General features: G+C 59.5%; 46 protein-coding genes, 1 tRNA gene and 1 riboswitch (1 of these 48 running past the window's edge). Of the genes, 10 read left to right on the top strand and 37 right to left on the bottom strand.

Features of this window, described 5'->3' with window-relative positions; genetic code table 11:
* The 5 genes from VGN68_RS13750 to hisI all read right to left on the bottom strand — a co-directional run.
* Positions 1 to 714, bottom strand: partial view of a phospholipase D-like domain-containing protein gene (locus tag VGN68_RS13750; RefSeq protein ID WP_327477442.1) — the 5' portion only. It extends 798 nt beyond the left edge of the window; 714 of the gene's 1,512 nt are visible here — the first part of the coding sequence; it begins with the start codon at positions 712 to 714; the stop codon falls past the left edge of the window.
* A 45-nt stretch (positions 715 to 759) separates the two neighbouring features.
* Positions 760 to 2,562 (bottom strand): acyl-CoA dehydrogenase C-terminal domain-containing protein, encoded by a 1,803-nt coding sequence (locus VGN68_RS13745; protein WP_327477441.1) that lies wholly within the window; start codon positions 2,560 to 2,562, stop codon positions 760 to 762.
* 52 nt (positions 2,563 to 2,614) lie between these two features.
* Complete coding sequence (locus VGN68_RS13740; RefSeq protein ID WP_088439096.1) at positions 2,615 to 3,046, bottom strand: MerR family transcriptional regulator; 432 nt, start codon at positions 3,044 to 3,046, stop codon at positions 2,615 to 2,617.
* Positions 3,047 to 3,112: 66 nt separating this feature from the next.
* Positions 3,113 to 3,655, bottom strand: coding sequence for a hypothetical protein (locus VGN68_RS13735; protein WP_327477440.1), 543 nt, complete (start codon positions 3,653 to 3,655; stop codon positions 3,113 to 3,115).
* Entirely contained in the window at positions 3,639 to 4,019 is a 381-nt protein-coding gene (gene hisI, locus VGN68_RS13730) for a phosphoribosyl-AMP cyclohydrolase (RefSeq protein ID WP_327477439.1), read from the bottom strand. The genes VGN68_RS13735 and hisI overlap by 17 nt, the downstream gene beginning before the upstream one ends.
* 142 nt (positions 4,020 to 4,161) lie before the next feature.
* Here hisI and purF point away from each other — a divergent pair, with 142 nt between their 5' ends.
* The 3 genes from purF (at position 4,162) to VGN68_RS13715 (ending at position 6,806) form a co-directional block, all read left to right on the top strand.
* Entirely contained in the window at positions 4,162 to 5,619 is a 1,458-nt protein-coding gene (gene purF / locus VGN68_RS13725; protein ID WP_327477438.1) for an amidophosphoribosyltransferase, read from the top strand.
* Between the two features lie 4 nt (positions 5,620 to 5,623).
* Positions 5,624 to 6,358: an SDR family NAD(P)-dependent oxidoreductase gene (locus tag VGN68_RS13720; RefSeq protein ID WP_327477437.1), complete on the top strand. Its 735-nt coding sequence runs from the start codon at positions 5,624 to 5,626 to the stop codon at positions 6,356 to 6,358.
* 61 nt (positions 6,359 to 6,419) lie between these two features.
* A complete protein-coding gene (locus VGN68_RS13715; RefSeq protein ID WP_327477436.1) occupies positions 6,420 to 6,806 on the top strand; it encodes a hypothetical protein in 387 nt (128 codons plus the stop codon).
* 77 nt (positions 6,807 to 6,883) lie between these two features.
* Here VGN68_RS13715 and VGN68_RS13710 read toward each other — a convergent pair whose 3' ends face one another.
* The 6 genes from VGN68_RS13710 to VGN68_RS13685 form a co-directional block, all read right to left on the bottom strand.
* The gene (locus VGN68_RS13710) at positions 6,884 to 8,056 is read right to left on the bottom strand and encodes a serine hydrolase (protein WP_327477435.1); all 1,173 of its coding nucleotides are present in this window, start codon (positions 8,054 to 8,056) and stop codon (positions 6,884 to 6,886) included.
* A gap of 20 nt (positions 8,057 to 8,076) precedes the next feature.
* On the bottom strand, positions 8,077 to 9,357 hold the full coding sequence (locus VGN68_RS13705) for a cyclopropane-fatty-acyl-phospholipid synthase family protein (RefSeq protein WP_327477434.1): 1,281 nt from the start codon (positions 9,355 to 9,357) through the stop codon (positions 8,077 to 8,079).
* A gap of 35 nt (positions 9,358 to 9,392) precedes the next feature.
* Positions 9,393 to 10,781, bottom strand: coding sequence for a deoxyribodipyrimidine photo-lyase (locus tag VGN68_RS13700; protein WP_327477433.1), 1,389 nt, complete (start codon positions 10,779 to 10,781; stop codon positions 9,393 to 9,395).
* Positions 10,778 to 11,737: a metal-dependent hydrolase gene (locus VGN68_RS13695; RefSeq protein WP_327477432.1), complete on the bottom strand. Its 960-nt coding sequence runs from the start codon at positions 11,735 to 11,737 to the stop codon at positions 10,778 to 10,780. Before VGN68_RS13695 ends, VGN68_RS13700 begins: the two co-directional genes overlap by 4 nt.
* An 87-nt stretch (positions 11,738 to 11,824) precedes the next feature.
* Entirely contained in the window at positions 11,825 to 12,862 is a 1,038-nt protein-coding gene (locus tag VGN68_RS13690; RefSeq protein ID WP_327477431.1) for a 2-oxoacid:ferredoxin oxidoreductase subunit beta, read from the bottom strand.
* Positions 12,859 to 14,721 carry a 2-oxoacid:acceptor oxidoreductase subunit alpha gene (locus VGN68_RS13685; RefSeq protein ID WP_327477430.1) on the bottom strand — a complete coding sequence of 621 codons (1,863 nt, stop codon included), beginning with the start codon at positions 14,719 to 14,721 and terminating at the stop codon, positions 12,859 to 12,861. The genes VGN68_RS13690 and VGN68_RS13685 overlap by 4 nt, the downstream gene beginning before the upstream one ends.
* Before the next feature lie 197 nt (positions 14,722 to 14,918).
* Between VGN68_RS13685 and VGN68_RS13680 the strand changes: the two genes are divergently transcribed.
* Positions 14,919 to 15,866: an alpha/beta hydrolase gene (locus VGN68_RS13680; protein ID WP_327477429.1), complete on the top strand. Its 948-nt coding sequence runs from the start codon at positions 14,919 to 14,921 to the stop codon at positions 15,864 to 15,866.
* Positions 15,863 to 16,339: an RNA pyrophosphohydrolase gene (locus tag VGN68_RS13675; protein WP_327477428.1), complete on the top strand. Its 477-nt coding sequence runs from the start codon at positions 15,863 to 15,865 to the stop codon at positions 16,337 to 16,339. Before VGN68_RS13680 ends, VGN68_RS13675 begins: the two co-directional genes overlap by 4 nt.
* Here the strand turns inward: VGN68_RS13675 and VGN68_RS13670 are convergent.
* Positions 16,300 to 16,989, bottom strand: coding sequence for a uracil-DNA glycosylase (locus tag VGN68_RS13670; protein WP_327477427.1), 690 nt, complete (start codon positions 16,987 to 16,989; stop codon positions 16,300 to 16,302). The two genes, VGN68_RS13675 and VGN68_RS13670, sit on opposite strands and share 40 nt — an antisense overlap.
* A 23-nt stretch (positions 16,990 to 17,012) precedes the next feature.
* On the opposite strand from VGN68_RS13670, the gene folK reads away from it, so the two are divergent.
* Positions 17,013 to 17,534, top strand: coding sequence for a 2-amino-4-hydroxy-6-hydroxymethyldihydropteridine diphosphokinase (gene folK / locus VGN68_RS13665; protein ID WP_327477426.1), 522 nt, complete (start codon positions 17,013 to 17,015; stop codon positions 17,532 to 17,534).
* A 42-nt stretch (positions 17,535 to 17,576) separates the two neighbouring features.
* Positions 17,577 to 17,652, top strand: a tRNA-Lys gene (locus VGN68_RS13660).
* Between the two features lie 685 nt (positions 17,653 to 18,337).
* Here the strand turns inward: VGN68_RS13660 and VGN68_RS13655 are convergent.
* Together VGN68_RS13655 and VGN68_RS13650 are read right to left on the bottom strand one after the other, a co-directional pair.
* Positions 18,338 to 19,804 carry a hypothetical protein gene (locus VGN68_RS13655; RefSeq protein WP_327477425.1) on the bottom strand — a complete coding sequence of 489 codons (1,467 nt, stop codon included), beginning with the start codon at positions 19,802 to 19,804 and terminating at the stop codon, positions 18,338 to 18,340.
* A 562-nt stretch (positions 19,805 to 20,366) separates the two neighbouring features.
* Positions 20,367 to 22,328, bottom strand: coding sequence for a hypothetical protein (locus tag VGN68_RS13650; RefSeq protein WP_327477424.1), 1,962 nt, complete (start codon positions 22,326 to 22,328; stop codon positions 20,367 to 20,369).
* Positions 22,329 to 22,706: 378 nt separating this feature from the next.
* Here VGN68_RS13650 and galE point away from each other — a divergent pair, with 378 nt between their 5' ends.
* A complete protein-coding gene (galE, locus tag VGN68_RS13645) occupies positions 22,707 to 23,723 on the top strand; it encodes a UDP-glucose 4-epimerase GalE (RefSeq protein ID WP_327477423.1) in 1,017 nt (338 codons plus the stop codon).
* Here galE and VGN68_RS13640 read toward each other — a convergent pair.
* The 6 genes from VGN68_RS13640 to VGN68_RS13615 all read right to left on the bottom strand — a co-directional run bounded on the left by VGN68_RS13640 (position 23,720) and on the right by VGN68_RS13615 (position 34,140).
* Complete coding sequence (locus VGN68_RS13640) at positions 23,720 to 24,292, bottom strand: TMEM165/GDT1 family protein (protein WP_327477422.1); 573 nt, start codon at positions 24,290 to 24,292, stop codon at positions 23,720 to 23,722. The genes galE and VGN68_RS13640 overlap by 4 nt on opposite strands.
* A gap of 24 nt (positions 24,293 to 24,316) precedes the next feature.
* Positions 24,317 to 24,490, bottom strand: a riboswitch (yybP-ykoY riboswitch).
* Positions 24,469 to 24,690, bottom strand: a complete 222-nt coding sequence (locus tag VGN68_RS13635; RefSeq protein WP_327477421.1) for a hypothetical protein — start codon at positions 24,688 to 24,690, stop codon at positions 24,469 to 24,471. (Overlaps the previous riboswitch by 22 nt.)
* Entirely contained in the window at positions 24,690 to 28,901 is a 4,212-nt protein-coding gene (locus tag VGN68_RS13630) for a translocation/assembly module TamB domain-containing protein (RefSeq protein WP_327477420.1), read from the bottom strand. Before VGN68_RS13630 ends, VGN68_RS13635 begins: the two co-directional genes overlap by 1 nt.
* A gap of 17 nt (positions 28,902 to 28,918) precedes the next feature.
* Positions 28,919 to 31,201, bottom strand: a complete 2,283-nt coding sequence (locus VGN68_RS13625; protein ID WP_327477419.1) for an autotransporter assembly complex protein TamA — start codon at positions 31,199 to 31,201, stop codon at positions 28,919 to 28,921.
* 195 nt (positions 31,202 to 31,396) lie between these two features.
* Complete coding sequence (locus VGN68_RS13620; protein ID WP_327477418.1) at positions 31,397 to 32,581, bottom strand: nucleotide sugar dehydrogenase; 1,185 nt, start codon at positions 32,579 to 32,581, stop codon at positions 31,397 to 31,399.
* 95 nt (positions 32,582 to 32,676) lie between these two features.
* Positions 32,677 to 34,140 carry a protein adenylyltransferase SelO gene (locus VGN68_RS13615; RefSeq protein WP_327477417.1) on the bottom strand — a complete coding sequence of 488 codons (1,464 nt, stop codon included), beginning with the start codon at positions 34,138 to 34,140 and terminating at the stop codon, positions 32,677 to 32,679.
* Positions 34,141 to 34,578: 438 nt separating this feature from the next.
* Here VGN68_RS13615 and VGN68_RS13610 point away from each other — a divergent pair, with 438 nt between their 5' ends.
* Positions 34,579 to 35,814: a sugar transferase gene (locus VGN68_RS13610; protein ID WP_327477416.1), complete on the top strand. Its 1,236-nt coding sequence runs from the start codon at positions 34,579 to 34,581 to the stop codon at positions 35,812 to 35,814.
* A gap of 45 nt (positions 35,815 to 35,859) precedes the next feature.
* Here the strand turns inward: VGN68_RS13610 and VGN68_RS13605 are convergent, their stop codons facing one another.
* The 17 genes from VGN68_RS13605 to VGN68_RS13525 form a co-directional block, all read right to left on the bottom strand.
* Positions 35,860 to 36,939 (bottom strand): glycosyltransferase family 4 protein, encoded by a 1,080-nt coding sequence (locus tag VGN68_RS13605; protein ID WP_327477415.1) that lies wholly within the window; start codon positions 36,937 to 36,939, stop codon positions 35,860 to 35,862.
* 127 nt (positions 36,940 to 37,066) lie between these two features.
* Entirely contained in the window at positions 37,067 to 39,007 is a 1,941-nt protein-coding gene (asnB, locus tag VGN68_RS13600) for an asparagine synthase (glutamine-hydrolyzing) (RefSeq protein ID WP_327477414.1), read from the bottom strand.
* A 228-nt stretch (positions 39,008 to 39,235) separates the two neighbouring features.
* Positions 39,236 to 40,387 (bottom strand): glycosyltransferase family 4 protein, encoded by a 1,152-nt coding sequence (locus VGN68_RS13595; protein WP_327477413.1) that lies wholly within the window; start codon positions 40,385 to 40,387, stop codon positions 39,236 to 39,238.
* Positions 40,380 to 41,606 carry a polysaccharide biosynthesis C-terminal domain-containing protein gene (locus VGN68_RS13590; protein ID WP_327477412.1) on the bottom strand — a complete coding sequence of 409 codons (1,227 nt, stop codon included), beginning with the start codon at positions 41,604 to 41,606 and terminating at the stop codon, positions 40,380 to 40,382. The genes VGN68_RS13595 and VGN68_RS13590 overlap by 8 nt, the downstream gene beginning before the upstream one ends.
* A gap of 115 nt (positions 41,607 to 41,721) precedes the next feature.
* Entirely contained in the window at positions 41,722 to 42,339 is a 618-nt protein-coding gene (locus VGN68_RS13585) for an acyltransferase (RefSeq protein ID WP_327477411.1), read from the bottom strand.
* Entirely contained in the window at positions 42,336 to 43,439 is a 1,104-nt protein-coding gene (locus VGN68_RS13580; RefSeq protein WP_327477410.1) for a DegT/DnrJ/EryC1/StrS family aminotransferase, read from the bottom strand. Before VGN68_RS13580 ends, VGN68_RS13585 begins: the two co-directional genes overlap by 4 nt.
* Entirely contained in the window at positions 43,436 to 44,416 is a 981-nt protein-coding gene (locus tag VGN68_RS13575; RefSeq protein ID WP_327477409.1) for an NAD-dependent epimerase/dehydratase family protein, read from the bottom strand. The genes VGN68_RS13580 and VGN68_RS13575 overlap by 4 nt, the downstream gene beginning before the upstream one ends.
* A 2-nt stretch (positions 44,417 to 44,418) precedes the next feature.
* Positions 44,419 to 45,372, bottom strand: coding sequence for a Gfo/Idh/MocA family oxidoreductase (locus tag VGN68_RS13570; protein WP_327477408.1), 954 nt, complete (start codon positions 45,370 to 45,372; stop codon positions 44,419 to 44,421).
* Between the two features lie 2 nt (positions 45,373 to 45,374).
* A complete protein-coding gene (locus VGN68_RS13565) occupies positions 45,375 to 45,881 on the bottom strand; it encodes an acyltransferase (protein WP_327477407.1) in 507 nt (168 codons plus the stop codon).
* On the bottom strand, positions 45,871 to 46,944 hold the full coding sequence (locus VGN68_RS13560; RefSeq protein ID WP_327477406.1) for a DegT/DnrJ/EryC1/StrS family aminotransferase: 1,074 nt from the start codon (positions 46,942 to 46,944) through the stop codon (positions 45,871 to 45,873). The genes VGN68_RS13565 and VGN68_RS13560 overlap by 11 nt, the downstream gene beginning before the upstream one ends.
* 411 nt (positions 46,945 to 47,355) lie before the next feature.
* A complete protein-coding gene (locus VGN68_RS13555; RefSeq protein WP_327477405.1) occupies positions 47,356 to 48,435 on the bottom strand; it encodes an EpsG family protein in 1,080 nt (359 codons plus the stop codon).
* Positions 48,436 to 48,616: 181 nt separating this feature from the next.
* Entirely contained in the window at positions 48,617 to 49,633 is a 1,017-nt protein-coding gene (locus VGN68_RS13550) for a GDP-mannose 4,6-dehydratase (RefSeq protein ID WP_327477404.1), read from the bottom strand.
* A 41-nt stretch (positions 49,634 to 49,674) separates the two neighbouring features.
* On the bottom strand, positions 49,675 to 50,910 hold the full coding sequence (locus tag VGN68_RS13545; RefSeq protein ID WP_327477403.1) for a hypothetical protein: 1,236 nt from the start codon (positions 50,908 to 50,910) through the stop codon (positions 49,675 to 49,677).
* A 29-nt stretch (positions 50,911 to 50,939) separates the two neighbouring features.
* Positions 50,940 to 53,150, bottom strand: a complete 2,211-nt coding sequence (locus tag VGN68_RS13540) for a polysaccharide biosynthesis tyrosine autokinase (protein WP_327477402.1) — start codon at positions 53,148 to 53,150, stop codon at positions 50,940 to 50,942.
* A 37-nt stretch (positions 53,151 to 53,187) separates the two neighbouring features.
* Positions 53,188 to 53,931 (bottom strand): polysaccharide biosynthesis/export family protein, encoded by a 744-nt coding sequence (locus tag VGN68_RS13535; protein ID WP_327477401.1) that lies wholly within the window; start codon positions 53,929 to 53,931, stop codon positions 53,188 to 53,190.
* A 94-nt stretch (positions 53,932 to 54,025) separates the two neighbouring features.
* The gene (locus VGN68_RS13530) at positions 54,026 to 55,495 is read right to left on the bottom strand and encodes an O-antigen ligase family protein (RefSeq protein ID WP_327477400.1); all 1,470 of its coding nucleotides are present in this window, start codon (positions 55,493 to 55,495) and stop codon (positions 54,026 to 54,028) included.
* Positions 55,496 to 56,323, bottom strand: coding sequence for a metallophosphoesterase (locus tag VGN68_RS13525; RefSeq protein ID WP_327477399.1), 828 nt, complete (start codon positions 56,321 to 56,323; stop codon positions 55,496 to 55,498). It lies immediately after the preceding gene.
* Positions 56,324 to 56,582: 259 nt separating this feature from the next.
* Between VGN68_RS13525 and wecB the strand changes: the two genes are divergently transcribed.
* Positions 56,583 to 57,671, top strand: a 1,089-nt coding sequence (gene wecB, locus VGN68_RS13520; protein WP_327477398.1) for a non-hydrolyzing UDP-N-acetylglucosamine 2-epimerase, incomplete at its 3' end; no start/stop codon positions are given.

Genomic DNA, 57,671 nt, shown 5'->3' with positions numbered 1-57,671 from the left:
ATCGACATCCATAAAGTCGGGTTCAAGATCGTCGGGCCAATTCTCGCCTGTACCGCTCAGATCGCGAAGCGGCTTGCTCGTCGCGCGCTGCCAACGCTCATTGCCCAGTTCCGCCAGCGCCGTTCCGATCGGGCCCGACAGGATCATCGTCGAATCGTGCCAGGGCATATAGCGCTTGCCGTTGGGGCCGGTACGCCGCGGGTCGTCGTCGATATGGTCGCGCGTGTCCCACCGCGTCGAGCTGACGTCGATGCCGCCGCACACCGCCAGATGATCGTCGAACACCGCGACCTTCTGGTGGTGGCTGCACCCGACAGGATGCGCGCTGTCGAGCCGGAAGCTGATCGACTTTGTCATTTTCCAGCGTAGCACCATCGCGACGATCGACGGCACGAACAGATGTTTCAGACCGCCGAAATTCCAGCGCAAAATGTCGATGTCGCGCTGCGGCTGATCCTTGGCGAGGCGCAGCAGGTAATCGCCGAGCGATTCGCCTTTCCCCTGCTCGTCGGGGATCAGCGGGATGCGCGGATCGAAATCCCAACCGATCAGCAGGATCCGTTCCTTGGCACCCGCCATCAACCGTTCGAGCAGCGCGTAATAGTCCGCCGCGTCGACAATCATCCGCGCCTTGTTGGCGCGTTCGATGCGCCAGCAATTGCGCCCTTCGACGACGATGGGGGCCAAGCTCTGCGGGCGTTCAGGGTCGCTCATCGCCGACGCCACGCATGGCGGCGGCGATCGTTCCATCGGGCGCGATCAGGCGGCGTAAAATTGCTCCGGGGTCAGCGTCATCATCGCTTCGCTGCCCGCTTCGATCTTGCGGCGCAGCGACCCGGCGTCGGGCAGGAACCGTTCGCCAAAGTAGCGCGCGGTGACCAGCTTGGCTTCAAGGAACGCCTTGTTGCCGCGCCCTTCGGCGAGCGCCTTCTGCGCCGCTTCGGCCATCATCAGCCACATCGATCCCAGCGCGACGATCCCCATGATGTGCATATAATGATGCGCGCCGGCGCCGATATTGTTCGGGTTTGTCATGCCATTCTGCATGAACCACATCGTCGCGGCCTTCAACTCGCCGTTCGCTTTTTCCAGCCGCCCGGCGAAGTCGGCCAGTGCCTCACTGTCCTTGGCGCGCGCGCATTCGGCGTCGATGATCGCAAAGAAGGCCTGGATCGCGCGGCCGCCATTCTGCGCCAGTTTGCGGCCGACCAAGTCCATTGCCTGAACGCCGTTCGCACCCTCGTAGATCATGGTGATGCGGGCATCGCGGACATATTGGCTCATGCCCCATTCTTCGATGTAGCCATGGCCACCGAACACCTGCTGCGCATTGGTCGCTACGTCATAACCCTTGTCGGTGCCATAGCCCTTGATCACGGGGGTTAGCAGGCTGACGAGGTCGTCCGCTTGCTGGCGTTCTTCTTCGGTCTCGGCGACATGCGCCAGATCGACCTGCAACGCGCCCCACAGGCACAGTGCGCGGAGCCCCTCAACGGTGGCCTTGGCATCCATCAGCATCCGGCGCACGTCGGGATGGACGAACAGCGGGTCGGCCTTTTCCTGCGGGTCTTGCGGCCCGGTCAGCGCGCGACCCTGGCGACGGTCCTGCGCATAGGCGACGGCGTTTTGGAAAGCGATGTCGGCCTGTCCCAGTCCCTGAACGCCGACGCCCAAACGCGCGGCGTTCATCATCACGAACATCGCGGCGAGGCCTTTGTTTTCCTCGCCGACCATCCAGCCCTTGGCGCCGTCATAATTCATGACACAGGTCGAATTGGCGTGGATACCCATCTTGTGTTCGATCGACCCGCATTGCAGTGCGTTATGCTCACCCAGCGAGCCGTCGTCATTGACGAGAAACTTTGGCACGATGAACAGCGAGATGCCCTTGACGCTGTCAGGCGCGTCGGGCGTCTTGGCGAGCACCAGGTGGATGATGTTCTCGGTCAGGTCATGCTCGCCCGACGAGATGAAAATCTTGGTCCCGGTGATGGCATGGCTGCCATCGCCGTTCGGGACCGCGCGGGTGCGGATCAGACCAAGGTCGGTGCCGCAATGCGGTTCGGTCAGGTTCATCGTCCCGCCCCACTCGCCCGAAATCATCTTCGGGCAATAGCTCGCCTTCTGTTCGTCCGATCCCTTGACCAGAATCGCCGCGACCGCGGCTTGGGTCAGCCCCGGATACATCGCAAAGGCCTGGTTCGCCGCCATGCGATATTCCTCGACCGGAAAACCGACGACATGCGGCAAACCTTGCCCGCCGAACTCTTCGGGCTGGGTCAGCAACGTCCAACCAGCGTCGCAATAGGCTTTATAGGCTTCCTTGAAGCCCTTCGGTGTCGTCACCGATCCGTCGTCGTGGCGCGTACATCCCTCCAGATCGCCCGACTGGTTGATCGGGAACAGCACTTCCTCACAGAATTTGCCCGCTTCGGTCAGCACGGCCTCGATCATGTCGGGGGTCGCGTTGGCGAAACCGGGCAGGTTCGCATAGCGCTCGACCCCGAGCACGTCATTGAGGAGAAAGAGGCTGTCTTGCACGGGGGCGCGATAGACGGGCATGGGAAATCCTTCTGAAAATCAGCTTCGCAATGTCACTTGCCTGGGGAGAGGCTCAACCGACCTTTTGGCCGGCGTCGACTTTTTTCACCATATCGATGAACCGCGACAGTTCTTCGACAGCGCTGTCGATATCGTCCCGCTGCCGCTGCAACAAGCCGATGCGCTGTTCGCATTTCTCGATCGTCACCTGCCGTTGCAGCTTACGACCGTCGCCGACGTCGTAAAGGTCGATCATCTCGCGAATGTCCGCCAGGCTGAACCCGGTGCGCTTGGCGCGCAGAATCCACGCCAGACGTGCCCGATCACGTTTCGAATAGATGCGCGACAATCCCTTGCGCGACGGACTGATCAGCCCTTCATCCTCATAGAAACGCAGCGCACGCGCGGTAACGCCGAACTCGGTCGACAAGTCGGTGATGCTGAATTGTTCGCGGCCCAAGTGATCGGGCGTGTCGATATGGGCGTGGCCATATGGTTCGGTCATGCCGACGAAACTAGTTTCCGTTGACGTGAACGTCAAGACCGGCAAATCGGCCCGTTTTGGCGCCGGTCAAACCCCGCAAGGTTGCTGCATATTGCCTTGCTGATCGCGGATCTGCAAGCCCCGCGCATCATCGGTCGACCAGCTCGCGCGCGGCAGCCGCAAGCCCGACAGCGAAGCACGCGCTGGACAGAGTTTATTGCATTGCGGCGGCAGGCTGCCGGGAAGGCGCAGCTCGTCTTCCTCTTCGCGCACCAGCGTGTCGCAGCCCTCCGCTCCCCCAAAGCGCATGCGCCAGCCGTCGCCCTCGCGCACCATCGTTCCACTGGCGGCACAGGACAAAGTCGTCCCGAACGATGCGGTCACCGCAAAGCGCCACTGCCCCGCGCCATCGGGAACGACGCACATCGCGTCGCGGCCTAGGTCATGCGAGCGTTCAAACACGCCGACCGGCGTCTCGGCGTCGGGACTCACGACGCCGCGCTCGCGCGCCGCGATTTCCAGCGGATTGTCGGCGTCGATCCCCTGCCCGCTCCGATCCGGCGCATGCCGTTCGCACCCGCCGACGAGCAATAGGCCCAGCGCCAATGCGAGCTTAGCTGTGCGCATCATCGTCCAGAAATGTCAGCGCCCCGTCCGCCTCGACCCGGCGATAAAAGCACGTCCGGCGCCCGGTATGACAAGCCGGTCCGGCGGGCGTCACGCGCAGCAACAGCGCGTCCTGATCACAATCGACGCGCATCTCGACCAACGTCAGCCCGTTGCCCGATGTCTCGCCTTTGCGCCACAGCGCACCCCGCGATCGCGACCAGAAATGCGCCTGCCGTGTCACCTGCGTCCGTTCGATCGCCTCGGCATTCATATGCGCGACCATCAGCAGCACGCCGGTGTCGGCATCCGTGACAATCGCTGTCACGAGACCTGCCGCGTCGAAACGCGGGAGAAATCGGTCGGTCGTGTCACGCTGGTGGTCCATAACCTGCGCTTTAGAGCAGAAGCTGGACGCCTGTCATCCCGTCGTTCGCTCGGCCGATGACAATATCGTGAATATGGGGGGCGACATTTGCGATCTCCCTCCCTATATGCGCGCCAGTCACTGCCCTCGCTGCTGGACCATCATGCTCACCACACACCCTTTCGACGACGACAAACTCCGCGAGGAGTGCGGCGTCTTTGGTATTCATGGCGCCGACAGCGCCGCCGCGGTCGTTGCGCTGGGCCTGCACGCCCTGCAGCACCGCGGACAGGAAGCCGCCGGCATCACCGCCTTCGACGGCAAGGAATTCCACACCCACCGCGCCATGGGCCATGTCGCCGGCAATTTCGACCGCGACGAGATCATGCGCCAGTTGCAGGGCGGATCGTCGGTGGGCCATGTTCGTTATTCGACGACCGGCGAGACCGCGCTGCGCAACGTCCAACCATTGTTCGCCGATCTGTCTACCGGTGGCTTTGCGGTGGCGCATAATGGCAATATCTCGAATGCGACCGCACTCAAGAAGGTGCTCGTGCGCCGCGGTTCGATCTTTCAGTCGACGAGCGATACCGAGGTCATCATTCACCTCGTCGCGACGTCAAGCTATCGCTCGCTGATCGACCGCTTTATCGACGCGCTGAAACAAGTCGAGGGTGCCTATTCGCTGATATGCCTGACTGCCGAGGGCATGATCGGGTGCCGCGACCCGCTCGGGATCCGCCCGCTCGTCATCGGCAAGCTCGGCGACGCCCATATTCTGGCGTCGGAAACCGTGGCGCTTGACGTCGTCGGTGCTGAATTCGTCCGCTCGGTCGAACCCGGCGAACTTGTCATCATCCGCGATGGCCAGCTGACGTCGCACCGCCCCTTTTCCCAGCAATCGGCGCGCCCGTGCATCTTCGAGTATGTCTATTTCTCACGCCCCGATTCGATCGTCGACGGCACCAGCGTCTATTCGGTCCGCAAGGCGATCGGCGCCGAGCTGGCGCGCGAAAACCCGGTTGATGCCGACCTGATCATCCCGGTTCCCGACTCTGGGACGCCAGCCGCAATCGGTTATGCGCAAGAATCGGGCATCCCGTTCGAACTCGGGATCATCCGCTCGCACTATGTCGGCCGCACCTTCATCCAGCCGGGCGACAAGGTCCGCCATTTGGGCGTCAAGCTGAAGCACAACGCAAACCGCGCGCTGATCGCGGGCAAGCGCATCGTGCTGATCGACGATTCGATCGTGCGCGGTACCACCAGCCTGAAAATCGTCCAGATGATGCGCGATGCGGGCGCTGCCGAGGTCCATATGCGGATCGCCAGCCCGCCGACGCAGCACAGCTGCTTTTACGGCGTCGATACCCCTGAACGCGCCAAATTGCTCGCGGCGCAGATGACGGTCGGGCAGATGGCGAACTTCATCAACGCCGACAGCCTGTCGTTCGTCACCATCGACGGCCTCTATCGCGCGCTGGGCGAAGCGAAGCGCACCGATGATGCGCCGCAATATTGCGATGCCTGCTTTACCGGCGACTATCCCACCACGCTCACCGACTTCGACGAGCATGGGTTGGAAGATCAATTTTCGCTGCTGGCTGAACGGGTTGTCTGACACCATGACTATCAAGACTGAAGAATTGACGGGCCAGGTTGCGCTCGTCACCGGGGCGAGCCGTGGCATCGGCGAAGCGATTGCCGAAGCGCTGGCGGCACGCGGCGCGCATGTCGTCATCACCGCGCGCACCGCGGGCGGGCTAGAAGCGCTGGAGGACCGGATTCACGAGGCGGGCGGCGCTGCAACGATCGCGCCGCTCGACCTGACCGACGGCGACAGCATCGCGCGGCTGGCCAGCGCGATGGCCGAACGCTGGCAACAGCTCGACATGCTGGTGCTCAACGCCGCGATGCTTGGGACGCTGACCCCGGTTGCGGCGATTGACGGCAAGGAATTCAACAAGCTGCTGACACTGAACCTCATCGCGCAGCAGGCGCTGATCGCCAATTTCGACCCGTTGCTCCGCCGCGCCGCGAGCGGCCGACTGCTCGCCTTGTCGAGCGGCGTCGCCCGGACCCCGCGCGCCTATTGGGGCGCCTATGCCGCATCGAAAGCCGCGTTTGAAACGCTCGTGACCAGCTATGGCGCCGAAATGCGCAACATCTCGACCGTCCGCACCGCGATTCTCGATCCCGGCGGCACCCGCACCCAGATGCGCGCCCGCGCCTATCCCGGCGAAGATGCCAAGAGCATCAAGGACCCCGCAGCCGTCGGCGAGTTCGTCGCCAAGCTGATGATCGAAGGCTTCGATAGCACCGCCTTCCACGCCCTGCCCAAGGTGATGGAAAAGGCTTAACGTCCTCTTTGTTTTCCGGCACTAAGGCAGCGCCATAAGACGGGTTTGCAAGGGCGCAGTGATGACCAAGGATGTTTTGCGATCGGCAGTCGCGGCGGTGACCGGAATCGCCGTCGCCTTTGGACTGATCTGGCTGGCGCAATATGCGGGTAACGAAATCTCGCCTGCCGAATATAATCTCGACACTGACGAAATCCTGATCCCGATCGGATCGACGATCGCCCTGGTCGTCGGCTGGTTCATCGGCACCTTCGCCGGAGGCTGGCTCGCGATGCGGGTCTCGACGGGCACCGGCGCGGGCTGGATCGTCGCCGGGTCGGTAATCGGCGCGGCCCTCTATCGCGCTGTCACCCTGGCCGATACCTGGTGGATCATGGCGCTGGGCGTCGCGGTACCGCTCGCGGCCGTGTGGTTGGCGCAGCGGGCGACAAGGATCATCGCCTACTGAAATACCATCGCCTCCGCAAAGGCGGGGGCCGTTAGCAGCCTGCCCAGCGGCCCCCGCCTTCGCGGGGGCGACCGGCCTTATTTCGCTTCATTGTCCACCGCAGCCTGCACCGATTTGTAGAACGCCTCACGCGCCGCGCCGACGCCTTCGGGATCGGTCGCCGTCGGCCAGTTGCCGTTCGACGCAATCACCAGCTTGCGCTTGGGATCAATGAAAATGCCCTGACCGAAAATGCCCTGCGCCGCGAAGCTGCCATCGTCGTTGGTCCACCACTGATAACCATAGCCCCGGCCCGGGACGCCGATATCCGCCTGTTTGGTCGTCGCTACGTCGAACCAGCCATCGGGGACAATCTTGACCCCGCCCGCAACGCCTCCGTCCAACACAAACTGGCCAAGCCGCGCATAATCCTTGAGGCTCGCCGATATGCAGCACCCGCTGATTTCATGTCCGGTGGCGCCCAGCATCCAAATGGCATCCTGCTCCATACCGAAAGGCTTCCAGACCTTCTCGGACAGATAGGCGGAGAGCGTCTTGCCGGTGGCGCTCGATACCAGAACCCCGATCAGGTTCGTTTCGCCGGTGCTGTAAAGCCACTTGGAACCCGCCGGAACATCGCGCGGCAAGGTTTTCATGTAGCTGACAGTGATGTCTTCGCCGGCGACGGGCTTTTGCAGATTGAATAGCGCCACGTCGGATTTCGGATCGGTATAATCCTCGTTCCATTTTACCCCCGACGTCATCGTCAGCAACTGGCGCACCGACACATCGTCATAGGCCGATCCCCTCAGCCCGGGAATATAGACGGTCACCTTGTCGTCGAGGCTCTTGATATAGCCATCCTTCACCGCCGCACCAACGAGGGTCGAGGTAAAGCTTTTGGCGACCGAAAAGCTGGTCCAGCGTCCGTCCGGCCCATAGCCAAGCGCGTATTTCTCCAGCCGTATCTTCCCGTCTTGGACGATGATCAGGCCGGCGTTGCGCTGCTTCGCCATATGGGCATCGACATCACCGCCCACGTCGAGCGGCGCGCCTTGCGTCAACGGATAGACCTTGCTGCCCGCTTCAACCGTGTTGAATACGACCTTTGGCATGGTTTCGAGGGTACGAAAGGCGGCGTCGCGTTGATCCTGGGTCCAGAACAGCACATTCATATCCTTTGGCAGGGTGTCGGTCGTTTGGGTGGATGCGGGCGCACTGCACCCCGCCGCCGCGGCGCACAAAAGCGCCGCTACCAGATATCGTTGCATAGAAACCCTCTCCCCTGTTTTCAGGCCGTTTTCTCGAGCGTGACTTGCGCAACATTGATACCACCGCCGCGAAACCCGCCCTCGCAATACTGCAAATAATAACGCCAAAGCCGCACGAAACGGTCGTCGAAGCCGGCCGGTAACTGGTCGGCAGCGACCGCCGCATCGAACCGCTCACGCCACTGGCGCAGCGTTTCGGCATAATCTTCGCCAAAATGATGAACGTCGCGCCATGCCAGCCCGCGTTCTTCGGCGAGCGCGCGGAAGCGGCTTTCGGAGATCAGGCAACCCCCGGGAAAGATATAGGCCTGAATGAAATCGCTGCTCGCCGCATAGCGTTCGAACAGTGCATCGTTGATCAGGATATACTGGATCGCGGCTTTGCCACCCGGGCGGAGCAGCCGCGCGATGGCATCCAGATAGGCGGGCCAATAGGCCTGCCCGACCGCCTCGACCATCTCCACGCTGGCGATGGCATCATATGGCCCTTGCACATCACGATAATCGCAAAGTTCAATGCGCGAGCGTCCTGACAGATCGACTGCCGCGAGCCGTGCATCGGCGATCTCGGCCTGCGACGGCGACAATGTGATCCCGGTGTAGATCACATCGTGGCGCTCGACGGCACGTTCGGCCAGCGCCCCCCACCCGCAGCCGATTTCCAGCAAGCGGCCGCCCGATCGCAGATCAAGCCGGTCAAGAATTGCATCGACCTTACCCGTCTGCGCCGCCTCCAAGGATTGCCCCGGATCGGCGAACAATGCGCTGGAATAATTCATCGCGTCGTCGAGCCACAAGCGATAAAAATCATTGCCCAAATCATAGTGCGCATGGATGTTCCGCCTCGCGCCGCGACGGTCATTGCGATTCAGGAGATGCGCGAGCTTGTTCAGCCAGCGCAGGGGACCGCGGGCGCGCGCAACGTCGCCCAGCGACTCGGCATTGCGCATGAACAGGTCGAACAGCGGGACCGGGTCGGGCGACGTCCATTCACCCGCGTCCCAGGCGCGATACCAGCCCACCGATCCCGACATCGCCAGCCGCGCCAGTGCGGCCCAACTGTGGAGATGAACAATCGCAGTCGGCCCCTTCCCGCGCCCGCCCAGCAGTCGCACACCGTCGTCAGGCGTATGCGCCTCGATCGTACCGAGCGCGAGGCCCGTGTCGATCCGGTCGAGCAATCGGTGGAACAGTCCTGCAGGCGCCAATGCCAGCAGCCGCGCCATCGCGCCGCCGCTGCGATAAGCGCGATCGGCGCGGAGCAACTGTTTGCCACGGCGCGGGCTGACATGCGTGTTCATAGCGCCCTCCTGCCCCAAAGTCCGGCGCCTGACAATCAGTTGCCGCGCGCCTTCATGACGTCATAGGCGGCCAGCGCGCGTTCGCGTGCTTCGCGGTGGCCGATGATCTTGGCAGGATAGGCTCGCGGACGCTGTCCGAAGCTTTCGGGATCATGAATCGCAGGCTCGGTCAGTTCGGCAAGTTCCGGCACCCATTGGCGAATATAGCCCGCAGCATCGAATTTCTCCGACTGCGTCAGCGGCGCCATGATCCGCGGGAACATGTTGCTGTCGACTCCGCTCCCCGCCACCCACTGCCAGTTCACGGCGTTTGACGCATAGTCAGCATCGACCAAGGTGTCCCAGAACCATTGCTCGCCCTGCCGCCAGTCGATCAGCAAATGTTTGATCAGGAAGCTCGCCGCGATCATCCGCACCCGGTTGTGCATCCATCCCGTCGCCCACAGCTGGCGCATCCCGGCATCGACAATCGGATAGCCGGTGCGCCCCTGTTGCCAGGCCGCTAGATCGGCATCGGCCGAGCCACCGCTCCGCCATGGCAAAGCGTCATCGAATGCCGAACGCGCGCTGCGGCTGCCATAATCGGGAAATTGGAGGATGACATTCTGCGCATAGTCGCGCCACCCGATTTCGCCGAGGAAGACATCGACAGATCCCCCGGCATCGGCCGTGCGGTGCCATATTGTCACGGGTGACACCTCACCGAAATGAAGATGCGGTGACAGACGCGAGCTGCCCTCCTGCGACGGCAGGTTACGGCGGCGATCATAGTCCGCCGCCACATCAACGAAAGCCGCGATCCTTTTGCACGCGCCGGCCCCGCCCGGTGCCCATTCTGCGGCAAAGCCGGTGGCCCAATCGGGCTTGGTCGGTAGCAGCCCCCAGTCAGCGAGCGCATCCGAAGCGGGCCACATATGGGGCGCCGTGATGTCACGCGGACAATTCAACGGACTGGGCGGCGGCATATGGTCTTTCAAGGCCCGCCAGAACGGCGTGTAGATCTTGTACGGCGTGCCGCCCCCGGTCGTCAGCGACCCCGGCGGGAGCAGGTAATTGCCATCATGGCACTGCAAATCGAGCCGCTTCGACACCGCCTTTTCGGCGTTGCGCCACCATGGCTCGTAGTGGCGCAGGCAATGCACCGCCGCCGCACCCGTTTCTTCCGCAATCGAAGCCAGTTGTTCGTCACACTTCCCACGGCGCAGGATCAAACGCGACCCCTTCTCGCGTAGGCGTGCGTCAAGGCTGGCGAGGCTATGGTGGAGCCACCATCGCGATGCCGCGCCCATGCGGCGATGCTTGGGTGTTTCGTCGTCCAGAATATACACCGGTATCACCGGCCCTGCTGCCGCTGCGGCGACGAGCGCCGCCTGGTCCGACAGCCGCAAGTCGCGCCGGAACCAGAGAATGACGGGCGCTGTCATTCGTCGCGCGTCGCGGTATCGGGCGCGGTCAGCCGGACCTGGAATCGGTCCTGCGACAAAGGATGCATGAAGCGCTGGTCGCGCAGCATGATGGCGTCGCCGTCCTTCTGCGCCACCGGCATCCGCGCCCAGAACAGAAAAGCGCGCGCGTCAGGATCGCCCATCAGCCATTGTTCCAGCCGGGGATCATCCATGCCGGTTGGCTGGCCACCGATGTCGAGATTGCCGCCAACGCCAGGCGTAAAATCGCCGCTCCCATAACGCTCGGCCGTGCGCCAGAAGATGTCGCGTTGCCAAAAGGCCAGCGGCGGGGGGCTGGCAACCACCAGCGCGTCACGATGCCCACTCGCGGCGAGCGCACTCTCGGTCGTCCGTTCGGCGGCGCCGGTGATCAGGCCGTTGGCAAAGATATAGGCGCACACGGCTGTAAAGCCGACCCATGCGGGCCGTTGCCAATTCGCCGTCCCGCCCCGCTCACGGCGCAGCGACAGCCACACCGACAGGCCGAGCGCGATCCATATCCACAGGTCGATGATGAAGATCGTGTCGCCATAAAACCATTGCGACGAAAAGGGTTCAAGCAGGCGGATGCCGTAATTGTTCAGCCAGTCGAGCGCGGGATGGCTGAGGCAACCGATATACGCAAGCGCCAGCAGCCAGCGCTTGTCGATCGGCAGCCGTCCGGCGGGGCGCTTGCCGCGCTTCGTCTGCCAACGATCGAACCCCAGCATCGCCGCCCACAGCGGGATCGGCAGCACCTGCATCGCGATCGGCCCATGCGTGATCCCGCGCCGAAAGCCCAGATGCTGGACCCCGTCGAGCCACGCCAGACAGGCGGCGTCCACGTCGGGCAGATTGGCCGCCAGAATCAGCGTCGGGATCGCCAGGCCGGTTTTCTTCTTGAGGCCCATCTGGCCCAGGACTGCGCCGAAGAGGCTGTGCGTGAGATTATCCATCGCCGCTTGGTGGCGTGGATCGGTCTGCTTTGCAATGCGCTATGCGGACCGGTTCACGATCATTTTGTGAGCACCAACGGCCAACGCCTAAAGGTCCGGTCCACCCTCGGTCACGGTCCATGTCTGACCTTTTTTGAGCAGGCCTTGCAAATCGGCAGTCTTGCCCTCGCGGGCGGCCGCATTCTGGCGCCAGACATCGGCTTCAAAGGTCGGGCGCGGGTCGTCGTACAGCACGCCAAGCGCCATCGGAAATTCGCCGAACGGCATTTCGACCAGCATATGCGCGACGCTGCGGTTGGTGACGTCATGGACGATCACCCCGGCGGCCTGCCAGTCGCCATCGACGACATCGACGGTCTTGAGGTGCAGCGCCTCGGCATCGAGCGCGATGCCTTTGGTTCCCTTGGCATAGAGCATCGGTTCGCCATTCTCGAGCCACAGCTGGCGATCCTCGGCGCCTTTGGGCGCCGCGAAATCCTCGAACACATCTTTGTTATAGACGATACAGTTCTGGAAAATCTCGATAAAGGCGGCGCCCTTGTGAGCATGGGCGGCTTTCAGCACCTCGGGCAGCTTCTTCGATACGTCGAAGCCGCGCGCGACGAAGCGCGATCCGGCGCCCAGCGCGAACGCCGCGGGCTGTGCCGGACGATCGACCGAGCCATAGGGGGTCGACGGGCTGGTCGTACCGACCCGGCTGGTGGGCGAGTATTGCCCCTTCGTCAGCCCGTAAATCTCGTTGTTGAACAGCATGATCTGGCAATCGAGATTGCGGCGGATCAAGTGCATCGTGTGGTTGCCGCCGATCGACAGCCCGTCGCCGTCGCCGGTAACGATCCAGACGTCAAGGTTCGGATTGGCGAGCTTCAGCCCCGTCGCGAACGCCGGCGCGCGGCCGTGGATCGTGTGGAAGCCATAGGTTTCCATATAATAAGGGAAACGCGACGAGCAGCCGATGCCGCTGATGAACACCGTGTTTTCGGGCGCGGTGCCGATCTCGGGCATGGTGCGCTGCACCGCCTTCAAAATAGCATAGTCGCCGCAGCCCGGGCACCAGCGCACTTCCTGATCGGTTTCCCAATCCTTGAGCGTCGTCGTGCGCGCGATGGTTGTCATCTCGTTCATGCTAGTGCCTCCTCGATGGCGGCTTCGATTTCGGCAATCGTGAAGGGCTGGCCCGACACCTTGTTCACCGGCTTGGCGTCGACCAGATACTGGTCGCGCAGCACGGTCTTGAGCTGGCCGGTGTTCATTTCGGGTATGATGACCTTGTCATAGCTTTTGAGCAACTCACCCAGATTGGCGGGCAGCGGCCAGATATGACGAATATGGATGTGGCTGACATCCAGCCCCTCGGCGCGCTTGCGGCGTACCGCCTGATGGATCGGGCCAAAGGTCGAGCCCCAGCCGACGACCGCCAGCTTGCCGCTTTCCGCGCCAAGTTCGACGATCTGGTCAGGCACCTTGATGCCGTCGATTTTGGCCTTGCGGATGTCGGTCATCGCCTGATGGTTCGACGCCTCGTAATTGATGTGGCCAGTGTCGATTTCCTTCTCGATCCCGCCGATGCGGTGGAGCAGGCCGGGGGTACCGGGCTTGACCCACGGACGTTTGAGATTTTCATCGCGGCCATAGGGCTTGAACCCGCCCTCGGGCACCTCGGTGAGGAATTCGACCGGGAAGGCTTCGTAGGTCGTGAGATCAGGGACAGCCCACGGTTCGGCCGCATTGGCGATATAGCCGTCGGTCAGCAGGATCACCGGGGTCATATATTGCACCGCGATCCGCACCGCCTCGATCGCGCATTCAAACGCATCGCCGGGCGAGCGTGCCGAAATCACGGGCATCGGCGCATCGCCGTTGCGGCCATAGACGGCCTGATACAGATCCGACTGTTCCGTCTTGGTCGGGAGGCCAGTCGACGGCCCGCCGCGCTGCGAATTGACGATGACGAGCGGCAGCTCGGTCATAATCGCGAGGCCCATCGCCTCGCCTTTCAGCGCGATCCCCGGGCCAGACGAGCTGGTAACCCCGAGCGAACCACCATAGCTGGCGCCGATCGCCGAGCAGATGGCGGCGATTTCGTCCTCGGCCTGGAAGGTCGTGACGTCATATTCCTTGAGCCGCGACAGGTGATGGAGAATCGCCGACGCCGGCGTGATCGGATAACCGCCAAAGAACATCGGCAGCTTCGCCAGCTGCGCCCCGGCGACCAAACCAAGCGCGATGCCCTCGGCACCGGTCAGCGTGCGATACAGCCCCGGCGCGACGGGCGCGGGATCGACATGGTGCTGCTTGAGCGGCCCGGCCAATTCGGCGGTCTCGCCATAGGCATGACCTGCGTTCAGTGCCGCGATATTTGCCGCCGCCAGATCCGGCGCCTTGGCGAATTTCGCGTTCAGCCAGTCGACGAGCGGCGCACGATCGCGGTCGAACATCCACAGCGCCAGCCCCAGCGTCCACATATTCTTGCAGCGCAGCGCTTCCTTGTTGCCAAGGCCAAAGGGCTTCACCGCATCCATCGTCAGCTGGCTGATATTCAGCTTCAGCAGCTGCCACTTCGCGAGACTGCCGTCGTCGAGCGGATTCGCGTCATATTTCGCCTTGGCGAGGTTGCGATCGTTGAACTCGCCCTCGTCGGCGATGATCAGCCCGCCGTGCTTGAGCGAAGGCACATTGGTCTTGAGCGCCGCCGGGTTCATCGCAACCAGCACGTCCGGCGCATCGCCCGCGGTGTCGATCGCCGAGGATCCAAAATTGATCTGGAACGCCGAGACCCCAAACAACGTGCCTTGCGGGGCGCGGATCTCGGCCGGGAAATCAGGGAAGGTCGCAAAGTCGTTGCCCGCGAGCGCCGACGACAGGGTGAACTGGCCGCCGGTCAACTGCATCCCGTCGCCGCTATCGCCTGCAAACCTCACTACCACTGCATCCGAGAGGGGGGACTGCCGCTTGCCGGCTTCGTCCACTACCACTGTCGCCATTTTATTTTCTGCCTTGAATCTTGCGAACCTGTGACGCTGGCCTAGGCCTGTGGGCGCGATGCCGCAATTCAGAAAAAATTGTGCGCTGCAAACTTCAAACGCCCGATCGGTTGCCAATTGCCATTGAATTATCCGCTGCGATGCCGAATAGCAGCACGAACAACAGGCCGCACAAGCGGAGCGAGGGGATCAGCAGGATGACCGACAGCACCACCCATTTCACGCGTCCCGACGTGGCAATGTTCCTGGCGTTTCTCAACGCGCAGGAAGGCCCCAAGATGGAAGAACTGCCGCCTGCCGAGGCGCGCGAAATGTTTCGGATGATGGCCCAGATGGCCGACGCCCCGCGCGGCGAGATCGCCAAGGTCGAGGATCGGACAATTCCCGGCCCCGCGGGCGAGATATCGATCCGCCTCTATGACAATCGTCCCGACAGCGAGCCCGGCCCGGTGATGGTCTTTTTTCACGGCGGCGGTTGGGTGATCGGCGACCTTGATACCCATGATGCCTATTGCGCGGAAGCTGCGCGGATGCTCGACATGCCCGTTGTTGCCGTCGATTATCGACTTGCCCCCGAACACCCGTTCCCTGCCGCGCCTGACGATTGCGAAGCAGCGGCGCGCTGGGTTGCCGATCATTTCCCCTGCACCGGATTGGTCCTGTCGGGCGAAAGCGCTGGCGGCAACCTCACCATCGCGACCGCGCTAACCCTGCGTGACAAGCCGGCCTCAAAGCCGGTGATGGCCATGCATCCGATATACCCCGCCGTGACAACGCACGACGACTGGCAAAGCTACCGCGATTTCGGCGAAGGCCATTTGCTGACAACCGGCAGTATGACGTATTTCGGCAATCATTATGCCGCGGACCCCGCCGACTATCGCGCCTCGCCGCTCGATTTCCCTGCCGCGGGCCTGCCGCCAACATTGCTCACCACCGCGGGACTCGATCCGCTGCGCGATCAGGGCCGCGCCTATGCTGCGAAGCTGATCGAGGCCGGCGTGCCGACAACCTATCGCGAAGCGGCGGGCAGCATTCACGGCTACATCAACTTGGCGCAAGGCATTCCCAGCGCCAAGGACGATATCCGCAGCGCGTTGACGGTCTTGAAAGCGATCATCGCCGAAGCTAGCGGGACGGCATGATCGACCCCGCCACCCTACCCTATCGCCCCTGCGCGGGCGTCATGCTCGCCAACCGCGACGGCCTGGTCTTCGTCGGCCAGCGGCTCGATACATCCAGCGAAGCTTGGCAAATGCCACAGGGCGGCATCGATCGGGGCGAGGATGCCGAGGAAGCGGCGATTCGCGAGCTCGGCGAAGAAACTGGCGTCCATGGCGGACTGGTCGAAATCATCGCGCGCAGCCGCGAGGAGTATTTTTATGACCTGCCCGACGACCTGATGGGAAAGATGTGGGGTGGCAAATATCGGGGCCAGCGCCAGCATTGGTTCCTGATGCGCTTCATGGGCGAGGACAGCGACATCAACATCCACACCAAGCACCAGGAATTTCGCGCCTGGAAATGGGCCGACCTGAACGAAATCGAAAAGCTGATCGTGCCGTTCAAGCGTGTGCTTTACCGCGGGCTGATCGAGGAATTCGGCCCGCTGGTCTGATCGCGCAGTGCTATCGCAGTACGAAAGACGTCGGCGAACATCGCCGGGGTCAGTAGCCCGGTGTTCGTGTTGTACCGCGAACAATGATAGCTATCGACCAAGCGCCGCCCGTCCGCGAGCCAATGAACGGCGCCATGGCCGAAAGGATGCGCCGCCAGCCGTACTCCAGCCGCTCTCAGCACGGCATCATGCGCGATCCGCCCCAGCGCGATAACGACGCGCACATGGGACAAGGCGGCCAGCTGCTTCTCGAAAAACGGTCGGCAATTCGCGATCTCCGCAGGCGTCGGCTTGTTCTGCGGCGGCAGGCATTTGACGCTGTTGACGATGATCGCGCCGTCCAGACTGAGGCCGTCGTCGATTCGGGCATCATATTGACCTTTGCTCAGCCCGAACTCAGCAAGCGTCGCGAACAACAGGTCGCCTGCATAGTCGCCGGTGAATGGCCGCCCCGTCCGGTTGGCGCCATGTTTGCCCGGCGCCAGCCCCGCAAAGGCGAGCCATGCATCGGGATCGCCGAAGGCATATACCGGCGCATTCCACCCATCGGGATGCTCGGTCTGACATTCCCGCCGCAGCGCCACGAGTCGCGGGCAGCGCGGACAATCGCGCGGCGGTTCGGTTCCGGGCAATGGGCTGTCAATCTCCACCCATCTGCGATAGGCGCGGGGCCATGAGCAACGCAATGCCGCTTCCGCTTTACGCCATCGGGCTCGGGTCGAACCGGCGCCACGCGCGCTACGGCGATCCGCGCGCGGTGTTGATGTCCGCGCTCGCCGCGCTGGAATGCGATGACATCGAAGCCGTCGACGCCAGCCCTATCGTCGCCAGTGACCCGATCGGCCCCTCGCGCCGCCGTTATGCCAATGCGGTCGCCCTGGTCGCGTCGAAGCTCAGCCCGCCCGAAATGCTCGCTAGGCTGCACGCGATCGAAGCGAGCTTTGGCCGCCGCACCGGGCAGCGCTGGAGCGCGCGAACGCTCGATCTCGACATACTCCTCTGGTCGGGCGGCATCTGGTCCGACAATATGCTCACCATCCCCCACCCCGCCATTGAAGAGCGCGCTTTCGTTCTTGGTCCGCTGCGCGCGATCGTTCCCGAATGGCAGCATCCGCTCCACCGCCGCAGCGTCCGCCAACTCGCCGCGCGGCTCGCACGTCCAAAGCCGGTTGACCGGGGCGCAGCGGCGCACTAGGGCGACGGCTCACTTCGCACGCCGCCTTTGCAGCGCCGCGATGGGCCCTTAGCTCAGTCGGTAGAGCAACTGACTTTTAATCAGTAGGTCGCTGGTTCGAACCCAGCAGGGCTCACCATTATAGTAGATTTCCATCCGATCGATCCGGCGCGCTGCTATGGGAACCAAAATATTTGGTACCCCCTGTCGAAAACTGAGTCTCGCTGCGCCAACTTTGCGGCCTCTGTGACCCTCCCACCTTCGGCATGGCGATTATAGGCTTTTTGCGAAAGGTTCGTCGAGCTCATCTGCCCCGCCGTTCAATGTCGGACGCGAGATCACAGGTGGTTCGAATTCACGAGATAAGCGGAAACCGGCATGTTTCGGGCACGCTTCATCCTGCTCATCCTCTAAGCCGGAAACGGGCTACAGTAGAAATGCAACTTTGGTTGCAAGGGGGCGTATCAGGTCGTCGAAGTATCGACAGGGAGTAGAAATCATGGAACCGAGAACGATGGTCGCGTACGCTATCATCGCGCTACTAGTGGCTGCCGCTGCCGCGGTCGTTTTACATTTGCGCCATAACTCAACGCGCCTGAAGGAACAGCGTCAGCGGCGCCAGCGCCATGAAAGCTCAGGGGGCGCTTTCCGTAAACGGCAAAATGTCTCGTTACCGAGGTGACGCGGAAATTTGCAGGCTGGTCCGCTCACCGCATGCATACATCATTTCGTTTTAGTGTTCGCTGACGGATTGCGGCGGATCCGCAACCTCCCGCTGCCACGAAGGACAATTTGCAGTCAGGCGTAGTCGATGAAATCGAGCATCAACACGTCGTCTTGCGATACGACGAAAGCCCAGAGACTGTGGCTGGATAGCGGCGGCGGCCTCCAGTCAACGTGGTCACATAGAAATCGCTTTCCGCGTCACCGGCATGAATATAGGGTGAGAAGCCGCCCGGCACCGCTTGAACACCGTTCGCGACGCGTTCTATAATCTCGGTGCCGCCCCGGAATTTGCCATACATGGCTAACGCGCCGGCTTTGGCTAGAATGGTACAGGCATCATAAATCGGCCCATTAGTGTTGCCGTTGGCGCTGGCCCTAGCAACGGCATTTTCAAATGTGCAGCGCCAGAAATAGTTCCCCGAAGCTGCGTTGGCGGCCAGCTTGTTGCCTCCAGAATCGTAAACATATCCCGTCGGTGAGCGCGTAGGGTCATTGGTCCAATAACAATTTCCGAACTCCTCGCCCCCGCGCCCATAAGGCAATGCATTGCCTTTGAACGTATCGACTGCGCCTAAAATGAGAACATTGCAGAACACAATCCGCCGTCCCCCGCTGAAATACATCGGTGCAGCCGAGGTGCCCACGAGCTTGCCGCCGGTCCAGATGACGTCCAACGTGCGCGCGCCAACCGCGTCGAGAAAACCCGGGCCGGCGTTGTCGCTTACTTCACAATCCACAAAGCGGATGTGGTGGCAGACACGCGCACCTTCGGGTTCCAGGTTGATACCGGCACCGGGTGGGCTGACAATCCGACCCGTATTTTTTGCGATGCGATAGCATTTGGTGCGAAGAAAGACGTTGCCGAAACCACCAACCAGCGAAATTCCCTGACGGCCGCACTCCCAGAACTCGCAATCCGTTGTACCGTTACCGGATGGTTTCCGGTCGGAAGGTATAGGGTCATCAACTAGAATCCCGTCAAGCGGGAATTGCCAACCTTTGCAGTTAACTGCGCGCCAGTCCTTTGTGTCGGAAAACTTCATGGCTGATGCGGGGATTTGCCATCCGACATCGCCATAGGGACCGCCGAGAACAGCGGAGGAGAGCAGACCGTCGAAGTTAAATCCGTCCACGCGCGCAAATGCACAATTGTGGAACCAGATAAGAGCCTCAAACGGCGAAGCGACGTCGTTCTGTCCCGACGAGGCCCAATAGGGCAGCCTGTGGGAAGTCGGTTTGCCGGCCGGGTCAAACGTACCGTATTTGTATCCAGCTTGCGGGATTAGTTTGCAGCCATTGCCATTAAGATATATCGGCTTCGTTGCGTTCTTAAATACCAAGCCGTCAATCGGTTGCCAACTATACTTGGGATGATAGGGCTTTGCTGTCCGGGCGACTTGGTCTGATGCCACGTATGTCGCGCCAGCGCGGAACTCGGCCACCCCGCCGTTGACGACTAGATAGGCCGCCATGAGGGCTAAAGCAGCGGTATCGTTCGTCGCACCGTCGCCCTTTGCGCCGAACTGTTCGGGTGTGACATATTGGGTATCCAGTGGTGTGCGCATCGTAAAGAATGTTCTCCACATTGCCTCCATTCCCGGTCAGACTATGGCAATCAACGCTCAACTTAAAGGCTTCATTGCCCTCCGCCCATATTACGAGGCCGTCCGTTGCAATCAAATAGGCGTACTATAGGATGTAAATCCGATCCCCTCCCACTTGAGACGTTTCACGAGCCTTATCTTAGCCAGAATTTCCAACGGGGGAATGGTCGTTTCTGGCTCCACGATCCTTCGCCCAGCGATCCGGAACACAGGCACCCAAATGGGCGGCTCGCAGAGCCGCCCGCATCCAAGTAGACGCGCAGAGTCTCACGTGTTCGCGACAATTAGGAAATCCCGACAACGAGCGTGTCCGGTACGCGCTCGACCAATAAGGCTGAACGTCGAACAACGAACAAACCCTCGGCATGATCTATGGCCGGTAATTTACAGGTTGCAACACGCTACACGTAACGAACATCGTCCGCCGCTTTGTCAATAAGCCATGCTACCCGCACGGCCAGAACATGAATGAAAACAGAATTAATGAAACGCGCACGCCAAGACAAGGAGATGGCTCCAAGTTTTATTCGTATTCAACGACCAGAAAATTAAATGTCCGCCCGATCGCAGCGGAGGGAGCCATGATATTTATGACGTTCGCGCTTGGGTTATTCCACGTATAGGGTAATCCTTCGCTCGCGCCGATCGCGTTTGTCGCTGAAGCTTCGACGGCACCCGTTACAATAAGCTTGGTCTTGTCCGCGACGTTTAATGGGATCAAAAAGTTTATGCGAGCGAACCCGCCCGAGTTGGAGAATGTCGCTGAAGCGCGATAGCTTTGCCGGATCGACGCGATCGTCGGAGAGGACGACGGCACGAATCGCGTGCTGGTGAACTTGGCGGAAGGCGCATTGACAGGTGATGCTCCGACCGAGGGTCCGAAGACTTCCTGATTGCCGCCGAACACGTTAAAGCTCTTGAAATCGCCCGCGACGATCAGGGAGCAGGGAACCTGAGCGCTAGCGGTGGTCGACTTACAGTCCACACCCAACATGTCGACGCTGCCCCACCCGGTCTCGATCGCCGTGAACGTCGGACCTGCGCCGTTCAAGGCGATATACTTTCCACCCTTGATCGTCATTTTATTGTCCGGGCCGCTCAAGCCGCCGAATGACAGCGCGCCGACCGCGCCTGCTCCCACCATGGTCACATCGTTGAAAGCCCAGCCATCATAATTTCCCGTAGGCGTTCCCATGCTAATGACGGTGGTAAGATTCAACTGCTCATAATAACCACCGTTCCAAACCACATTATTCTGTGTCAACAGCGGGCCGATAACGGTTGACGACGCGACCTTCGCATAACCATCGTTGACTGTGACGAGACCATCGCCGCCATAGAAGTGGAATGTCTCCAGAACCGGCCAGTCCCATGTTGCACGCGTTTGCTCTGCACGCGGACGATTATATGTAATGAAGCAGCGCCCAGTCGTCTCAAAGAAAATCTCGGCGTCCTTGGCGACGCAATCGTTATAAACGCCGATGCAACCGGTGATGGTGCCTCCGTCTTCGATAATCTTGTCATTGGCCCAGAAAGCGTAAGAGCCACAGTCCAGCACCTCGACACGGTTCACCTCGAAATTGTGTGCGCGGCGGTAATGGTGCCCCTTCAAGTGCACGTCACCCACCGGCAACCCCGTCATCAACCCTGCGCAATCGAGCGTCATATCCTCGCATTTCAAACTGAACAGCGGTGCGCCTTCGGGAGCCTCCGCCCAGACAACAGCCTCAGATCCCGAAGTGCCTCCAAACTCACCGTCACCTGACGGCGAAATCGCCCGCACGAAGGTCTTCCCTATGCCAACGCCGCGCAGAATCGAGCCGTCATGCTTCTGCCGCAGCCCTCTGGTGATTAGGTACTCGCCCTCCTCAACCTCTACCACAAGTTGGTTGTCGAGTGCATTTTGCAAATGTTGCCAGACATCCACTCCGGCGTTCGCGAACGCCCCCCACTGCCTCGCGCTCGGCCCCTGTGGAATCACATAGAGCTTCGTTCCGCCGGCAGTGGTAAGGTGGTTGTCGGAAGCGCCTGTCGCGGCCACCATATAGACAAAGCCATCTGCGGTTCGCACGGTCGATCCGGCAATTAGCCTTTTGCTCGAAGCAAGAAGCGCCGCCGTATCCGCCGCAACCATAACGCTGTCTTGAACATTTCCGCCGTCCAGAATGCCGACCATCTCGCCCCCGTTTGACGAGGCAAGATCAATCTCACCTACTGGGCGATCATATGGATCGTCATCGAAAACGATCCCGCTGCCGTCGATAACCTCAACTCGCACCTCGCCGACGAATGAATGAAATAGCGTAGGGATTGGATTTCCCGCCAGCACGGTGAACGGATTGGTCACGGGAGTCGCAAGCGTTTCATCGCTGAACAGAGAAAGGGTAATCGACGTGCCCGCGGCGTAAACGGTAATCGTGGTATTGCTGGGGACCGTGTTGGCGTTGACAATGCGGTGCGGAATATCGGTAATCTGCTTCGTCATGTTTTGACCTCGTCTGGTGGAAGAGGTTATAGAATATATGATTTCCTACGACGCATCCTATTTCGATAGCAATGTAACCTATTTCGCCGATCGCCCGCTCGCCCCTCCATCACCCCAAATCAAAATCGCCATGGAACGAGAGCATTTGTCAGATTGTCATCATGTTGGCCGTCGACGAAGGCATTCGCTGCTGGCGCGCTGAGCTATTGATTTCGACGCCCAATTCGCCTGCTCGCTCAACGCGCGTTCCCACCCCTTATCTTTCGACGACGCCGCGCGGGCGACGGATGGCGAATGAGCAATATATTGGTAGGAGGTTCGCTGTATTGATCGGTGTCACGAAACCGCACAGATACCGGCTTAGAGGCACGACATCCAATGAAGATTCTACTGACCGGCGGCACCGGCTATATCGGCAGCCACGTTGCGGCGGCGTTGATAGCGTCGGGCCATCAAGTCGTCTGTTTCGACAACCTCGCGAACAGCGATGCTGCGGTGATTGACCGGCTTGAGGCGATTACCGGGACCGCTATCCCCTTGGTCGTTGGCGACATCCGCGACGGAGATGCGTTGCGCCGTGCCCTGACCGAGCATGGCATCGAAGCCGTCATTCATTTCGCGGGTCTGAAAGCCGTCGGCGAGTCGGTTGCCGAACCGATCAAATATTACGACAACAATGTCCACGGCACGCTGTCGTTGGTACAGGCGATGAGCGATCGCGGTGTCAAAACACTGGTCTTTTCTTCGAGCGCCACGGTCTATGGTCAGCCGCGCTATCTGCCGCTCGACGAAAATCATCCGACGTCGGCGACCAATCCTTATGGCCGCACCAAGCTGATGATCGAGGAAATGCTGACCGATATCGCGGCGTCCGACCCCGCATGGCGGATCGGGACGCTGCGCTATTTCAATCCGGTCGGCGCGCATGATAGCGGGCTGATCGGTGAGAATCCGAACGGCATTCCCAATAATCTGATGCCCTTCATCAGCCGCGTTGCCGCGGGGCGACTCGCTGAGCTTTCCGTGTTCGGCAACGACTATGACACCCCCGACGGCACCGGGGTGCGCGACTATATCCATGTCGTGGACCTCGCCGACGGCCACGTCGCAGCGCTCGACACGATAGCTAACACCGAGCCCGGCCTGTCGACCTGGAACCTCGGCACCGGACAAGGCTATTCGGTCCTTGATATGATTCATGCGTTCGAACGGGTGAACGGCGTCAGCATCCCCTATCGCATCGCGCCGCGCCGCGACGGCGATGTCGCGAGCTGCTACGCGAGCCCCGAGCGCGCCGCGCGCGAGCTTAGCTGGACCGCGCAGCGCGATCTCGACGCCATGTGCGCGTCGAGTTGGAGCTTTGAGCGCACGCTGGCAATGCGCAATTCGGGCTAGCCGAACCAGCCCGCCGTCTGGGCGAGTACCCACAGGCCGATCAACAGGAAGAGCGCTGCCGCAATCATCCGCACCTTTGCGAGATCGACGCGCTTGAGCAGTTCATGCCCCAGGAAGATCGCTGGCACGTTCGCGATCATCATGCCCAGTGTCGTGCCGGCGGTGACCGCGACGACATTATGATATTGCGCGCCCAGCGCAATCGTGGCGATTTGCGTCTTGTCGCCCATTTCGACGAGGAAAAAGGCGACCAGCGTGGTCAGGAAGGCGCCATACCGCGGCTTCGGCGCATCATCGTCATCGAATTTGTCGGGGATCAGCGTCCACGCCGCCATCGCGATAAACGACAGTCCGATTGCATAGCGGAAGATAGCGCTATCGAGAAAGCTTGCCGCTGACGCGCCCAGCAGCGCCGCGAGCGCATGGTTGGCCAGCGTCGCGACCAAAATCCCCAGGATGATCGGCAACGGCCGGTTGAACCGCGTTGCAAGCAGGATCGCGAGCAGCTGCGTCTTGTCGCCGATTTCGGCGAGCGCGACGACCGCGGTCGAGGCGAGCATGGCTTCCATGAAAAAACTCCGGGGCCGGGCGGCGTAGCGATTCCAATCGACATCGACACCCGCCGCCCGGCCCGGACGAAGGATGCGATGCCATTGGTCTCGCCCAAGCGGTGACCCGCTTCCACCGCACCACGACCTCTCGGCCGAGTATGTTGACACGGTGGCCCGTCCGGTCGGACGGCTGGCTACTCCCCAGATGACGTGAGCGGGTTAGACCCCTTGTCGGCGCGAGGCAAGTCCCCCGATGCAGCCGCGGCGGCTTCTTCCGACTCGGCGATATCGGCGTCCATGGCTTTGGCGCGCGCCTCGATCTCCTCGGCTGCCTTGTCGTAGCGCGCTTCGAAATCGGGTTCGTCCTTGCACCCCGCCAGCAAAAGCAGGGGCAGCAGGAGCATCGCGCCGCGCATCAATAATCCTTGCGGTAGCGGATGCTGAGGTTTGACTGACCCGAGCCCCCGGCCTGACTCAGCAGCGATAGCGCCCGGGTCAGGCTGATCTCGAGCTGCGTTGCGGTGTAGCCGCGCGCGTCGGTGATGACCTCCAGATAGATATCCTTGGTGATATATTGCCCCGCAGCGAGCGCGGTGCCGCGCCCGACAGTATCGTCGGGACCGAGCACGCGCAGCCGGTCGATCCCGGTCGCCGATTGGAGCGCGCCGAGCGGGCTCAATCCCCCGCCCCCGCTGCTCAGCGTGTTGAGTGAAGAAGCGAGCTGGACGGCCTGGAGCGGCGACAGTGTCGTGATCGAATCGCCAAACAGGATGCGCGACACGATCTCGTCCTGCGGCAGGCCGGGGACGCTGGAGAAGGCGATTTGCGGATTGCTGGCGCGGCCCGACACCGCGACGTTCACCGTCACCGTTTCGATCGTGTCGCTGGCCAGCAGTCGGATCGCGGGGTCATAGGCGTCGCCGGTGGGGAAGGTCACGCGGCCTTCCTGCAATTCGAATGACCGTCCGGCAAAGCCCAGCGTCCCGCGCACCAGCTCGATTTCACCCGTCACGCGCGGCGCCAAGGTGGTCCCGCGCAGGACGATATCGGCCATCCATTCCGATTCGAGCCCCATCCCGCTGACATAGATTTCGTCCGACGCCTTGAGCGCGATGTCGAGGCGGATGAGGTCGAACAGGCTCCCGCCGACCGCAGCCAGCCCATCGCCGCTGATCCGCGGGCGGCCTGCGGCGGGTTTGCGCCTGATGCCGGTCAGCACCGGCACCTGCGCCGCGCCCTCGCGCACGATGCGATAACGCGTTTCGGGGAGGCGCAGGCTGCCCGAAAGCAGCGCCGCCTGTCCCGCGACCTTTTCGAGCACCAGATTGCCTGTCGCGCGCGCCGCAATATTCTCGCTGCGCGCGAGCCGCGCATTGTCGAGCGTCATCGCGATGTTCATCGGATAACCGTCGGCCTGCGCCAGGCTGATATAGCCCTTCGCTTCGACCTTGCCGTCGCCTGCCGTCGCGGTCAGCTGATCGATCTCCAGCCGGTTTCCGTCAAAGCGACCGGCTACGACCATGTTGGTCAGGCGCGTGCCATAGGTCTGGTTTTCATACACCATGTCCTTGCCGCGCACGACGCCCGACAGGCACGGGTCGGCGACGCTGCAACTGAAGTCGGCGGCGACCGCGATCGGCCCGGACACGCCCTGATCGGCAGGGCCGAAGAAGGAATAGAGCGTATCGGAAGGCCCATTGTACCGCATCCCGCCGCCCAATGGCGCCGCCCGCAACCGCGTCGTCCAATCCCCCACCCCTGGCCCAAGCGGACGCAGCGACGCCTGCATCCGCCCGATCACGCTGCCGCGCTTGCGCATCACCGCACGCGCTTCGCCGCCGTCGCTGAGCAGCTTGCCGGCGAAATTGACGTCGACCGGCTGACTGACCGACGCCGCAGTGGTCCGGGTAAAGCCGGTGATCGTCAGCCGCGCATCGGCGCGCGGGAAGCTTTCCGAGCTCGCCTGTTCGAAATCGAGGCTCCCTGTCGCGCGCCCGCCCAGCCCCATGTCAGGATAGACGGCATTGAGGATCGCCATGTTGACGCGTTCCAGCCGGCTCTGGATCATGATGCCATCGCCGAACCGCCCGGCTACCCGCGCGCTGCTGCCGCGTCCCAAATTGACCGTCGTCGGCAGCAGCTCATAGCCATCGGGGCCGGGGATGATCCGCGCAGGTGATGTGGTGCGGAAATTGATTCCCGTCGCGCGGCCTTGCACCGACGCGCGCCACAGCTCGGGGGTCAGATCGGCGTTGGCGGCGATGCGGAACGGCACCCCGCTGGTGCCTTCGACCAGCGCCTGCGCCCTGCCGCGCCCGTCGCGATAATCGATCTTCACCCGCCCGACTGCAATGTCATATTCGCGGATGCGCGTCTGGGCGATCTGGATGTCGGCAACGACATGCGGGGTATCGTAGAGCGTGACATTGGCGTCGACGATCGCCGATCCAACCGCCAGCTTGGCGGGACCGGGCAGCACCACGTCGTTGGCGCGGACGTTGATCGCCGCCGCCTGATATTGGCCCGCGGCGCTCAGCCGGACGAGGCCGCCCAGCCCTTGCCCCGAGGCATTGAGCTGGCCGACGAACGGCCCCGCGCTGCTTTGCACCAACTGCCCGTTGAACCCGATACCCGACAGGTCGCCCCGCGCGATGTCGATCGTCAGCGGACCGGTTGCCGTCAACAGCACGACATCGGCGGACAGCGGTCCGTAATCGGTGTCGCCCGTCGCGGCGAGGCGATAGCCATTCGGCGCCCCATTGATTTCCGCGACCAGATTGGCGAGCCCGATACCCAGCCCGGGACGTTCGGCGGTCAGCGTAGCGCGCGGATCGCTGATCGTCCCCGCCAGCTGGACGCCAAGCGGGCCGTAGTCGGTGGAATTGGCGCGCGCAGTCAGTCGCACCTGCCCGTTCGGCGCATAGCTGCCCTGTCCGCTGACGATCCGCAGCAACGGTGAAGTCATCCGCAGATTGGCGAAGCGGACGATCCCGTCGGTGCCATAGCGTACGTCACTGGTCGCCACCGCATTGCCGCCGAGCAGGTCGCGCACGCCCGAATTGAACAATTGCGTGGAGCGCGCGCGAACGCGTCCAGCGATCGCAAAGCCGCCGTTTGGCGCAGTTTCCAGATCGGCGTCAGTATCGATGTCGAAAACGCCGACGCTCTCGATGCGATAGTCGTTGATTCGCCCGTCGATCGCCCCGGTATAAAAGCCCCGGTTCAGGTCGGCGATCACGATCGCCTTGGCGTCGATGCGCGGCGAACGCAGGCGCAGATTATCGCTGAGGATGCGGCCATTGCTGTAGGCAAGATCGCCGTCGAGCCGCACCTGCACCAGCGTCCCGCCCGCGACCGCGTCGAGACCGCGGATCCGCACCGCGCGGCCCGCGACCGGAATGATGATCTGATCGGCATCGACGCGCGCGTTGCCCGAAAGGGTCAATGTGTCGATAATAATGTCGTTGACCGCGAGCGCCTTCGCATTCGCCTGATACGCAACGGTCGGCAGGTCGAACGCTCCGTCCAGCGTCGCCGTCGCCCGCACGCCATCGGCACGAACCGACGGCGCGATGGCACCAGGGCGGAGCAGAACGAATGCCAGCTGCAAGGCTTCATACCGGCTATTGCCCAGATCGAGCCCGCCGCTCACCCCCAGGCGGAAAGCATCGGACGAAAAGCGACCATCGAGATCCGCTTTGCGCTCCTCCAGCCGCGCGGTCAGGTCGACCGCCGTTTCCGGCCCCAGCAGCGCTGCCGTTGCACCCGTGAACAGCCGCGACGCCTGCGCGCTCCCATTGACCGCGAACGTGCCGTTGCGACCGGTCAGCGCCAGCCGCGCCAGCGGTGCCGCACCAAGATCGGCTACGAGAGTGCCGTTCCAGACTTTCCAGTCACCGCGTCCCGCCAGCTTGGCGGTCAACGGCTCTTTGAAACCGCCCATGGCGGCAATCACCCCGCCCTGCGGCGCTGTCACATTCAGGGTGACGTCAAACCGGTTCGCTTCCGGAACCGCATCGAGCAGCAGCGCCAGCGTGTCGCCCTTGGCATTGGCCCCGATCGTTGCAGCATTGGCGGTGATCTGGGCGCGCCGATCGGCAATCGCGATCTTTCCCGCCAACCGCGCTTCTTGCCGCTCGCCAGCGACGGTGGGGTCAAAGATGAAACGATCGACGCGCAGCGCGCCGACATCGATATCGAGATCGGGCAACAGCGGCTCCCCGGTGTCAGGCACGACCTTGAACTCGGGCATCTTGCGCATCGTCATGGTCGCGGCGGTTGCCGAGCGGACGTCGACATGGTTGGCGAAATAACGGAGCGGGCGCCAATCGACCTGCACTTCGGGCGACTCAAGAAAAACGCCCTTGGGATCGGACAGCGTGAAGTTGCGGATGACCATCCGGCCATAAAGCGACCCGTCGAGCCGCCCGATGCCGATCTTCATCCCGTTTTCGAATTCATATTTCTCGACCTGGGTAACGACGAAGCGTCGCCCGGCATCGCTGTTGAGTCCGATCAGGAACAGCGCGAACAGCAGGATCAGCCCGAGCAGCGACAAGCCGATCCAGCGGAGAATCGTCATCGGCCAGTTGCGCGACTTTACACGCACCGCGGCATCTGCCGTCATGGGCGCGTCACCAGCCATCAGAAAGCTTGCCCGATCGACACATAGACGCTGACTAGCGCTTCTCCCGGCTTGCGTCCGATCGGCGTCGCGACGTCCAGCCGCATAGGACCGAAGTTGGTGTAGTAGCGCGCCCCGATGCCAGCGCCAAAGCGCAGGTCCGAGAAGGTCGGTGTCGAACCGCGATACACCTGCCCCGCATCGACAAAGCCGACGACGCCGAAATTGCCGAAACGATAGCGTCCCTCGAACGCCGCCTCAGCGACGCTGCGCCCGCCGATCGGATCATCATTGGGATCCTTCGGTCCGAGTTCCTGATAGCCAAACCCGCGCACCGACCCGCCGCCACCGGCATAGAAACGCCGCGACGGCGCCAGCCGTTCGCGCGCGGCGCCCAGGATCGACCCGGCGCGCACGCGCCCGGCCAAGACGATATTGTCGGCGACCGGATAATATCCGCTGACGTCAAGGCGGGCGCGGGCGTAGGGCGAAAATTGCCCGGCAAGCGATCCCTCAGGCTGGATCAGCGCGGTCACGCGAAAGCCTTTGGTCGGATCGAGCAGGCTGTCGGTGCGGTCCATCCCAACCTGCCCCGTCAGCCCGAAGATCGTATAGAAATCGCGATTCCGCTCGGCCCGAGTGAAGTCATAATCATCTTCGCTCGTCGCGATCAGCTCGGCGCCAAAGGCATAGGTGAATTTCTTTTGCCAGATCGGCGTCGAATCATAGCTGACGCGCGCCGCGATACGCCCGGTGATCGCGTTGAACGCATTGGTGTCGCTCCGCGTCGCTTCCGCGACCAGCTCGAAGGTGCGGTCACGGCGTCCGGCGTTCGAACGGCGCAGCGTGGCACCAATGCCCTGCTCCTGCGTCCCCACCACGCCGCGAAAGATCAGCGCGCCTTCGGGCGGCAGCAGGTTGCGGTGCGTCCAACTGCCTTCGAGCCGGATCCCCTCTCCGGTGCCATAACCAGCACTGGCGGCCAAAGTCCGCGGTGGCCCTGCTTGCTGGGTGACCAGCATCGTCACATATTCGGTATCGTCGCCCGCACTTTCGCCCGTGGGCTGCGGCTCGGCCGCGACAGTCGCGAACAATCCCGTGGCAACCAGCGCTTGGCGCAGATCATCGACCTTGCGGCTGTCATAAAGCTCGCCGCGCTTGAAGCGCGCCAGCACTTCGACATGCTCGGCGTCGAACGCCAGATCGCCAGTCGTCTCGATGCCGCCGAACCGCGATCTTTTGCCGATATCGACGGGCAGCGTGTAAACGCCGTCGCCGGTCGCCCCATCGAGCAGGATGTCGCGCTGGCCAACCTCAGCAAAGGGATAGCCCTCTTCGGGCAGTTTGAGCGCGATCGCCGCCTCGGCGCCCTGGACGCGCTGCGCGACAATCGGTTCGCCGACGCTGAGCGGAAAATTGTCGGCGATCAGGTTCGGCGGCACCGTCGGATCGGCCTTCAGGATGATCTCGGCCAGCTTATATTGCGTTCCCGGCTTCACATCGATGACCGCTGTAATCGAGCGGCGCTGGCGCGGCTGCCCCTCCTGACCTTCTTCACGTTCGCCGCGATCGATCCGCGTCTCGACCACCGCGTCATAATAGCCTTCGGACGCCAGAATGCGCTGCATCAACTCGCCGTCGGCGGCCAGGCGCGCGCGCACCATCGCCGCATTGTCGGCCTTGCCATCGCCGTCATAGAGCGCGGACAGGTCGCCAAACAGGTCGGCGAGATCAACATCGGTGCTGTCGTCGGCAGGGGCCAGTCCGTTGACCTGCACCGTATAGGCGACGCTGACATTCTCGCGGTCGTCCTCCGCCTCGGCGAATTCGACCGGTTCGACATCGAAATTTTCAAGCGGCGGCAACGGCGCGGCAAGTTCGCTGTCGGTGATCGGTGCATCGCCGATCACTTCGGCTGCGTCGCCGTCGGCGAGCGCCGGAACCGGCACGCCATCGACCGCGGGCGTTGACGCATCCGCTGCTGTATCGGCGGTCTTCAACGCATCGGCGGCTTGCCGCCGTTCAAAGTCGGCAATCGATTCGAGCGGTCGGTTAAGTTCGGGATCGTCCTCCGCGAATATCTGCGGAATCGCCTTTTCAAATTCCTCGTCGCTGATGATCGGCGCGACTTCGGGAAATGCCACATCGGGCGGCGGCGACGTCGGAGCCGCGATGAAATTTTCGGGTGCGGGTTCAACCGTCGGCACGACCTGTGGCGGCTCAACCGGCTGCGCACCAGCCGATGTTGCCCAGGCCAGGCCAAAAGCCGACGCCGACACGATCAATAGCGATCGCGACCGCATCAAGCGCATCGGGTGATAATCACAGGAGGTTTCAGGGTTTTGCATCTATAGGCCGCCGATATGGCATCTCTGGCTGCCGTGCGGCGGCGGCGCAACCGGTTTCTATGCGACCAAAGCAGCGATTCGGCCTCGCTTCGTCGCATTTCTTGCCGCTAGCGATACGTGGCAGAACAGCGGCAGGATCAGGTTTCGACGTCAGGAATCGACGCCGAACAGGTCGCGGCTGTAAACCTTGTCTGCAACGTCTGCCAAGTCGTCGGTCACCCGGTTGGCGATAATGACATCGGCCTCCGCCTTGAACGCTGCCAGATCACGTACCACGCGCGAATTGAACAACCGCTCGTCGTCGATCAGCGGTTCATAGACGATCACCTCGACCCCCTTGGCCTTGATCCGCTTCATCACGCCCAGGATGCTGCTGGCGCGGAAATTGTCCGAACCCGCCTTCATCGCCAGCCGGTGGATGCCCACGACTCGCGGACGGCGCTTGAGCACCTCCGACGCGACGAAATCCTTGCGCGTCGTGTTCGACGACACGATCGCCTGGATCAAATTCTGCGGCACCTCGCGGTAATTGGCCAGCATCTGCTTGGTGTCTTTGGGCAGGCAGTAGCCACCATAGCCAAAGGACGGGTTGTTATAGAAACTGCCGATCCGCGGGTCGAGGCACACGCCCTCGATGATCTGGCGCGAATCGGCGCCATGCATCGCGGCATAGGTGTCGAGCTCGTTGAAGAAGGCGACGCGCATCGCGAGATAGGTGTTGGCGAAGAGCTTGATCGCCTCTGCCTCGGTATTGCCCGCTTGCAACACCGCCGTTTCGGGTTTCAGCGATGCTGCGAGCAACAATTGTGCAAAGTCCGCCGCGCGCGGGTGCGTATTGCCGACAACGATCCGCGACGGATGGAGATTGTCGAACAGCGCGCGCCCTTCGCGGAGGAATTCGGGAGAAAAGACGATCGCGTCGGTGCCGTGCTTCGCGCGCATCCGGTCGGTGAAGCCGACCGGTACCGTCGATTTGACCACGATCACTGCATTCGGCGCCATCGTCAGCGCATCGCCAATCACCGATTCGACCGAGCCGGTGTTGAAATAATTGGTGTCGGGATCATAATCGGTCGGTGTCGCGACGACGACAAAATCGGCGCCGTCATAGGCAGCTTGCTTGTCGATGGTTGCCGTCAGATCGAGTTTGCGGTTCGCCAGATACTCTTCGATTTCCGGATCGGCGATCGGGGAGCGGCGCGCATTGATTTCATCGACCTTGCGGCTGTCGATATCGAGCGCCACAACCCGATTATGCTGTGCCAGCAGCACCGCGTTCGAGATTCCGACATAGCCGGTGCCGACGATTGTAATTTTGACCGCATCGTTCGGCACGGGTGCTATTCTCCTGTAATGGTTGTCGCCTCCTAACAGCCGGGGCGAGATCGCTCAACCGCGACGCTGTCTGTGCTGCGACGACAAACCCGCGATCAGGTACCGCAAAAAGTTTTGTAAGGGTCGGCGTCGATTGGCGCTGGCTGCGCGAAAGCAGCCCACTCGGCGCGCTCGATATATGGGTTTTGTACGACTTCCAGCAGTTCGGTCCAAGGCGCCATGTCCCCCGCCTCCGCCGCAACCAGCGCAGCCTCGACGAGATGATTGCGCGGAATATAGAGCGGATTCACTGCGTCCATAGCATCGGCGCGCTCCAACGGCGCGATCGCCTCCCGCTCAAGCTGCGCCCACCAGTCGGCGATCCATGGCGCCATCGCCTCGGCATCGGGCAAAAGCGCTTGCAGCATGGCGCCATCGCCGCGCAGCAACTGCGCCAGCGCGCGGAAAAAGGAGGTGAAATCGACCGCATGCTGCTCGAGCTCGCCGAACAGCACGTCGATCAGCTTTTCCTCGTCCTTGTGCGGCTGACCCAGCCCAAGTTTCGCGCGCATTTCATCAAGCCATATCGCCCGAAACCGGGCCGGGATCGCGTCAACCAACGCCTTGGCCGCGTCCACGTCAGCTGGATCGACGGCATGAATCGCGGGCAACATGGCCTCGGCAAAGCGGGCCATGTTCCAGTGCGTGATTTGCGGCTGGCGACCATAAGCATAGCGCCCGTTCGTATCGATTGAACTGAATACCGTATTCACGGCAAAACGGTCCATGAAAGCGCACGGACCATAATCGAGCGTCTCGCCACTGACCGCGACATTGTCGGTGTTCATCACCCCATGAATGAAACCGACACCCATCCAGCGCGCGACGAGCTCGCATTGCAAACCGATCACGCGGTCGAGCAGCGCGAGGTGCGGGTTGGTGGCCTCGACCAGCTCCGGAAAGTGGCGACGGATGGTATAATCAGACAGTTGGATGACATGATCGGCGCCAAAATGTGCCGCAAAAAATTGAAAAGTGCCAACTCGGATATGGCTGCTCGCCACCCGTGTGAGCACCGCACCCGGATGCGACCGGTCACGCTGTACCCGATCGCCAGTCGCCACCGCCGCCAGCGACCGCGTCGTCGGCACCCCCAACGCCGCCATCGCCTCGGACACGAGATACTCGCGTAGGACAGGACCAAGCGCAGCCTTGCCGTCACCGTTGCGCGAGAATGCAGTGGGACCGGAGCCTTTAAGCTGGATGTCAAAGCGCGCGCCGTCAGGAGCAATGATCTCGCCGAGAAGCAACGCGCGTCCGTCGCCAAGCTGGGGAGAGAAATGACCGAACTGATGGCCCGCGTAGGCGAAGGCAATCAGGATTGCTCCCTCGGGCATGGTCTTTCCCGAAAAGATGCGGGCAACATCGCCGTCGGACCTAGCTTTGGTCGCAATACCCAGCTGCTCCGCCAGCACGTAATTGAATATCAGAAGTTTTGGCGCATGGGGCGTCGCTGCCTCGGCTAGCGCGTAAAATCCGTCCATGGTGCCGTGGAAGCTATTGTCGAATGCGAAATCCATAACACCCTTTGTCAGACGTTGGCCTGATTAATGCAAGTTTGGCCTGACCAATGCACGCGAGTGATGATTTACGCGCATCAAAGCGTCACAGCAGTGTGCGATTTGCTTCGCATCCCGCATGTGTGGGAACTGCGTCGCGAAAGTCGCTGCGAAACTGCGAAGCAGCGCCACTGAGGATACAATCTGAACCCTGAACATATCGATTATTCCGTTGAACGACCTTCGTTGCGGACGTAAAGCGCGCTCAAGCTAGCAACAAACTGCCGCAGCTGGGGCTATTGTTCCCGAAAGACGGAACAGGAGCACCCGATATTTGGTATGTAACTTTTTACAGCGAGCAGTTGCGTTGCGTGGAGATTTTTGGTGTTAATGCATAGCTCCGCCGTTTCGAGGCATGCGCACGCGCCGGCCCGTGCCGCCGTTATGACTCATGGCACGATGCAACTCGTCGTCACGCTGTTGTTTGGATTGGTGATCCCGATCATTGCATATGGTCTGGTTTTTCCTTCGGCCGTCAGGGTCAATAGCGTTGCGCAGTTCACGATCGCTTTTGCGGGTAGTGCCACTATCGCTGCGGTCATTTTACTCACCAGGATGATCCGCTATCCTGGAGTATCCCATGCTGGAACCATATTGCCTGCCTTTGGGTCAGCTTACGGCATCGTTCTTGCTGCTCTACTGTTCCTGCGGACACCCTATAGTAATACGATATTGATTTTGTGTTTTTCTGGATCGGTCGCCGTTCAGTATGCAATCGCCGCCCTGTCTAAGCAGTCGATGAATCCTATGCACTATGTGGTTCCCGGTGGTCGGGCGTCTGCCATTTCGAACCTCCGCGGCTGCAAGTCTCAAATCTGGTCTAGCCCCGATATCCCTCTGCCGAAAGGAACGCTGATCGTCGCCGATCTGCATTTCGATCATGCCGATGCATGGGAACGGCGGTTGGCCGAGGCGGCGCTCGATGGAGTGCCAATTTTCCACTACAAACAGGTATTGGAAGCGCAAACAGGGCGTGTGCAAATCGACCACCTGTCTGAAAATGTTCTAGGCGCGCTCATTCCCAGCAGCAGCTACCACGGTGTAAAGCGGGCTGTTGATCTGATCGGCGTGCTTGTCGCTTTGCCGTTATTTGCTCCGCTACTCCTTGTTGCTGCGATCGCCATCAAGCTGGATTCGCGTGGGCCAGTTTTTTTTCAACAGGAGCGCGTCGGCTTTCGAACCCGACGTTTCAAAGTTCTGAAATTTCGCACAATGCGCCCCTCTCCCGAACCCGGCGACGACAACAGCCGCGACGTGGGCGCCGCAATGACGTTGGGCGGGGATGAACGCATTACGCGGGTCGGCCGGTGGATGCGACGCACTCGGATCGACGAGTTGCCGCAAATCTGGAATATATTCCGTGGCGACATGAGTTGGATTGGGCCAAGGCCGGAAGCGCTTTCGTTGTCGGAATGGTATGCGAACGAAATCCCTTTCTACGCCTATCGGCATATCGTCCGGCCCGGAATCAGTGGCTGGGCGCAGGTCAATCAAGGGCATGTTACTGATCTTGAAGATGTTCACACAAAACTACAGTACGACTTTTTTTACGTTAAGCATTTCTCGTACTGGATTGACATCATAATCGCGGTTCGAACGATAGCCGTCGTGTTCAACGGATTTGGGGCAAAATAGGAATCCAGATCAACATCGTCGCACAGGATCGACGAACCGGTAAGATCAGGTTTGGCCGAGTATTTCGGCGATCATGCGTTGATTGATGATCTGCACGTCGAATTTTTTCTCAGCCAGCGCACGGCTTTCCTTTGCGTGACGCTCGACAAGATTGGGCTCAAGAACATAGCGCATCATTGCATCCGCAAGCGCGCTCGACGATCGAACCGGAACCATCACGCCATTGACGTCGTCAACCACCGTTTCACGGCATCCCGGCGCATCGGTCGTGATGACCGCAAGGCTGGCGGCCATTCCCTCTTGCGTGCTGCGCGGTATGCCTTCGCGATAGTAGGATGGAAGTACGAACACGTCTGACCGCCACAAGTACGGGCGCACGTCGTCAACCATCCCCACCCAGTTCACTATCCCCGCATCGTGCCAGGATTGAACTTCGCTTTTAGTCAAAGACCCCGGATTGGAATCGACGCCGCCAACCAGAATAACCTCAATGTTCCCCCCCCGCTCGCGGACAGATTGCGTGGCCTGAACCAATTCCAGAACGCCTTTTTCACGTAGCAGACGTCCGGTCCAGATGAAAGTCAGTGGTCGTTCCTTGGGATCCCGTTTCGCAGTCAGCGTGAAGTGGTCGAGGTTAACACCACTTCCATCGACCACCGTCGAGCGGTCTGGCGGGGATATGCCCGCATTGACCATCAGTGTCAGATCATCCTTGTTCTGAAAGATTACCCGGTGCGCCAAACGAAATGCGATCGCGTAAAGTCCGCTGACCAAATGGCGCAGGAGGCCCGCTTTGCCCGATAAAGCCCCGTCGGTATTCATGTAAACTGTGCCCAGCCCTGCGACCAGCACTACCCGGCGCGGCACCCTCGCCAACCAGGCAGCAACAGCGCCATAAATCACCGGTTTCATAAAGTAGCCGAAAAAAATCTGTGGCCGGATCCGGCGCATCTCCCGATAGAGTGCGATAATGGTACGCAGGTCGCGTACCGGGTTCATGCCATTGCGCGCCATAGATACCGAAACAGGAATAGCGCCCAGACCTTCAATCCTTGCGCGCGTTGCGGCATCATAATCCGGCGCGATCGCATATACGCGCCAGCCTTTATCGACCAGCTTGCGCATAAGGTCGCCTCGAAAATTATACAGCGATTTCACGCCATTCGAGACGACGAAAATGGCGGGGCTGCAATCCAATGGGTTTGATCGCATGTTTGTCATCTAACTTTTCAGAATGTGGCCAAGGGTTCCCTTAGTTCAATGCGCCATCCAGCCATGCCTGGAACATAAGTATATCCCAAACGTGATGATGCGCCCGCCGACGGCCGCTCCGCGTATCCGACCATAGGCGACTGACGGCGTCAACGTCCAAGAAACCCTCACGTCGCAACCGGTCTGGCGCGAGCAGATCGTCCGCCCAGTCGCGAAGCGACCCACGCAGCCAGTGCTCGATCGGCACTCCAAAACCCGTTTTGGGGCGCTCCATCATCTCGCGCGGCACAGAACGATAGAGAAGTTGGCGCAGCGGCCACTTTGGCTCGCCATTCCGCAGCTTGTGCTCAAGCGGCAGCGCGAGTGCGAATTCGACGACACGATGGTCGAGTAGCGGCACGCGCGATTCCAGGCTGACCGCCATGCTCGCTCGATCGACCTTGACCAAAATATCATCGGGCAGGTAGCTGCGCATGTCGAGATACATCATGCGGTCGCGGAAGTCGCTGGTTGCGGGCCAATCGAGGTCGGCTTCGGACATAATGGTCGGTGGTTCATGCCCGCCGATCACCAAACGGCCCGGATCCTTGTTGTGCGAGACCAGAACCCGATAGAAATCGTCGCCTTGATCAACGTCGAGCACATCTGCCAGCTTGAGCAGGCGATCGCCCACGGCCATCCGCCGCAAATTCGCCGGGGCGAACTTCATCGCCTTATCGATTGCTCCCGCCGGAGCCAATCGCAACGCCCCAGCGACCATCCTGCGAACGCCGCGAGGCATCCGGCCCAGCCGCCGCCAAACATCATAACCCTGCGCATAGCGGTTGTAACCGCAGAACAGCTCGTCGCCGCCATCACCCGACAGGCTAACGGTCACCTCGGTCCGTGCAAGTCGGCTGACCAGTAGCGTCGGGATTTGCGAAACGTCGGCGAAGGGTTCGTCCCAATGATGCGGCAGGATCGGAATCTGGTCGAGCGCGTCCTGCGGCGTCGCATATAGTTCGGTATGATCGGTGCCCAGATGTTGGGCGACACGCTTGGCATGATGCGCCTCGTCATATTCTGCTTCCGAAAAGCCAATGGAGAATGTTTTGACCGGACGCGACGACTGGCGCTGCATCAAGGCGACTATAGTGCTGGAATCATAGCCACCTGACAGAAACGCGCCCAGCGGCACGTCGGCGGCCATACGGATACCGACCGCGTCGAGGAGCAACGCCTCCAATGCATCGACAGCAGCGTCCGGCGAACCTTCAAAAGGCTGGGCGCGCGCCTGTCGCGCCTTATCGGCTATGTCCCAATAGGCGACCGGCTCGGGCAGAGTGACATCGGCCGCGGCTATTTCCAAATAGTGTCCCGGTGGCAGCTTTTGGATACCGTCATAGATAGAATAGGGGCCAGGAACATAACTATGCCTGAGAAAAAGGCTCAAGGCGCCGCGATCGATGCGTCCCTGCCATGCGGGATGCTGACGCAATGCCTTCAGTTCCGAACCGAACAGCAGCGTCTTTCCCTGCACGCCAAAATAAAGGGGTTTTTCGCCCATCCGGTCGCGCGCAAGATAAAGTTTACGCTCGGCGCGATCCCACAGCGCAAACGCGAACATGCCGTTCGCACGTTTCAGCGTCTCAGGCACACCCCAGACGGAGAACCCCTGCAGCAACGTCTCGGTATCCGAATGGCCGCGCCACGCGTTCGCGCCTCGCTCATCCAGCTCGCGTCGCAGGTCGATATGGTTATAGATTTCACCGTTGTAGCTGAGGACGAAACGACCATCGTGGCTGAGCATCGGCTGATGCCCGGCAGGCGACAGGTCGATAATCGCCAAACGACGATGAGCGAGCGCAACACCGGCTTCGCCGTCGACCCAATAGCCATCACTGTCCGGACCCCGGTGGGCAATCGTGTCGGCCATCCGCCGCAACAGCGCGTCACCGTCAGCGAAACCGGACCTTTCCAGAAACCCCGTAAAACCGCACATCAGCGTCGGGCCCTGCCAGGATGGGGGCGAATAGTCATGGGGTTGATCCTTGTCTTCATTTCCATGCGCGACTACAATTTTCTGTCATGGTAGCGAACCTGAAATTTGCGCCGGTGCAAGCCCGGACATGTCTTTCACTTTACCCTTGAAGCACCACGGCTGTTTTCCTGCCTTGATCAATGAGTTCGGACGCGAAATCCGACCCGCGTTTGCGCATGGCGTCGCGGCTTAGCGCCCCGATCGTTCGAGATCAGAATAATGCTCCGCCATTTCTGAATATGCGAATGATTGCGAATGGCGGTTCTCGACGAACTTGCGCACCTCACGGCGCCAATTTTCGAGCTTTTCCGGCTCATTGAACAGCTCTGCCGCCTTTGCCGCCATCGCCTCCGGCGTTGCCTTGGCGAGCGCTCCGATATCGCGGCCATCAAAGGTGTCCAACGCCATTTTATACTCCTCCTCATTGCGATACGCGATGAGCACAGGAAGTCCCGATGCCATGGCCTCGAGCACCACGACCCCAAGATTCGGACCACGGGTGGTTTGCAGCAGAACATTCGCCGCGGCGTAGGCTGGTGCGGGATTCTGCAGCGCTCCAAGGAAACGGATTACAGTCCGGCCCGGCAAAGTTGCTGCCAAATTCTCGAGATATTCACGCTGCGGGCCGTCACCGGCAATCACGAGCACAGACTTCGGATCATCAAGGATAAGAGCGGCGCGGATGGCCAGTTCGACATCTTTGTCAGAATGAAGCCGTGCCACCACCAGCATGACCCGGTCGCCCGCCGCGAAACCGAACGCGGCCCGGCTCGCGGCCGCCGTTTTGCCATCCAACGTGAAGCGCGCCATATCTACTCCGATAGACGAGACGACGATGTGCGATCGGGAAGCGTGCCAATATTCAACAATTTCGTCTTCGATATAACGGGTAAAGGCAAGGAAACGGTCGACCAGAACCGGTGGTATGCGAGTGGCAAAAAGCACGCGCTCCAGACGGGACCCATGGGCGGCCGTATACATTTTGGAATGCATGACCGGTATGCCGCAGATCTTCGCAGCGATCCAGGCAGGCCAGGCGGATGCGGTCAGATGCGTGTGGACGGCAGTGACCCGCTCCCGGCGAAAATATGCGACCAGATGTCGGATCACAGCTGGCAACATGCGCAAGTAGATGAGGAGAGACCGGTTTGCTCCCGGATGCATCTGCAGCGTTTCGACGTGGATGTCGCCATTCAACCGCCGCGCCAGCGTGTGCGGTTCGCCCGCAACGATGCTGACGCGTCTGCCCGTTGAATGCAGGTAATTTGATAACTGGACCACATATTGCTCTGCACCGCCGATGGCGAGGTTGGAGATAATATGGCAAATATGACTATTCATGGGCGCTTCGCACGATGTAAATCCCGAGGATAGTTGAGACCAAAGCGGATAAACCCACCGACAAGGCCGCACCCACAAGCCCGAACGCATAGACCAGCAGCGTGATGAGCAACAGGCCTCCGATGGCGTTAAACGCCGACAGTGCAAGCATTTCCCGGTCGCGGTTTAGCAGCACAAGCAAGTTCGACATTATAGACTGGGTAAGAAAAAGCGGCGTGGATAGGCACAGAAGCCATCCCGTAGCCCGGAGTTCGAAACTTGAACCAAGGGGCCGCAGAAACAGCAAGTCGAGGAAGATGCCACCTACAATTCCGAGCACAAGACCACCAAGCAGTCCGCCGAGCAGCCAACGCCAAGGCACCGCAGAGGATTTTTCCGGTGCACCTTTTCGGTTACGCGACCAGAAAAAAACGCCTGCAACGCCCGACGCCGCCAGCGCAAGGGACGAAAAAAGATTCTGCACCAAGGCAAATTGACCCGCAGCTTCCTGCCCCGCGAAGACGTTGATGATCATCGGATGTATCCGGCTTGCCACCACGAACAGGGCCGAGGCGACAAAGAATTTGCTGAATTCGACCACTTGACCGCGGCATTCCGCCAATAGCCCCGCAACGGGGCGGAGCAGCCGCCACGAGACTACGAGAGCCAACACAAAACCGGCCGCGCTACCCATGACATAGTAAAATGCAATTCGCGGCAGGTCGGGGTCACCCGCCGTAAATACGGCGACACCTGTGATGCCACAGACAAGCACGGACACCGCTAGCCGCAACAGGAAATAGTCGAGCGGCCCGCGCAGATACTGCACACTCGTAGCCGGTCCATCCACAGCCGTTTCAAGAAACCGGCCGACAAAAAGCAGCGCAATCAGCGATAGCAAGCTGGCGGTCGTACCCGTCGAAAACAGCCCCCCCACCACCAGTAGCGCACCTGCCGCTATGACGGTGACACGCAAGCCGAGCGACACGACCACCACCGCACCCGCCGACAGCGCGCCCACAATCCGTCGACGAAGCGACAACAGATTGGGACCGCAAACCATCGTGGTCACGACTGCCACATAGGCAAAAGCCAGGCTCAGGGAGCCGGCGGGCTCCAGTCCGAACTTGTAGCTAACCATCAGGGTCAGCAGGAAAATCACGCTGTAGGGAAGAAGGTCCCCAATAAATATTAACGCATAGTCAATGAGAAAATTCTTCTTGCCCTGACCGATGGCCATCGAATGGGAACCCTTCGAGTAAGATTATATCCTAGGCCACTTTGCCAATCACTACGGTCAGAATTGGACACTGCCGTTTTCACACCATCATCTCGAAGGAATGACCCGCAAAACATTATGCGCCAGCATCGCGAATCATTTTTTCAATTGCTTCTTCAGACAGTGTCCGCACGACCTTCCCGGGACTGCCCATGACAACCGAGTACGACGGAACGTCTTTGGTGACAACGCTCATGGGTTGAATGAGGCATTTGTCACCGATTGTGACGCCTGCGTAAACGACCGATGGACCTGCGATCAAGCAGCCCTTCCCTATACGGGTGGGTTTGCGTTGAATGAGTCCGTTACCGGATTCATTTTTCATCGCCAGATTGGACAGGTGACTGGAATGTGTCCAGACCATGGTTCCGGCACCAATGCTGGTGTGATCACCGATTTCCAATCCACCCGAAGCGTCGAGAAGCGTCCCTTCTCCGATCCAAACATATTTTCCGCAAACCAGATTTTCCTGGGCTATGATCTTTGCGGTATCCCTGATGCGACACCCCTCGGGAAGATTGAAAAGAGCAGCACGCTCATCGTCAGTCATCACCAATGACAATAGCCGGCGCAATATCTCCGGCCGCAGGTTCCGTGTGCGATCGGTGTCGCGAAGTGGGAAAGAGTCCGATTCCCATAATGCAGTGACTGAAGCAAGCAGAGCCTGTTTCAGATCATCCTGCTCGCTGCTCATGCCATGCATTCGGATAACGTGATCGCCGCCAGCACACGCTCGCAGACTAGATCCACGTCCAGTCCTGCATAGCAAGGCAGCGTGATCAGGGTTCGCTGCAACAACTCTGCATTGGGCTGGACATCGTCATATTGCGTGCGAAAGTAGGTTGTCGCGCTCAGACAATAGGTCCCGATGGTGGTCTCGATACCGTCCTTGCGCAGCTGGGTGATGAGCTGATCGCGGTCGACTCCGTCAGGGACTTTGAACACTAGCGACTGCACATTAAATACCACATCATCGCCAATCTGCTGGGGCACGAAGCCGGCCGGCGCGAGCTTTTCGATACAGGCATCGCGAACCTCATTCCGTTCGGCAACTATGGCGTCCAGTTTGCGCAATTGTGCGCGCCCCATGATCGCCTGCGGCTCCGAGAGCCTGAAATTATAGCCGAAATCCACAAAATCGAGACCGTAACCCTGCATGCCTTGCGCGCCATGGCTGAGTTTGCGATTGAACCAGTCCACCCAATCGGGGTTTCGGATGGTGATCGCGCCACCTTCGCCGGTGGTCAGCAGCTTGCGTGGATGGAAGCTGAAACACGTCATGTCGGCGATAGACCCGCAAGGCTTGCCGTCTTCCGAACTCCCGATAGCGCACGCAGCGTCCTCGATCAGCGGTATGTTGTGCGACCTGCATATCTCCGCAATCTTGTTCATGCCGGTCGGGTTGCCGAAAGCGTCAACCGCGATCACAGCTCGGGTACGCGGCGTGATCGCCGCCTCAAGCGCCTCGGGTAGCATGTTGTACGTATCCAGAGAAACGTCAGCGAAAACCGGGCGGGCACCAAGATCCTCGACCACATTGGCCGTTGCGGGAAAGGAAAAATCGGAGACAACCACCTCGTCCCCTGCCTTAATATCCAGACGCTTCAGGCAGAGCCAGAGAGCGGTCGTTGCGGATGTGGCAAGAAACGCGTGGGGTGCGCGCGCGTAAGCTGCGATTTCGTCGCGAAATGCTTCCACATGTTCGCCGCGGGTAAAAATTCCGCTTTCGAACATGCGGCGCATGTCATGCTCGACTTCGGCGAAGCTGATGTAAGGGCGGATCAGTCGGATCATTGCAGTTCACCTGTCAGCTGGGTGCGATACCATTCGAGTGTTTCGGCCAGGCCTTTTTCGAACGGCGTGAGATGATAGTCGATCATCGTCTTCACCTTCGCATTGCTCGCATTATGACAGAGAACATCGGATTTTCGTCCCTCTTTGCGCAGAACGGGCCCGGTATAGCCATAGTGCGCACAAATGGCGGGTATTAGTTCGTTGATCGTGATCTGGTTGTCCGTAGAAATATTTACGGTCTCCCCGGACTCCTGTACGCCATAGAGCTTGAGAACCGCGTCGACGGTGTCGTGGACATGGATGAAATCGCGGCTCTGAGTGCCGTCACCGTGTATCTCTGGTACGCCCCCGGAAAGCAAACGCAGGGCCGTCAGCGGAATGACACCTGCCATCATGCCCTTGTGGTTCTGGCGCGCGCCATAGTTGTTGAATGGCCGCACGATAAAAGCGTCGATCTCGAACATCCGAACATAGCTCTCGACCGCCAGATCGGCCGCGGCTTTGCCCGCCGCATAGGTGGTCGTCGGATTGCGAGGATGCGCTTCGTCCATTGGCTCGTAAACAGCCGTGCCATATACTTCGGAGGTCGAAAAATGGCATAAGGTCTTGAACTCGCCGCGACGCTGCAACTCCAGCAGGTTGAGCACGACCCGAACATTGGTGTCGAATGCGTTCGCTGGATTTGCAAAGGAATAATTCAGCGCCTTTGTCGCCAGGTTGAATACAACATCGATATTATGGCTCGCGAAGATATAGGCTAGACTAGTGCCAAGCTCCGCATCGTCGCGATAGAATGCAACCTTTCCGCTCGCCATGGCTGCAGCGAGATTCGCTTCCGCGCCGGTAAAAAGATTGTCGATCACCACAACAAACGCTGCGCCGTCAACGAGCAGTCTGTCGACGAGATGGCTGCCGATGAAGCCGGCGCCGCCCGTCACCAATACAGTCTTGCCAGACAAGCTGTCACGAATGGGCATGTTTACACCTCAGCCTGGATCTGCGCGCAAATTTCCATCGCCGCGACGCTTGCCTCGATCCCCGGTACCCGGGCCGCCGTAGCCGGGTCACGGCACATCGCCATGAACGACTGAAGTTCTGAAAGCAGAGCCTCTTGGGGTGCGATGGCCACAGTCTCCTGAATCGCTGAAATTGTGTATGGCAACGAACCGGATTCATTCACCTGGGACTGGCGGTGGATCAATATTTCCTTACTCAACAGGTCGCAGTCGACATACATGTCAACGCACGTTCCGGTAATCTGGCGAATTTTCTTGTCGGTCACGCGGCTGGCCTGAATTCGCGAAAACTGACCATTTTCGTGGGTAATGAGCGCAGACGCGAAGTCGACCATACTGCCGTGCCCGAAACCGTGCGCTGCAACCGACCGAGCCGGGCCGTTGAGATACAATGCCAGGTCGATGTCATGGATCATCAGGTCCGTAACGACATCGACATCGGTTATGCGCGCGCTGACTTTGTTCGTGCGGGTGAAATCCAGGCTGATCACACGTTCGGTTCGTTCCAGAACAGTCTTCAGGGCCAGCACGGCGGGATTGAATCGCTCGATAAACCCGACCTGCAGATTCAGTCCCCTCTCCTCGGCAAGAACCGCTATTTCGCGCGCCTCGCCCAGCGTGGCCGTCAACGGCTTTTCGACGAAGATGTTTTTCACATGTGCCGCCGCGAGCCGGATGTACTGCGCATGCGTTACCGTCGGCGTGCAGATCACGACAGCATCGACGTCAGGCAGCAGTGGCGTTGGATCAACCACGCCGGGAACACCATGGATATCGCCCGCATTGGCTGCCACCTGAGCGTCGGCATCTGCCACGAACGCAAGCTCGAAGCCCTTGAGCATCGAGAGAACCCGAAGATGGTTGCGCCCCATGGAGCCCAAGCCGATCAAACCGACTTTAAATATGGTATCTTGCATTTTCACTCGACCTCACCGGGAACGCGGTGGCCTTCTTTGTTGACGCGCGCGATCGGGCGCGCGGGATTGCCCATAACGAGGGTGTATGGCGAAACGTCCTTGGTGACCACGCTTCCGGCGGCGACCATAGCAAATTCCCCAATCGTTACCCCGCAGACGATAGTCGCATTGGCGCCGATGCTGGCGCCATTCTCGACGCGGGTTGGAACGACTACCCAGTCGGCGCTGAATGCGCGCGGTACCTTGTCGTTTGTGAAGCAAGCATTGGGGCCGACGAAAACATCATCGCCAATCTCCACGCCGTTGTAGATAGACACGCTATTCTGAACCTTGCACCGATTGCCGATTTTCACTGCATGATCGACATACACATCCTTCGATAAAATGCAGCCCTCACCAATCTCGACGTTTTCACGAACCTGAACATTTATCCAAATTTTGGTACCAACACCTATGCTCGCCTGATCAGAGACATGCGCAGTTGGGTGGATGAAAGTCTCAGCCGACATTATCGCCCCCTATGCTGGCGCCAACGACGTCGACCACACGACGCAACTCCGCTTCGGTCATGTAGGGAAACAAAGGCAGGTTAAGCACTGACGCGCACAACTGCTCGGCTGTCTGACCTCCATAATGCTTCACAAGATAAGACGTAGCAGCAGGTTGACTGGACATGACGCTGGGATAGATGTTTCCAAAGCCTATGCCTTCCGCCTTCAGGCTGGCTTCGATACGACTCTTTTGGTTAAGGTCCGGCACCAAGCACACGTTGCAATAGCCATTTTCAGAATAACTTTCTGGAGCGTTCATCAATTGGATGCCTATCGATGGGAGGTGCTCGCGATAATAACCCACGGCCTCAAGGCGGGACTTAATCCGCGCATCGATATAATCCAACGACAAGCTCAAAAAAGCCGCCTGCAATGAATCCAAGCGAGAGTTCCAACCTACTTCGCCATACCCGTAATGCGCTGTACGGCCGTGATTTCCGAGTTGGCGGATTTTGTCCGCGAGCGCTTTGTCGTTGCAAAACACAGCGCCACCATCCCCTGCCGCACCCAAAACCTTCGCTGGGTAAAAGGAAGTGGTCGAAATATATGCGCCTTTGAAGATCGACTCCCCATTATACTGCGAGCCAAATGCCTGGGCGCTGTCCTCGACAAGTATCACTCCCTGTTTCCGACACAGCGCGCGGAGTTCAACTAATTGAGCACTCCCCCAACCGTAGAGGTGTGCGACCAACGCAGCCTTCGGCTTCGCTGCGCAGATTGCCTCCTCAAATGCTTCGATGCAAACACCCCCATCGCGAAGATCGGCGTCAACCGTCGCCGGTCGAGCGCCGACATTTACAACTGCTTCGAAGGTTGCCCAGAAAGTTAGATTTGGGACAAGCACCACGTCCCCCTCACCGACCCCAACAGCACGCAACGCAAGCTGCAGCGCATCAGTGCCATTGGCGCAAGTTACGGCATACGGAACATCGAGACGCGACTGCAACATATGTTCCAGATTAACGACTTCGTTCCCGCCTATAAATTGCGCACCGAGCGTCATCGCATGAAACTTGTTCATCAGTGCATCATGAAAACCTGGCTCGAGGCGCTTCAGGTCAATAAACGGAACGCTAATTGTACTTCTCCATATTATTATTTGACAAATTCCTATTAAAACTTTTCTACAACGCAGATAACGCCGATAGACTTCTATCACAATGACTAGAGGCGTTCGAAGAAGCGACAAACTCGGGATATGATCACCTGGATGCGGAAGCTCTCAGTCGACCAAGAACTGTCGCCGCGAGACTGCCTCCAATATGGCTCGTCTGCCCCGTCAACATAGCCTTATTATCCTGCGCGGCGAATGGAAATGACATGCTCCAGTGATCCCATAACACAGGCAATCATAAACTGCATCGGCGCGACCTTCTGCAAGCTGCAACGCGAGGGCAACAATGCAAGCACGATAATCGATCAAACATCGTGGTCATAGCGCCACCGACGGATAAAATTCATATGGCAGCCAGTAAGACGAATGGGACGCGAACAACAACCAGACAGCCATAACCGATCCGCTGTACAAAATGACCAGAATCGCCCAAAAAATGTTTACCTTTCCGGGCGCGCCAAGCGCATCCGGAATTCGCGACAAAACCAATACCTGAAGTGGTATCCAATATAGCGCCAGGCGATCGACGGCTGTCGACGATGGCGACAGGATGAGAACCGGAACAAACATTATCGCTCCCAATGCCATAAACAACCAAAATCCTCGAGACTCCGAAGAAAAGCCCATTCGTCCAGCGAGAAGCAAAAGAAGGACCGCAGGAACGGCATTCATGGCGATACGAATACCGGCGCCGGTAGATTCCAGGCCTTCGCCGATATAGTTCTCTAGATAAAATGACAAGTTCTGCTGAATAAGTATAGAAAACAAAACAAACACGAGAGAACCCGCAGATATATATTTAAAGTACTTGTTTTTTGTATTTGCAAAAACAGCAAATGGTACTAGTATAACCGCGGATTTGTGAAAAAGGGCGGCAAACGCAATCCATGCAAGGAAGGCCGTCATTCTGCCTTCAGAGAGCCTGATGATAGCGATCATCGCCAAGCCTATTGCGACGCCTTGCCGCGTGTATCCCATTGCAACGACGACGATCAGATATGGCACCGCGACCAGCATAGCTAACCATGGCTGGGGTTGAGCGCGGCAGAAAACAAATAAGCCCCAGCAAAATAGAATTGCAGAAACTGTGTTTACAAAATAGACATCTCCACCAATATTTGCCCCGATCCAATTCAGCAAGCCATAAGCGATATCACTATAGTTAAATATTTCTCGCATTGGCGCGCGCCACATATTTGACACATGCTCTTCGTAGGTCGACCAGTCTCCTCCAACTTCGTATCGCAAGCCAATCATCAGGACGAGAAGGACAAAATATATGGACCATGTGAATCCGACATGTGGTGCGGGATAGGCTCCATTGCCAATAGGCTTTGGCCGTTGCGCAGCGATGGCCATGAACGCCATCAGGCCAAATAAAAGCCAGTAAGGCCACATCAGCTATCGTCCCGGATCAAGCGGACAACCCATTGGGCTACACTCGGAGAGCGTAATGCAACCGCGCGTTTCGCTTGCGCCGAGTTGCAAGTAAGCGTGAGCGCAGAAACAGCATCGCCGAAGGCGATCGCGACGATCGTAGCGGAATGAGACGCAGCAAGTAATCGGGGCGAGGCATCGATCATTTCTGGTAATAGTCTCTGTACCACGCAACGAACTGCGCCACGCCATCCCGAAAGTCGGTTTTCGGGCGATAGCCGGTCAAGCGTTCTAGCAGTTTCGCATCGGCCCAGGTCGCAGGAACATCGCCCATCTGCATCGGCATCATATTCCGCTTGGCTTTCATACCCAAAGAATCCTCAATCGCGGCGACGAAATCAAGCAACCGCACCTTGTCGTTGTTGCCGATATTCACGATTCGGAACGGAGCGACGGGCGACAGGCTATCGCCTTCTTCGATTTCCGCAGGCGACCCAGGGCGTTCAGGGATCGCATCGATCAACAAGCGTATCCCGCGAACCAGATCATCAATGTAGGTGAAGTCGCGATACATGTCGCCGCCGTTGTACAGATCGATTGGCCGCCCCGCGAGGATCGCATCAACAAATTTGTAAAGCGCCATGTCGGGGCGCCCCCATGGACCGTAAACCGTGAAAAACCGGAACATCGTTGTTGGCACATTCCAAAGATGGGCATGCGCGTGCCCCATAGATTCGGTAGCCTTTTTGGTCGCCGCATAGATCGTGAGCGGCGTGTCAGCCTTTTCGGTTTCGTGGAACGGCATGTCATCGTTCGCGCCATAAACAGAGGACGTCGACGCCATTAGCAGGTGGCCGACTTTGTTGCGCCGTGCAGCCTCCATGACATTGAACGTCCCGATCACATTCGTCGACAAATAAGCGTAGGGATTATCGAGACTATAGCGAACGCCGGCCTGCGCGGCGAGATGAATGATGGCATCGGGCTGGAAAGAATCGATAGCAGCGTCAATCTCGCCGCGGTCCTCCAACATCGCTTCAGCGGCAACAAAATTTTGATTCTGCAACAGTATTTGATGCCGCCGACGCTTCAGTTCGACTTGATAATAATCCGTCATGCCGTCAAAGCCAAAGACCGCATGCCCCTCCGCAAGCAATAATTTTGCCAAATGAAAGCCGATGAAACCGGCGGTGCCGGTTACAAAAAACTTGCGGCGCATATCTATCTCCAGTCGCGATTGGAATTTTCAACGCCCAACCGTCAGGGGCGCATGCTATTGGCGCCGTTGTCGCGACGGAGGCTCAATCGCTGTATAGCAATGTCGGCGCCGGTCGTGCTGCCAGGAGCGTCGAGTTCAAGAGTGGCCATATGCCAATTACAGGCGGACGCCGCGACGTCGACAACGCTGCTCCCCTCACCCTCCGCCATAGTGAAAGGTAAAACCGGGGCGCTAATTTTGCCTGTTTCTGCGCAGGTTAAACGCAGTTTCAGACTCGCGCCGGAAGTAGCCTCCAAGCCCGCCAGTTGCCAGCGCAAACGATAGGATCCAGCCGCCGGGATACGGATCAGCTGGCGCGCCACGACGCCGGAGGCGGCAGGCAGGCTAGAAATCGACATCATACGAGCCTTGTGCTCAATGGTCGCACCAATATCGCCCGTCTGCAGCAATTCCCACTCAAACGGGATAAAGCGCGGTTGACGCTCAAAGGTCGAACCCGTCAGCATCTCGCCGTCCTGCCTAGCTCCCATGTCCAGCGCCAGCGCAATATCATATCCCAATGTCTGCTGACCTTGATTTGCGAGGTTTGCAATCAACGGGAAGTCCGCAGCGGTCGGCGCCTTGATCTTCCAAGGTGGCCCCGCAATACGCAGACGTATCTCCCCCGCTTGAGGAATCGCGTTGGGTTCTTCCAGAACGGCAGCCCAATAGCCTGCGCTCCAATTCGGATTGCGCCCAAGCAGCGGAACAAGAACATCCTCTGCCCCGGTGTTCGCTGTCCCAGCCGCCAAGCGCTTTAAGTACAGCTGCTGAACACGATGGTCGACTGACATGGCGCGCCCGAGTAAGCTTAGCGCACGCTGCGGATTCCCACTTTTCAATGCGTAATCTATCGCCAGCGAGTTCAGCAAATTTTCCCGCCGACTGAGCCCGCCTGCCAATTCGAGAAGACGCTCCGACTGCCCTGCCTTTCCAGTCACAGCGAGTGACTGAACGAGCACCGGCCAAGCTGGCCTTGCCAACGGCTCCAAAGCGAAAGCTTCTTTGGCGAGCCGTGTCTCCAGTTGCCCCGGGCGCGAGTTCGGATTCTTGGTTAACCGCGCACCCAGCAACGCGCTACTCAACGCCGCTTTTGCCCATCCTTGCGGCGCAAGGCCGATCATCGCAGCCCGATCGGGGGCACGAAGCTGATTCACGATTACACTCGACTGCGCCCACACGGCACCGGCGGTCAACAACCCGATTCCCAGCAACAGAGAATTTTTGCCCGTTTTCATAAGTGATCCAAGCGGAAGCATGTCGTCGGTCAATCGTCGCTGTCGCTATTCTTGTCCGCGCCATAGCCATAGCCATAGCCATAGCCATAGCCGTAACCATAGCCATAAATTTCATTGCGACGACCGACCTTGGTCACCAGCGCGCCGAAAATATGCGCCTCGGTCTGCCGGAGCCGACTAAGCGCAGATTTGATAGCCCGCGCGCTGTTGTTGGACGCATCGATCGCGAAGATGACGCCCTCCACTGGCCGCGCCAATAGCGGCGCGTCCGCAAGACCCAACACTGGCGGCGCGTCAAGAATGACATGATCATATTCGCGCAACAGAAGTTCGATCAATTGACGAAGGCGCGATGAGCTAAACAACTCGGCAGCATTCGGCGGCATCGGACCGGCGAGCATATAATCAAAGCCGAACATCGACGAAGGCTTGATCAACTCCGCAACATCTTCGACACCGGTGAGATAGTTGCTGAGCCCGACCTTGTTTTCGACGTCGAGAAGTTCATTCAACGATGGGCTGCGAATATCCGCATCAATCAAAATGACTTTCTTGTTCGTCTGCGCAAAAACACTCGCGAGGCTCAAGGCGGAACTGCTCTTTCCCTCTCCCGGCCGGGTAGACGTCAGCATGAAGCTGCGCGGCGCGCCATGATTGGTAAGAAAAGTCAAATTTGTTTGAGCTGTAAAGTAAGACTCATATACCATCGATTTTTTATCGATAAGCAGCGCCTCGAACTCTTCGGCTTCCACCTTCGGGATCGATCCAAGGAGCGGCAAACCAAATCGCTCGCTTACCTCGCTTGGGTCGCGGATCGACTGATCGAGTTGTTCAAGCAAGAACACAAGTGCGGCGGCGATCCCGAGGCCGGCGACTAACGCCAAAGCCATATTCAAGAAAAGGTTGGGGCTCGATGGAACCCGCGGCGGCGTGGCGGTATCGACAACGGCGATGTTGTTTGTTCCAACACCCGCGGCGCCGATCTCCTTGTAGCGCTGCAACAGACCGTCATATAGCTGCCGATTGGTGTCAACCTCGCGCTGGAGAATAGTATATTCAATCGATCGGCGCTGTTGGTCGCGATAGTTGCCGGTTATGCGGTCAAGCTCCGCCTGAAGTTCCCTTTCGCGTGTGATCGCACTAGAATAGATTTCGCGATTAAGCGACCGCGCACGATTTGCTTCGCCCGACACCGATTGAGTCAGTGCTTCGAGCTGCTTTCGTTTAGCGACGACTTCAGGATACTCGTCACCAAACTGGACTTCTAATCGCGCGAGATCGGCCGCCAGTTCGGCGCGCCGTTGACGAAGAACGCTGACAGACTGGTTGCTGGACATCTCGGTCGATGAGACAGAACTGCTGAGCTGGCTTTCGGCCGCGATCCGCGCGTCTCGAGCTTCGGAAAGCGCGGCACTGATCTTTTCAACATCGGCAGCGGCAAGAGTGCGCTGCCCGACGGTCCGTCCGTTCCCGGAATCCACCCCACCTTCCAACGTGATGATGTTATTGCTCGCGGCATAAGTTATCAGCTCGCGCTCGGAATCCTCTAGGTTACGGCGTATCGTTGATATGCGCTGTTCCAGAAAACGCCTGGCGTCGCTGGTCGCTGCGAAACGGCGATCAAGATTAGCTGCGACAAACTGTTGCACCCAAAGATTAGTCAGTTTGGCAGACAGTTCGGGTGACGGCGTAGCAAAGGAGATATCCACCAAACTCGACTGGCGTACCGGCGAAACACTGATCGAATCTAGAAGAATCTTCTCTGCGCGTTCAGCCATGCTGGCGCGCTGCGCGCTGTTCGGCGCGCCTTCTTCACCTTCTGCCAAGCGGAAATGGTCGAGAAACACCTTGTCGTTCAGCAAATTGCCCGCCCGGACTGTGCGGGCAGCGAGTGAACGCGATTCTAGAAGGCTGTACTGCGTGTTGAAAAAGGACATCTCGTTCGCAAGGGTTTTTTCGCGCGCGCCCTTAACATCCGTTTCCACCGGAGCTTGCGGAGAAATCTCAATCCGGGATGCTGCACTGTAAAGCGGCGTCATCAAAAAGGTAACCGCGAGCCCCAGCGACAAGCACGCTACGATGCTACCGATAACCCATGCTTTATGGTTGAGCAGCGCAACGAACGCCTTTTCGAGCATGTGCATGTCGAAAAAGCCGCCTTGATAAGGCTGGGCCGCCTTGCCCGGTTCAGCATGTATCTCCGGACTTGCTATCGCACGCCCGGTGTTTGCGGTATCCATTTTGTAGTTCACCCGTATAAAAGAAGCGATCGCACGATCAGTTATTGCTGGTAAAGTTGCTCAAGATCACCAACGGAGTACTCAGTAACGTCGTGCCTTTGACGAGGTTATCCAAGAGGCGGCGTTGCGGAGAATCCCCAACGATAATGATGTCGTTCGGAAACACTTCGGGGTCAGCATAATTGCCACTCCGGATCGCCCGCATATTGTACACGCCGACATATTGGCGATTATCGACCTTGCGAAACACCAGAACATCGTCAAGTTTGGCAAATTCGGTCAAACCGCCAGCCAGCGACACCGCACGCATCAGGCTCGCTTTGCCAACCAAGGGATATTGCCCAGGCCGCGCTACCTGTCCGTCCACCGTAATGGCCTGCGAAAGCAGATAGGCAGGATTAGAGGAAGCTCTCAGATTGACAGTGACTTGCGGGTCCCGAACATATCGGCCTCGAAGGCGGTCTTCAATTTCTGTCGCCAACTGGGTTGTCGACTTACCAGCGGCGGCTAGCGTACCGGCGAAGGGAAAGGAGAAGTTTCCTTCACCGTCGGTCAGCACTTCGCGCTTAAGATCAGGAACACCGTAAACTTCGACCGTCAATTCGGTGAAAGAGCCGACATATGTCTGCCGTGTAGCTTGTTGCGCATCCATACTGCCCGGGTGGGGCAACGCCTCCAGCAAACTGACGCCGCTGGCAGGAACGACCGCAATCGGCTCTCTCCCGCCGCAGGCGGACAGTCCCAACAGGACGAAAAGGACCAGGTAGCGCAAAACACTCATATTCTTAATCCAGAAGCCAGAGACATTGGGGAAGTCGATTGTCGCATACGGCCAAAAGTCCAAGGACGAAAGCCGCTTCAAAATCTAGTGTCCCTTAACTGGGGGGCCCGGAATCAGACACGTCCTCCCGATGCCGGATCAATATCACGATAAGAAACATTGCAACCATTGCCATTGATGGCGCGCGAAGCGGATAGTCTGTCATCGAACCGACAGCAAGAACCATGAAGGCGGCCGCTAAAACCCATACCTCGGCCGTCTTTCTACCTTCTCGGCCTGAACGACTGCGCGACGATTGCACCAACTGGAAACATATCCATAATATGCCGACCATAAAGATTAACGCTCCTGGCAATCCTCCTTCGATCGGCAATTGAAGCCAGTCATTATGCGCGTGATTCAAATAAGCTTCCTGAAGCAACTCATCGGGCTCGACAATCTGATAGACGCGAGCGAAAGAGCCAAAGCCCGAGCCGAGTAGCCACTGCTCTTTCAGCAACGACAGGATCGGAGCGAAGGTCTGGACTCGGCCGTCCTCAGCAGTGTCGCTCCCAAACAGGCGGGTCACGGAGTTGCCACGATCGGACAGATAGAAAAGCGCGGTTAACGCTCCGATCGAAAAGAAAGGAATGACTGCAAAGAGACCGCGCTTAAGGTGTTCCGACCGGGCCGCCGCAGCTTGCCTAACCCGCTGCTTGTTGCGCCGTTGAATTATCAGGCTTTGTTTGGAGCGATAGGATCGACGTATGACCGCATACGCCAGAAGCGCACCCGCCATACCGCATACCAGGCCAGTGCGCGACCCAATGGCAAAGATCAGCAGGAGGAAGGTAACAATACTGCCGATCAGCGCCGGGATGAGAAGTGGCTTGGGATTCCGGCGAGCAGCCTCGTTGGCAACCAGCCATCCTGCCGCCAGGATACCTATCGCTAAAAGGACCGCATGATGGTTGCGATTGGCAAAAAGGCCAACCAAAGCTCCCTCGTTGGTGATCCGAAAGAGATAGAAGACGCTTCGCGGCCCAGCAACGAACTGCAACATTCCAAAGGCGGCCGAAGCAAGCGCGCACGCCCATATCGTCCACCATATCCGAATCCTCTCACCCGCCGGCACAATACCCGCTATGAGAATAGCACCAAGCGGCACACACAACGACAGCAAGCTGTTCCAAGTAAAAGCAGGCGAGAGACTGATCGGACGCCAGCGGTCCGGAGCGCTTAATAATTGATCCATCGCGAATATCGGCGCCCGCAGTGGCAAAGTCGACCAAATTTCCGTGGGCAGCGGCAGCAACTGAATGACCATCCACAGCGCCAACATTAAAATAAGCGCAAGCGGAAGACGCAAACCGCGCCAATTCGACGGCGGCATGATAGCAACTAACGCAAACGTGAGAAAAATCGCAAATGCGCGCAAAAAAGGCACTGAAGCGACGTCATAGCGCGATCCGCCCCCCATAACGACTACGGCAGCAGCAAAGCAGCCCAACATCCAGATCGAACGCCGAGACCATCTTTCTTCAGATGCCACAGAGCCATGCATCGCCCTGTTCACGAGTTTCATTCAGACAGATCCATGTGCATTAATGTCCTGCAACAACGACTGTGACGGCTCCAACTCTGATGTATCAAGGAACCAGCGATCGCTGCCTTCAATCCCTATGCAAGTCAAGCGACCGGTGAGATACGCGCCCGTATCGATCCCGATGCGCCCGCTCGCTTCATCCACATTATCGGAAATGGTGTGTCCATAAACAACTGTCACGCCATGGTCATGCTGACCTTCGATAAATTCCTCACGAATCCAGCGGAGATCGGACGATTTCTGACTGTCCAGCGGAACACCGGGCTTTACGCCGGCATGCACAAATGCATAATCGCCAATCCGGATCATGTCCTCGCCATGACCCAAAAAATCGATATGTGCTTGCGGCACCAATTCCGGTAATCGCTTGGCGACTTCCTCGAAACTTGCCGCAGCATAGGACGCATCGTCGCCCCAGTAGCTGCGAATGGTTGCATCACCGCCAATCCGAATAAAATAGCGTACCCGTTTTATATCGCCGGTGAGAGCGGCTAGGAAACACTCTTCGTGATTGCCAATCAACATTGCCACCTTATCGAACGGCGTTCCCAAACCGATGGCCCGCTCGATCACCGACGCGGAATCGGGGCCGCGATCGATGAGGTCGCCAAGCAGAATCAGCGTTGTAAAGGCGTTACCGCGCGCGGCATTATCGGTCTCGATTTTATCAAGCAATCGCGCAAACAGATCATCGCGACCGTGTATGTCTCCTATAGCATAGACACGCTGGCCATCGGGCACGCGAGGAAGGGTTGCCGACACCCGGTCTTCGCGTTGCAGACGTTTCAAGAAACCTAGAAATGACATATAGGTGTTATATCAACTATATCAGTAGTTTAATAAGCGCAATTGTCCGTCGGTTCCACTTTGACGGATGCCGCGCAACATTGTGATACATTAAGCGGACAACCGATCTAGAATCCCGTGCGGTCGGCGGGGCGATTAGAGCTAAGTTAAGCCACCGGCAAGAGCTTTGCGCTAAAGCGGCCAGAAGACTAGCCGAGGAACCATCCAGTTTATGCCGTTAGAACCGAATTCAATTGCCCCATCCGCCCGACGAAAAATCATGGTCACGTTCGGCACGCGTCCCGAAGCTATCAAGATGTTTCCGGTTGTGCACGCGCTACGCCAACGCCCTGCGCTCGAGGTTCGCATCTGCGTCACGGCCCAGCATCGTGGAATGCTGGACCAAGTTCTCGAAATCGCCTGCATCACTCCGGACGTCGATCTTGACGTAATGCAAGCGAACCAATCACTCGACACGCTTCTGGCGCGGCTCGTCGTCGGGCTCGGCAAAACATTCGACGTCGAGAAACCCGACCGCATCCTCGTTCACGGGGACACGCTGACCACAATGGCGGCCACCCTCGCCGCCTATTTCCGCAGAATCCCTGTGGGCCATGTCGAAGCGGGGCTGCGCAGCGGCAATATCTATCACCCCTGGCCCGAAGAGGTAAACCGCAAGGTCGCTGGCGCAGTCGCCGACTTGCATTTTGCGCCGACCGAGACCGCCGCCGCAGCGCTGCGCGGAGAAAATGTGCCCGCCGACCGCATTCACGTGACGGGCAATACCGTGATCGATGCTCTGCTAGCGACCAAAGCGCGGATCGACGCTGAACCTTCGCTCGCGCTCGGTCTAGATCCACTCTTTAGCCGCTTTGCCGACAAGCGCATCATCACTGTCACCTCGCACCGACGCGAAAATTTCGGTGACGGAATGAAAGCGATTGCCGAAGCGATCGCCGCGATCGCGGCGCGACCCGACGTCGCAGTGGTCTTTCCGGTCCATCCCAACCCTCATGTCCGTAGCGCGATGGAACCCATCCTCGGCGGCCTCGCCAATGTGGCGCTGATCGACCCGCTCGATTACCCCCATTTCGTCCGCCTACTGGCGATCTCGGACCTCGTGCTGACCGACAGTGGCGGGGTGCAGGAGGAAGCGCCTGCGTTCGGCAAACCCGTGCTCGTCATGCGCGAGACGACCGAGCGGCCGGAAGGCATCGAAGCTGGTACGGCCAAGCTTGTCGGAACCGACAAAGCGCGTATTGTTTCCGAAATTTTCAGGCTTCTCGACGATAAGGACGCCTATTCGGCCATGGCCCGCGCCCATAATCCCTTTGGTGACGGCACGGCGGCAAAGCAGATTGCGGAGATT

It is taken from the genome of Sphingopyxis sp. (genome assembly GCF_035998965.1).
GTDB lineage: Bacteria > Pseudomonadota > Alphaproteobacteria > Sphingomonadales > Sphingomonadaceae > Sphingopyxis.
This window is presented reverse-complemented; position numbering and strand designations above follow the sequence as displayed.

What these genes read in the sequence shown, in the direction of transcription:
- VGN68_RS13745 (WP_327477441.1), bottom strand. Translation starts at nt 2,562, where the DNA reads ATGCCCGTCTATCGCGCCCCCGTGCAAGACAGCCTCTTTCTCCTCAAT.
- VGN68_RS13740 (WP_088439096.1), bottom strand. Translation starts at nt 3,046, where the DNA reads ATGACCGAACCATATGGCCACGCCCATATCGACACGCCCGATCACTTG.
- VGN68_RS13735 (WP_327477440.1), bottom strand. Translation starts at nt 3,655, where the DNA reads ATGATGCGCACAGCTAAGCTCGCATTGGCGCTGGGCCTATTGCTCGTC.
- hisI (WP_327477439.1), bottom strand. Translation starts at nt 4,019, where the DNA reads ATGGACCACCAGCGTGACACGACCGACCGATTTCTCCCGCGTTTCGAC.
- purF (WP_327477438.1), top strand. Translation starts at nt 4,162, where the DNA reads ATGCTCACCACACACCCTTTCGACGACGACAAACTCCGCGAGGAGTGC.
- VGN68_RS13720 (WP_327477437.1), top strand. Translation starts at nt 5,624, where the DNA reads ATGACTATCAAGACTGAAGAATTGACGGGCCAGGTTGCGCTCGTCACC.
- VGN68_RS13715 (WP_327477436.1), top strand. Translation starts at nt 6,420, where the DNA reads ATGACCAAGGATGTTTTGCGATCGGCAGTCGCGGCGGTGACCGGAATC.
- VGN68_RS13710 (WP_327477435.1), bottom strand. Translation starts at nt 8,056, where the DNA reads ATGCAACGATATCTGGTAGCGGCGCTTTTGTGCGCCGCGGCGGCGGGG.
- VGN68_RS13705 (WP_327477434.1), bottom strand. Translation starts at nt 9,357, where the DNA reads ATGAACACGCATGTCAGCCCGCGCCGTGGCAAACAGTTGCTCCGCGCC.
- VGN68_RS13700 (WP_327477433.1), bottom strand. Translation starts at nt 10,781, where the DNA reads ATGACAGCGCCCGTCATTCTCTGGTTCCGGCGCGACTTGCGGCTGTCG.
- VGN68_RS13695 (WP_327477432.1), bottom strand. Translation starts at nt 11,737, where the DNA reads ATGGATAATCTCACGCACAGCCTCTTCGGCGCAGTCCTGGGCCAGATG.
- VGN68_RS13690 (WP_327477431.1), bottom strand. Translation starts at nt 12,862, where the DNA reads ATGAACGAGATGACAACCATCGCGCGCACGACGACGCTCAAGGATTGG.
- VGN68_RS13685 (WP_327477430.1), bottom strand. Translation starts at nt 14,721, where the DNA reads ATGGCGACAGTGGTAGTGGACGAAGCCGGCAAGCGGCAGTCCCCCCTC.
- VGN68_RS13680 (WP_327477429.1), top strand. Translation starts at nt 14,919, where the DNA reads ATGACCGACAGCACCACCCATTTCACGCGTCCCGACGTGGCAATGTTC.
- VGN68_RS13675 (WP_327477428.1), top strand. Translation starts at nt 15,863, where the DNA reads ATGATCGACCCCGCCACCCTACCCTATCGCCCCTGCGCGGGCGTCATG.
- folK (WP_327477426.1), top strand. Translation starts at nt 17,013, where the DNA reads ATGAGCAACGCAATGCCGCTTCCGCTTTACGCCATCGGGCTCGGGTCG.
- VGN68_RS13655 (WP_327477425.1), bottom strand. Translation starts at nt 19,804, where the DNA reads ATGCGCACACCACTGGATACCCAATATGTCACACCCGAACAGTTCGGC.
- VGN68_RS13650 (WP_327477424.1), bottom strand. Translation starts at nt 22,328, where the DNA reads ATGACGAAGCAGATTACCGATATTCCGCACCGCATTGTCAACGCCAAC.
- galE (WP_327477423.1), top strand. Translation starts at nt 22,707, where the DNA reads ATGAAGATTCTACTGACCGGCGGCACCGGCTATATCGGCAGCCACGTT.
- VGN68_RS13640 (WP_327477422.1), bottom strand. Translation starts at nt 24,292, where the DNA reads ATGGAAGCCATGCTCGCCTCGACCGCGGTCGTCGCGCTCGCCGAAATC.
- VGN68_RS13635 (WP_327477421.1), bottom strand. Translation starts at nt 24,690, where the DNA reads ATGCGCGGCGCGATGCTCCTGCTGCCCCTGCTTTTGCTGGCGGGGTGC.
- VGN68_RS13630 (WP_327477420.1), bottom strand. Translation starts at nt 28,901, where the DNA reads ATGACGGCAGATGCCGCGGTGCGTGTAAAGTCGCGCAACTGGCCGATG.
- VGN68_RS13625 (WP_327477419.1), bottom strand. Translation starts at nt 31,201, where the DNA reads ATGCGGTCGCGATCGCTATTGATCGTGTCGGCGTCGGCTTTTGGCCTG.
- VGN68_RS13615 (WP_327477417.1), bottom strand. Translation starts at nt 34,140, where the DNA reads ATGGATTTCGCATTCGACAATAGCTTCCACGGCACCATGGACGGATTT.
- VGN68_RS13610 (WP_327477416.1), top strand. Translation starts at nt 34,579, where the DNA reads ATGCAACTCGTCGTCACGCTGTTGTTTGGATTGGTGATCCCGATCATT.
- VGN68_RS13605 (WP_327477415.1), bottom strand. Translation starts at nt 36,939, where the DNA reads ATGCGCAAGCTGGTCGATAAAGGCTGGCGCGTATATGCGATCGCGCCG.
- asnB (WP_327477414.1), bottom strand. Translation starts at nt 39,007, where the DNA reads ATGTGCGGTTTTACGGGGTTTCTGGAAAGGTCCGGTTTCGCTGACGGT.
- VGN68_RS13595 (WP_327477413.1), bottom strand. Translation starts at nt 40,387, where the DNA reads ATGAATAGTCATATTTGCCATATTATCTCCAACCTCGCCATCGGCGGT.
- VGN68_RS13590 (WP_327477412.1), bottom strand. Translation starts at nt 41,606, where the DNA reads ATGGCCATCGGTCAGGGCAAGAAGAATTTTCTCATTGACTATGCGTTA.
- VGN68_RS13585 (WP_327477411.1), bottom strand. Translation starts at nt 42,339, where the DNA reads ATGAGCAGCGAGCAGGATGATCTGAAACAGGCTCTGCTTGCTTCAGTC.
- VGN68_RS13580 (WP_327477410.1), bottom strand. Translation starts at nt 43,439, where the DNA reads ATGATCCGACTGATCCGCCCTTACATCAGCTTCGCCGAAGTCGAGCAT.
- VGN68_RS13575 (WP_327477409.1), bottom strand. Translation starts at nt 44,416, where the DNA reads ATGCCCATTCGTGACAGCTTGTCTGGCAAGACTGTATTGGTGACGGGC.
- VGN68_RS13570 (WP_327477408.1), bottom strand. Translation starts at nt 45,372, where the DNA reads ATGCAAGATACCATATTTAAAGTCGGTTTGATCGGCTTGGGCTCCATG.
- VGN68_RS13565 (WP_327477407.1), bottom strand. Translation starts at nt 45,881, where the DNA reads ATGTCGGCTGAGACTTTCATCCACCCAACTGCGCATGTCTCTGATCAG.
- VGN68_RS13560 (WP_327477406.1), bottom strand. Translation starts at nt 46,944, where the DNA reads ATGAACAAGTTTCATGCGATGACGCTCGGTGCGCAATTTATAGGCGGG.
- VGN68_RS13555 (WP_327477405.1), bottom strand. Translation starts at nt 48,435, where the DNA reads ATGTGGCCTTACTGGCTTTTATTTGGCCTGATGGCGTTCATGGCCATC.
- VGN68_RS13550 (WP_327477404.1), bottom strand. Translation starts at nt 49,633, where the DNA reads ATGCGCCGCAAGTTTTTTGTAACCGGCACCGCCGGTTTCATCGGCTTT.
- VGN68_RS13545 (WP_327477403.1), bottom strand. Translation starts at nt 50,910, where the DNA reads ATGAAAACGGGCAAAAATTCTCTGTTGCTGGGAATCGGGTTGTTGACC.
- VGN68_RS13540 (WP_327477402.1), bottom strand. Translation starts at nt 53,150, where the DNA reads ATGGATACCGCAAACACCGGGCGTGCGATAGCAAGTCCGGAGATACAT.
- VGN68_RS13535 (WP_327477401.1), bottom strand. Translation starts at nt 53,931, where the DNA reads ATGAGTGTTTTGCGCTACCTGGTCCTTTTCGTCCTGTTGGGACTGTCC.
- VGN68_RS13530 (WP_327477400.1), bottom strand. Translation starts at nt 55,495, where the DNA reads ATGAAACTCGTGAACAGGGCGATGCATGGCTCTGTGGCATCTGAAGAA.
- VGN68_RS13525 (WP_327477399.1), bottom strand. Translation starts at nt 56,323, where the DNA reads ATGTCATTTCTAGGTTTCTTGAAACGTCTGCAACGCGAAGACCGGGTG.